Origin of the sequence: Bradyrhizobium sp. NBAIM08 (genome assembly GCF_020193935.1) — a bacterium.
GTDB lineage: Bacteria > Pseudomonadota > Alphaproteobacteria > Rhizobiales > Xanthobacteraceae > Bradyrhizobium > Bradyrhizobium yuanmingense.
The window spans coordinates 169,554-226,488 of the sequence record NZ_JADYVR010000005.1 but is presented as its reverse complement, the minus strand read 5'-3'; the positions used below and the strand labels follow the sequence as shown (position 1 = coordinate 226,488).

General features: G+C 63.6%; 54 protein-coding genes and 1 tRNA gene (2 of these 55 only partly in view). 12 read left to right on the top strand and 43 right to left on the bottom strand.

What is annotated here, in order from left to right; all coding sequences use genetic code 11:
- The 11 genes from I6F37_RS19030 to I6F37_RS18980 all read right to left on the bottom strand — a co-directional run.
- On the bottom strand, positions 1-932 hold the 5' portion of the coding sequence (locus I6F37_RS19030) for a pilus assembly protein TadG-related protein (RefSeq protein WP_225114732.1). Its footprint begins 442 nt before the window's first position; 932 of the gene's 1,374 nt are visible here — the first part of the coding sequence; its start codon is at positions 930-932; its stop codon lies beyond the left edge, outside the window.
- Between the two features lie 8 nt (positions 933-940).
- On the bottom strand, positions 941-1,435 hold the full coding sequence (locus I6F37_RS19025) for a hypothetical protein (protein ID WP_225114733.1): 495 nt from the start codon (positions 1,433-1,435) through the stop codon (positions 941-943).
- A 30-nt stretch (positions 1,436-1,465) separates the two neighbouring features.
- Complete coding sequence (locus I6F37_RS19020; protein WP_225143698.1) at positions 1,466-2,068, bottom strand: isoprenylcysteine carboxylmethyltransferase family protein; 603 nt, start codon at positions 2,066-2,068, stop codon at positions 1,466-1,468.
- 47 nt (positions 2,069-2,115) lie between these two features.
- Positions 2,116-3,024 (bottom strand): type II secretion system F family protein, encoded by a 909-nt coding sequence (locus tag I6F37_RS19015; protein WP_036008129.1) that lies wholly within the window; start codon positions 3,022-3,024, stop codon positions 2,116-2,118.
- Positions 3,021-3,953: a type II secretion system F family protein gene (locus I6F37_RS19010; RefSeq protein ID WP_192893117.1), complete on the bottom strand. Its 933-nt coding sequence runs from the start codon at positions 3,951-3,953 to the stop codon at positions 3,021-3,023. The genes I6F37_RS19015 and I6F37_RS19010 overlap by 4 nt, the downstream gene beginning before the upstream one ends.
- Positions 3,950-5,332, bottom strand: a complete 1,383-nt coding sequence (locus I6F37_RS19005) for a CpaF family protein (protein WP_036008135.1) — start codon at positions 5,330-5,332, stop codon at positions 3,950-3,952. Before I6F37_RS19005 ends, I6F37_RS19010 begins: the two co-directional genes overlap by 4 nt.
- Entirely contained in the window at positions 5,329-6,531 is a 1,203-nt protein-coding gene (locus I6F37_RS19000) for an AAA family ATPase (RefSeq protein ID WP_128263234.1), read from the bottom strand. Before I6F37_RS19000 ends, I6F37_RS19005 begins: the two co-directional genes overlap by 4 nt.
- Positions 6,531-7,499 (bottom strand): Flp pilus assembly protein CpaB, encoded by a 969-nt coding sequence (gene cpaB / locus I6F37_RS18995; protein WP_225125379.1) that lies wholly within the window; start codon positions 7,497-7,499, stop codon positions 6,531-6,533. The genes I6F37_RS19000 and cpaB overlap by 1 nt, the downstream gene beginning before the upstream one ends.
- Position 7,500: 1 nt before the next feature.
- Positions 7,501-8,007, bottom strand: coding sequence for a prepilin peptidase (locus tag I6F37_RS18990; protein ID WP_225125377.1), 507 nt, complete (start codon positions 8,005-8,007; stop codon positions 7,501-7,503).
- Positions 8,008-8,111: 104 nt separating this feature from the next.
- Positions 8,112-8,321, bottom strand: a complete 210-nt coding sequence (locus tag I6F37_RS18985; RefSeq protein WP_036008144.1) for a hypothetical protein — start codon at positions 8,319-8,321, stop codon at positions 8,112-8,114.
- Positions 8,322-10,039: 1,718 nt separating this feature from the next.
- Positions 10,040-10,759, bottom strand: a complete 720-nt coding sequence (locus tag I6F37_RS18980; RefSeq protein ID WP_225152286.1) for a hypothetical protein — start codon at positions 10,757-10,759, stop codon at positions 10,040-10,042.
- 472 nt (positions 10,760-11,231) lie between these two features.
- Between I6F37_RS18980 and I6F37_RS18975 the strand changes: the two genes are divergently transcribed.
- Together I6F37_RS18975 and I6F37_RS18970 are read left to right on the top strand one after the other, a co-directional pair.
- Positions 11,232-11,573, top strand: coding sequence for an H-NS family nucleoid-associated regulatory protein (locus I6F37_RS18975; RefSeq protein WP_074448231.1), 342 nt, complete (start codon positions 11,232-11,234; stop codon positions 11,571-11,573).
- 983 nt (positions 11,574-12,556) lie between these two features.
- Positions 12,557-12,793 (top strand): hypothetical protein, encoded by a 237-nt coding sequence (locus I6F37_RS18970; protein WP_225152284.1) that lies wholly within the window; start codon positions 12,557-12,559, stop codon positions 12,791-12,793.
- A 387-nt stretch (positions 12,794-13,180) separates the two neighbouring features.
- On the opposite strand, the gene I6F37_RS18965 is transcribed toward I6F37_RS18970, so the two are convergent.
- The 5 genes from I6F37_RS18965 to I6F37_RS18945 all read right to left on the bottom strand — a co-directional run bounded on the left by I6F37_RS18965 (position 13,181) and on the right by I6F37_RS18945 (position 17,555).
- Positions 13,181-13,256, bottom strand: a tRNA-Lys gene (locus tag I6F37_RS18965).
- A 166-nt stretch (positions 13,257-13,422) separates the two neighbouring features.
- On the bottom strand, positions 13,423-14,019 hold the full coding sequence (locus tag I6F37_RS18960; RefSeq protein ID WP_225152282.1) for a Spy/CpxP family protein refolding chaperone: 597 nt from the start codon (positions 14,017-14,019) through the stop codon (positions 13,423-13,425).
- A 198-nt stretch (positions 14,020-14,217) separates the two neighbouring features.
- The gene (locus I6F37_RS18955; RefSeq protein ID WP_225152280.1) at positions 14,218-15,222 is read right to left on the bottom strand and encodes a TRAP transporter substrate-binding protein; all 1,005 of its coding nucleotides are present in this window, start codon (positions 15,220-15,222) and stop codon (positions 14,218-14,220) included.
- Positions 15,223-15,340: 118 nt separating this feature from the next.
- Positions 15,341-16,903, bottom strand: a complete 1,563-nt coding sequence (locus I6F37_RS18950) for a 2-isopropylmalate synthase (protein ID WP_225152278.1) — start codon at positions 16,901-16,903, stop codon at positions 15,341-15,343.
- Between the two features lie 388 nt (positions 16,904-17,291).
- Positions 17,292-17,555: a hypothetical protein gene (locus I6F37_RS18945; protein WP_057026371.1), complete on the bottom strand. Its 264-nt coding sequence runs from the start codon at positions 17,553-17,555 to the stop codon at positions 17,292-17,294.
- Between the two features lie 182 nt (positions 17,556-17,737).
- Here I6F37_RS18945 and I6F37_RS18940 point away from each other — a divergent pair, with 182 nt between their 5' ends.
- Entirely contained in the window at positions 17,738-18,970 is a 1,233-nt protein-coding gene (locus I6F37_RS18940; RefSeq protein WP_225152276.1) for an SMP-30/gluconolactonase/LRE family protein, read from the top strand.
- A gap of 145 nt (positions 18,971-19,115) precedes the next feature.
- Positions 19,116-20,426, top strand: coding sequence for an ABC transporter substrate-binding protein (locus tag I6F37_RS18935; RefSeq protein WP_057026370.1), 1,311 nt, complete (start codon positions 19,116-19,118; stop codon positions 20,424-20,426).
- A 198-nt stretch (positions 20,427-20,624) separates the two neighbouring features.
- Here I6F37_RS18935 and I6F37_RS18930 read toward each other — a convergent pair whose 3' ends face one another.
- The 8 genes from I6F37_RS18930 to I6F37_RS18895 all read right to left on the bottom strand — a co-directional run bounded on the left by I6F37_RS18930 (position 20,625) and on the right by I6F37_RS18895 (position 29,180).
- Complete coding sequence (locus I6F37_RS18930) at positions 20,625-21,794, bottom strand: Gfo/Idh/MocA family protein (RefSeq protein ID WP_036006745.1); 1,170 nt, start codon at positions 21,792-21,794, stop codon at positions 20,625-20,627.
- 113 nt (positions 21,795-21,907) lie between these two features.
- A complete protein-coding gene (locus tag I6F37_RS18925; RefSeq protein ID WP_036006743.1) occupies positions 21,908-22,753 on the bottom strand; it encodes a CmcJ/NvfI family oxidoreductase in 846 nt (281 codons plus the stop codon).
- Between the two features lie 313 nt (positions 22,754-23,066).
- On the bottom strand, positions 23,067-24,005 hold the full coding sequence (locus tag I6F37_RS18920) for an ABC transporter substrate-binding protein (protein ID WP_036006740.1): 939 nt from the start codon (positions 24,003-24,005) through the stop codon (positions 23,067-23,069).
- Positions 24,002-25,102: an LLM class flavin-dependent oxidoreductase gene (locus I6F37_RS18915; RefSeq protein ID WP_036006737.1), complete on the bottom strand. Its 1,101-nt coding sequence runs from the start codon at positions 25,100-25,102 to the stop codon at positions 24,002-24,004. Before I6F37_RS18915 ends, I6F37_RS18920 begins: the two co-directional genes overlap by 4 nt.
- Before the next feature lie 20 nt (positions 25,103-25,122).
- Positions 25,123-26,295 carry an acyl-CoA dehydrogenase family protein gene (locus tag I6F37_RS18910; RefSeq protein ID WP_225152274.1) on the bottom strand — a complete coding sequence of 391 codons (1,173 nt, stop codon included), beginning with the start codon at positions 26,293-26,295 and terminating at the stop codon, positions 25,123-25,125.
- Positions 26,289-27,086, bottom strand: a complete 798-nt coding sequence (locus I6F37_RS18905; RefSeq protein ID WP_036006715.1) for an ABC transporter ATP-binding protein — start codon at positions 27,084-27,086, stop codon at positions 26,289-26,291. The genes I6F37_RS18910 and I6F37_RS18905 overlap by 7 nt, the downstream gene beginning before the upstream one ends.
- Positions 27,080-28,102, bottom strand: a complete 1,023-nt coding sequence (locus I6F37_RS18900) for an ABC transporter permease (RefSeq protein ID WP_036006713.1) — start codon at positions 28,100-28,102, stop codon at positions 27,080-27,082. Before I6F37_RS18900 ends, I6F37_RS18905 begins: the two co-directional genes overlap by 7 nt.
- Complete coding sequence (locus I6F37_RS18895; RefSeq protein WP_036006711.1) at positions 28,080-29,180, bottom strand: ABC transporter substrate-binding protein; 1,101 nt, start codon at positions 29,178-29,180, stop codon at positions 28,080-28,082. The genes I6F37_RS18900 and I6F37_RS18895 overlap by 23 nt, the downstream gene beginning before the upstream one ends.
- A 476-nt stretch (positions 29,181-29,656) precedes the next feature.
- On the opposite strand from I6F37_RS18895, the gene I6F37_RS18890 reads away from it, so the two are divergent.
- Positions 29,657-30,637 carry an ABC transporter substrate-binding protein gene (locus I6F37_RS18890; RefSeq protein ID WP_036006726.1) on the top strand — a complete coding sequence of 327 codons (981 nt, stop codon included), beginning with the start codon at positions 29,657-29,659 and terminating at the stop codon, positions 30,635-30,637.
- A 120-nt stretch (positions 30,638-30,757) separates the two neighbouring features.
- On the opposite strand, the gene I6F37_RS18885 is transcribed toward I6F37_RS18890, so the two are convergent.
- A complete protein-coding gene (locus I6F37_RS18885) occupies positions 30,758-31,216 on the bottom strand; it encodes a hypothetical protein (RefSeq protein WP_036006709.1) in 459 nt (152 codons plus the stop codon).
- Positions 31,217-31,557: 341 nt separating this feature from the next.
- Between I6F37_RS18885 and glgC the strand changes: the two genes are divergently transcribed.
- From glgC to I6F37_RS18870, 3 genes are read left to right on the top strand one after another with little or no spacing between them, the layout of a single operon-like run.
- Entirely contained in the window at positions 31,558-32,820 is a 1,263-nt protein-coding gene (gene glgC, locus I6F37_RS18880) for a glucose-1-phosphate adenylyltransferase (protein WP_036006706.1), read from the top strand.
- Positions 32,817-34,271, top strand: coding sequence for a glycogen synthase GlgA (glgA, locus tag I6F37_RS18875; protein WP_036006703.1), 1,455 nt, complete (start codon positions 32,817-32,819; stop codon positions 34,269-34,271). The genes glgC and glgA overlap by 4 nt, the downstream gene beginning before the upstream one ends.
- Before the next feature lie 31 nt (positions 34,272-34,302).
- Positions 34,303-34,563, top strand: coding sequence for a SemiSWEET transporter (locus I6F37_RS18870; protein ID WP_036006700.1), 261 nt, complete (start codon positions 34,303-34,305; stop codon positions 34,561-34,563).
- 47 nt (positions 34,564-34,610) lie between these two features.
- Here I6F37_RS18870 and I6F37_RS18865 read toward each other — a convergent pair whose 3' ends face one another.
- Positions 34,611-35,405: a class III extradiol ring-cleavage dioxygenase gene (locus tag I6F37_RS18865; protein ID WP_036006697.1), complete on the bottom strand. Its 795-nt coding sequence runs from the start codon at positions 35,403-35,405 to the stop codon at positions 34,611-34,613.
- Between the two features lie 155 nt (positions 35,406-35,560).
- On the opposite strand from I6F37_RS18865, the gene I6F37_RS18860 reads away from it, so the two are divergent.
- A complete protein-coding gene (locus tag I6F37_RS18860; RefSeq protein ID WP_036006694.1) occupies positions 35,561-35,740 on the top strand; it encodes a hypothetical protein in 180 nt (59 codons plus the stop codon).
- 7 nt (positions 35,741-35,747) lie between these two features.
- Here I6F37_RS18860 and I6F37_RS18855 read toward each other — a convergent pair whose 3' ends face one another.
- Complete coding sequence (locus tag I6F37_RS18855) at positions 35,748-37,232, bottom strand: carboxylesterase/lipase family protein (protein WP_036006691.1); 1,485 nt, start codon at positions 37,230-37,232, stop codon at positions 35,748-35,750.
- Between the two features lie 77 nt (positions 37,233-37,309).
- The gene (locus tag I6F37_RS18850; protein WP_036006688.1) at positions 37,310-37,558 is read right to left on the bottom strand and encodes a hypothetical protein; all 249 of its coding nucleotides are present in this window, start codon (positions 37,556-37,558) and stop codon (positions 37,310-37,312) included.
- A gap of 191 nt (positions 37,559-37,749) precedes the next feature.
- On the opposite strand from I6F37_RS18850, the gene I6F37_RS18845 reads away from it, so the two are divergent.
- From I6F37_RS18845 to I6F37_RS18835, 3 genes are all read left to right on the top strand, one after another.
- Positions 37,750-40,437 carry an alpha/beta hydrolase fold domain-containing protein gene (locus tag I6F37_RS18845; protein WP_036006685.1) on the top strand — a complete coding sequence of 896 codons (2,688 nt, stop codon included), beginning with the start codon at positions 37,750-37,752 and terminating at the stop codon, positions 40,435-40,437.
- 137 nt (positions 40,438-40,574) lie between these two features.
- Entirely contained in the window at positions 40,575-40,847 is a 273-nt protein-coding gene (locus I6F37_RS18840; protein WP_036006682.1) for a hypothetical protein, read from the top strand.
- A gap of 84 nt (positions 40,848-40,931) precedes the next feature.
- A complete protein-coding gene (locus I6F37_RS18835) occupies positions 40,932-41,252 on the top strand; it encodes a hypothetical protein (RefSeq protein ID WP_036006679.1) in 321 nt (106 codons plus the stop codon).
- Positions 41,253-41,571: 319 nt separating this feature from the next.
- On the opposite strand, the gene I6F37_RS18830 is transcribed toward I6F37_RS18835, so the two are convergent.
- From I6F37_RS18830 to I6F37_RS18760, 15 genes are all read right to left on the bottom strand, one after another.
- The gene (locus I6F37_RS18830; protein ID WP_167361678.1) at positions 41,572-41,727 is read right to left on the bottom strand and encodes a hypothetical protein; all 156 of its coding nucleotides are present in this window, start codon (positions 41,725-41,727) and stop codon (positions 41,572-41,574) included.
- A 103-nt stretch (positions 41,728-41,830) separates the two neighbouring features.
- Positions 41,831-42,349 (bottom strand): septal ring lytic transglycosylase RlpA family protein, encoded by a 519-nt coding sequence (locus tag I6F37_RS18825; RefSeq protein WP_036006723.1) that lies wholly within the window; start codon positions 42,347-42,349, stop codon positions 41,831-41,833.
- A gap of 199 nt (positions 42,350-42,548) precedes the next feature.
- A complete protein-coding gene (locus tag I6F37_RS18820; RefSeq protein ID WP_074448138.1) occupies positions 42,549-44,201 on the bottom strand; it encodes an NAD-dependent malic enzyme in 1,653 nt (550 codons plus the stop codon).
- 204 nt (positions 44,202-44,405) lie between these two features.
- Complete coding sequence (locus I6F37_RS18815) at positions 44,406-46,730, bottom strand: mechanosensitive ion channel domain-containing protein (RefSeq protein WP_036006674.1); 2,325 nt, start codon at positions 46,728-46,730, stop codon at positions 44,406-44,408.
- 766 nt (positions 46,731-47,496) lie between these two features.
- A complete protein-coding gene (locus I6F37_RS18810; protein WP_225127733.1) occupies positions 47,497-48,534 on the bottom strand; it encodes a patatin-like phospholipase family protein in 1,038 nt (345 codons plus the stop codon).
- Positions 48,531-49,460 (bottom strand): polyphosphate kinase 2 family protein, encoded by a 930-nt coding sequence (locus tag I6F37_RS18805; RefSeq protein ID WP_036006669.1) that lies wholly within the window; start codon positions 49,458-49,460, stop codon positions 48,531-48,533. The genes I6F37_RS18810 and I6F37_RS18805 overlap by 4 nt, the downstream gene beginning before the upstream one ends.
- Positions 49,420-50,439 carry a branched-chain amino acid ABC transporter permease gene (locus tag I6F37_RS18800; RefSeq protein ID WP_036006667.1) on the bottom strand — a complete coding sequence of 340 codons (1,020 nt, stop codon included), beginning with the start codon at positions 50,437-50,439 and terminating at the stop codon, positions 49,420-49,422. Before I6F37_RS18800 ends, I6F37_RS18805 begins: the two co-directional genes overlap by 41 nt.
- Positions 50,436-51,317, bottom strand: coding sequence for a branched-chain amino acid ABC transporter permease (locus tag I6F37_RS18795; protein WP_036006719.1), 882 nt, complete (start codon positions 51,315-51,317; stop codon positions 50,436-50,438). The genes I6F37_RS18800 and I6F37_RS18795 overlap by 4 nt, the downstream gene beginning before the upstream one ends.
- A gap of 5 nt (positions 51,318-51,322) precedes the next feature.
- Entirely contained in the window at positions 51,323-52,027 is a 705-nt protein-coding gene (locus I6F37_RS18790; RefSeq protein WP_036006664.1) for an ABC transporter ATP-binding protein, read from the bottom strand.
- A gap of 3 nt (positions 52,028-52,030) precedes the next feature.
- The gene (locus tag I6F37_RS18785) at positions 52,031-52,798 is read right to left on the bottom strand and encodes an ABC transporter ATP-binding protein (protein ID WP_036037489.1); all 768 of its coding nucleotides are present in this window, start codon (positions 52,796-52,798) and stop codon (positions 52,031-52,033) included.
- A 12-nt stretch (positions 52,799-52,810) separates the two neighbouring features.
- Positions 52,811-54,133 (bottom strand): ABC transporter substrate-binding protein, encoded by a 1,323-nt coding sequence (locus I6F37_RS18780; RefSeq protein WP_036006653.1) that lies wholly within the window; start codon positions 54,131-54,133, stop codon positions 52,811-52,813.
- A gap of 93 nt (positions 54,134-54,226) precedes the next feature.
- Positions 54,227-54,931 carry a hypothetical protein gene (locus I6F37_RS18775; protein WP_036006647.1) on the bottom strand — a complete coding sequence of 235 codons (705 nt, stop codon included), beginning with the start codon at positions 54,929-54,931 and terminating at the stop codon, positions 54,227-54,229.
- A gap of 30 nt (positions 54,932-54,961) precedes the next feature.
- A complete protein-coding gene (locus I6F37_RS18770; protein ID WP_036006644.1) occupies positions 54,962-55,987 on the bottom strand; it encodes an ABC transporter substrate-binding protein in 1,026 nt (341 codons plus the stop codon).
- 152 nt (positions 55,988-56,139) lie between these two features.
- Positions 56,140-56,928 carry an ABC transporter permease gene (locus tag I6F37_RS18765; protein ID WP_036006641.1) on the bottom strand — a complete coding sequence of 263 codons (789 nt, stop codon included), beginning with the start codon at positions 56,926-56,928 and terminating at the stop codon, positions 56,140-56,142.
- On the bottom strand, positions 56,928-56,935 hold the 3' end of the coding sequence (locus I6F37_RS18760) for an ABC transporter ATP-binding protein (RefSeq protein ID WP_036006639.1). 811 nt of this gene lie beyond the right edge of the window; only the last 8 of its 819 coding nucleotides appear in the window; its start codon lies off the right edge, out of view; its stop codon occupies positions 56,928-56,930. The genes I6F37_RS18765 and I6F37_RS18760 overlap by 1 nt, the downstream gene beginning before the upstream one ends.

Below are 56,935 nucleotides of genomic sequence, written 5' to 3'. Positions count from 1 at the left end.
TAGAAAAAGTACGTGCCCGGACTAAAATCTACCGCGTTCCCGGTCGTGCACGTTAGGTTGCGGTACAGGTTAGTGCTGCTCGGCGGGGTATTAGGCGTCAACGTACCACTGCATGCCAAATCGTTTGGCTTCCCGCTCGAGGTCAAGCTATTGAACGATTGGCTGTCCAATTTGCTAAGTGGATTGTTGGCATACGGCATGAAATAGTTGTACGTGACGCCGGGATTGGCGCAGGTGCTGGCTGGACTACAGCCGGTTACACCCAAGACGGCCCATCCCGAACCGGTGAAAGAGGCAGTGCTGGCAAACTGAACACTGGCATCCGACATTATCGGGCAACCCGTGCCGTTGTTGCTGACGTTACCGGCAATCTTAAGCGCCCCTCCGCCGCCGTTCGGATCAGGTCCGAGCGCCAAGGCGCACACCTTGCTCGGCAGTTCGACCAGAGCGATGGCTTGAGCGGGGATGTTGACGGTCGTCAGACCCAGCACTGCCGACAAGTAGGCCGGCTGCTGCTGGCTGACCATGGCGCGAACGGCGTTACCGCCGCCTCCTGCGGGCGGCGTTGTGAACGCACCCGCACTGTAGCTGCCGATATCGATCTGCACGGCCCGCGAGATTCCTGCTGGAAGGCTTGTCGCACAGTTGGTGCCCGGATAGGCCGTGTCACCGGAGTTGCAGAACCCGTTCTGCGCCGCGAATTCCTTTGCTTGATAATCCACTGATGTATCGCAGAGCACACCAGCATTGTCGCATGCAAGTCGCAGGGCGCCCGAGTAGGCCGCTGCATCGGCGGCATTCTGCGCGTGCTGCCTGGTGACGTACCACGATCCCGCCTCGGCCCCGAGTGCGACCACGCCGATGAGCGGAATCAGCACGATGACTGTTGCGAATGCGGCCGAGCCTCGTCTGGAACGGAGCAGACTGCGCATGAGAACACCTACTGGAAACGTTCGGAGTAAGGCAGCGTGTACGTGCAACTGCTGGGGCACAGCACCGACGTCAACACAATCGGGGCCAAAGTGACGGTCGTCGAAAATGTAAAGTACTTGGGAGTCAAACCAAGGTTGCCGGAGTTGCAGGCTGTGCTTCCGCACATGACCTGGATGTTGCCGATGGTATGCCCGGCGACCGTTGTCTGGAGCGTCGACACCCAGGTCCCCGGGTTCGCCGGGTCGGGCGGACTCTTGTATTGAATGTATTGTCCGAATGAGCGCAAGGCCGACCACGCAGAGATAAACCGGAAGCCCGCGGCAGCGACGTCGGCAAGCGGCATCAGCAGGAACGACACCATGAAAATGTAAACGATGACTGTCTCAAACGCGACGGCGCCGCGCTGATCGGCGACGAAGGACCCTTTACGATACGCGCGCCTGCCTCCACGGGGACTTGCCACGTGCGATCGCGTCACCCGAGCCGCAGCGATCTGAACCATGTCCACCACAATCCGGCCACGCATAGCCGCTCACCAAACGTAAGGAATCACTCGCCAACGTGATGCTTCGTAACTCGAATACTCGGGGCAATTGCGCCGAAGCAGGTCTTCTTCGTAAAGGATTCGGCAGACCTGAATGCCGATATGCAGGACCAGTACCATCACCGTGACCGGTGTCAGGTATTGCAGCACGACGCCCAGCACCACGATTTCTTCGGCGACATAGAGCGGGTGCTTGATCCATCGATAGGGTCCGGTCTGGACCACCGAGCGCGCCTGCGGCACCAGGCTGAACGACCGCCCCAGATGTCGGATCGTGACGAGCATCATGATCGTGCCGACCAGCACGCAAGCCGTCGATGCCAGGTTGGGCAGCGTGTCGTCGGTTTTGCCGAGGAAGCTGATCGACCACGGCAGATAGCTGCCGACGAAGGCAGCTATTCTTGGAAGCAGGCCGTCGGCATGCGCCTTTGCCGGTGAGCGCGTCATGATCAACAGTGCCAGGAGCATGTAGAAGATGCCGAGGCAAAAGCTCGACAAGAGCGAGGGCCACGGATCGTGCAGCGACGCCCCAATCCTGACGGCGACGCAAAGAGCCAGCAACAAGAACCACAAGCTGCCAAGCAGCCGCATGATCCGGTCGTAAGATCCGCTCTTGGAGAGGGCAATTGTGCTCATGGCTACTTTCCGAAGCTGGCGAACGAACGCACGAGGTGAAGAACGGGACTTCCCCCCATGATGACGAACATGGCTGGGAGCAGGAACAGCACCATCGGAATGGTCAGCTTGGCGCCCAACTTGTGCGCCCTTTCTTCCAGCTTGGTGATGCGTTCCCGCCGCAGGTCGAGCGCGATACTGCGCAGCGCCTGGCCCAACGGCGTTCCGTACTGCAAGCTCTGGCTGATCATCGTGCCGAACCGGCGAAGACCATCCGAAGTGACCGCCAAATTCTCGAATGCTTCGACGCGGCTTGGCAGTATCCGGAGATCATCAAGGAGTCGGTGCAGCACCCAGGCCATGGCAGGATTGGTCGACTTCATTTCTTCGGCGACACGCCCCAGCCCGCTTTCCAGGCCCATTCCCGCCTCGCTGCACACGATCAGCAAATCGATCATATCCGGCGTGCCCAGCCGAATGGCAGCATCAAAGCGCCGCTTCATCACCGACAGAGCCAATCGCGGACCCAAGATTCCGATCACCACACCCATCAGCGTGAAGACCAGCACGTCGGCAGGTCTCCTTCCCGAAAGTTGCGCCAGAAGCAGCGCAATGACCGGCAGCGCGAACATGCTGACGATCTTGATGCCGATCCAGATCGGCAAGGTTCTATGATGATTGAATCCAGATGAGTGGAGGACCGTTCGTAGCTCCTCCAGATTCTCCTCGGCGTAGAAGCGCCGATAGCGCATGCCAAGCCACGAGAACCAACCGGTCAGGTCTTTGAAGGGGGCTGAACGGTAAGGGATACCCATCACGGCGTTTGAGACCCGCGTGTCCAATGCACGGACGTGTAGTTCGCGGATGATCAACATGAAGGCCGCCGTTCCAGCTACGACTGCGAGGGCCGCCAGCCCGAGACCAAAAGTCATAGTTCTGTTTCCCGCCTGACCATCCAACTTATCACCAGATGCCCGATGAGCACCGAGACTACCGCGTAAGCCAGAAGCTTGTTTCCGGTCGGGTCAGTGAACAGCAGATCGACGTTCTGCGGATTGGCCGCGTATAGCAATGCTCCGGCAATCAGGGGCGAGATCGTGAGTGCTCGCGAGGAAAAGATCACTTCTCCCGCCAGCGCCTTGGCGCGAGCAGCGAGCGCAACACGCTGACTCACCGTGTCGCCCAGCGTCTGCAAGGTCTCGGCCAAGCTGCCGCCGGACTTCAATTGAACCGCAAGTGTCACCGCAAACATCGCATACTCTGCCACTTGCGTTCGCCGATAGACGCCTTCGACGGCTTCCTCCGGAGGTCTTCCCAGATTCATTTCGCTGCATACGATTGCAAATTGTCCAGACGTCGGTTGCGGCATTTCGCGCGCGATGGTGCGAAATGCTTCGTGCACAGGCAGACCCGATCGAACCGTACTCGTCACCAGCTGAATGGCGTCAGGCAGCTGCCGGAAAAGTTGACTGGCGAACCGACGTTGCTGCCAGCCAAACAGACCTCGCACGACTACCACGGCGGCAACCGCAGCCGCGACAGACACGTAGAAAACGGAAAATCCCAGCAGGCGATTAGCGTAGAAGATCGCTGCTACGGCGATAGCGGCAGCAAGCAGCACATACGCCGGATGCCAGGCGTGAACCATCTCGGGCCTGTAATTGGCCAAACGGTGGAGAAGCAGATATCGGGAGCCGGTCTCCGCCCGGCGTATGGATGGCAGGCTGGCCGGATGGGAGGCCGGTAGAGCGACCGCCAGCCGGCGGTCCATGCGTCGCTCCCGGCCGTCGAGCCATAACGAGCCGACGGCTGCGCACATCGCGAGCACCAGAACAGCGACGATCACGGCCTCAGGTATCATATCTGCCTCACTGCCTCGGCCCAGGCGCGATCGAGCCCGAAATAGACGAGACGGCTCTTGAATTTCGGGACTGCAAGGGTGGCCCGGTAAGTGCCCGAGATCCGCCCATTGTCGTCCTCCTCCTGGTATTCGAATGTTGCGATGTCATTGGTGGTGATCACATCCGATTCCAGCCCCATCACCTCGCTGATCTGGATAATGCGACGTTGCCCATCGCGCATGCGTTCGACTTGCACGATAAGATCCAGTGCAGCGACGATCTGAGTTCGAATGGCTCGCGACGGCAGATTCACCTGCCCCATCTGCACCATGTTCTCGATGCGGGTCAGGGCGTCGCGAGCACTATTGGCATGGACCGTGGAGATCGAACCATCATGGCCGGTGTTCATCGCCTGCAGCATGTCAAACGCTTCGGCGCCGCGCACCTCGCCCACGACGATCCGGTCAGGACGCATGCGCAGCGCATTCCACAACAGATCGCGCTGTGTCACCTGCCCCGTGCCTTCAAGGCTGGGAGGCCGGGTCTCCAGGCTGATCACGTGCGGCTGCTGGAGCTGCAACTCCGCCGCATCCTCGATGGTGACGACGCGTTCGCTGTGATCGATGAACTGGCTCATGGCGTTGAGCAGCGTCGTCTTGCCGGACCCGGTGCCGCCGGAGACCAGGACATTGAGCCGACACCGGGCGGCAATCTCCAGCAATTGTCCGACGGCTGCGGTCATCGAGCCGTTTTCGATCAGTGCGGCGATATCCAGGCGGCGGCTCGGAAACTTTCTAATCGAGATGCAGGGGCTGTGGATCGCCAGCGGCGGGAAGATGATGTTGACGCGGCTGCCGTCGGACAAGCGGCAATCCACCATCGGACTGGATTCGTCGATGCGCCGTCCAACTTGCGCGGCAATTTTCTGGGCCACCGATGCGATGTGATCATTGTCGCGGAAGCGCACCGCGATCCGCTCCAGCTTGCCGGCTCGTTCGACATAAACGTTGCTCGGCCCGTTGATCATGATGTCGTTGATCGATTGATCGAGCAGAAGCGGACGCAGCGGCCCATAGCCGGTCATGTCGTCGGCAATCTCGTCCGCCAGTTGAAGCTGCTCGCGACCCGACAGTTCGAGCCGTTCCTCATTGGCGATGCCGTGGATGATTTCCTCGATCTGGCGCCGAAGGACGTCACGCGAAACAGTTGCGGCCACCGATGGCTCAATCTGCTCGATGACGCGTTCGCGCAGTGAAGCTGGCATCACCGGCCGGTCAATCGAAGCCTCGTCGCGCCTTGAGGTTGATGCAGGCACGCTTGGCGTCGTTGCAGCCAAGCTCGGCGTCGATGCAGGCAAGCGAACCGGCGTTTCCTCGTCGCGCCTACCAAACTTTCTCATAGCCCCAGCAGCCTCCGCAACCGTCCCTTCTGCTCGGCGCCGAGCCCCGTGATCTCCCGTACGATCGGCGCGAGATGGCGTCGCAGTGCAGATACGTGCTTCAGCGCGGGAATTCCGAGATTGACCGCCTGGGTCATGCCCTTCCCGAGATCGGGTACGACCATGTCAGGCTCTGTCCCCAACGCCTTGACCACCGCGGCCCTGGGAAGGCCGCCCGGGCGATTGGCACGGTTCAGCAAGGTGAAGACCCGATCCCTGCCGGCAATGTTGGTGACGGCGGTCCGCAGTGCGTGGGCATTGCGAAGTCCGGTCACCTCCGCCTCCAGCAGCACCAGCACGTGCCGGGAAAGAGAGATCACCGGATGGATGGATGACGGAAACGGGACCGGGACATCGACAACGATGTAGTTGAATCGTTGGCGGAGCAGGCCAAGGACGTGCCTCACGCCCGCTTCGGTGATGTCGAGCTGAGCGTCCAGCTCCTCATCGGCGGAAATCAGGCTAACCCGCTCGTTGACTGCAATTGCGGCGCGCTCGAGGAACAACGTGTCCGCCCGCATCGGGTTCTCCAGGGCGATGCGCAGGCCTGGTCCGGGCTGAACACCCAGCATCACGGCTGTTTCGCCGCCTTGAAGATGAAGATCGAGCAGCGCGACCTTGGCCTTGGTGGTCTCCGCCAGTTGCAGCGCGAGATTGATGGCGATGCTCGTTGCGCCGGCACCGCCCTGCGCGCCGCAGATCGAGATCACATGCCCGCCTCGGTCGGTTGCCGCCGGCGCACGATCGCCCAGCAGCTTTGGGCGCAGCTGGTCCAGCACCATGTCCCGCGTGATCGGTCTCGGCAGGTACTCGGTCAAGCCGAGCTCCATAAGCGCGCGATAGAAGGTGATCTCCCTGCTTTCACCGATCAGAGCCACCCGGACATCGGGCGGACAGACGCCGGCCAGCCGCTCCAGTTCGGCAAATGGATCATCGATACCACTGATGTCCGTCACCAGGGCGAATAGTTCGGTGTCCGTTTCGAGCATCCGTATGGCATTGCGGATCGTGCCCCGCTTGATCGAAATATTGCTGCCTTCAAGGCCCTTGCGCAGAGCCGCGGCACTCAATTCGTCATTGACGAAGCAGACGATTCGATTGCGGGCGACAACAGACGTCGCTTCTTCAGGAGTGCTGAGGGCCGCTATGTTAACGCTCATCAACGTTTCTCCAGCAACTTGCCTGCCTGAACCACCATCGTCGCTCCGCGGCGGGACACTTCCGACCCGTCGCAGTTGATCGGAACGTCGCCGTCGGCAGATTCCTGTTTCCTGACGGAGTATTGTTTTATCTGACCACCGGAATGAACAACGACCGCTGCTGTCCGGCCGGCAATCGCATTTTGGCGGGCGATTTCCGGCGACACATCGCAGCTGGACATGGCGCCAGTGTCCGCCGTATCCCACTGCTCGACTGCGGCCCGCACCGCCAGGGAAAGCGTTCCGAGCTGCCTTGCGACCGTGATCTTCTTGACCTGGTCCGGGGCAAGCTCCAACGATACAGTCTGCGCTTGCTTGCCGGCCACCGAGCCGGCTACCGAGCTTACGGTTCGGCCACCCTGCATGATTTCCTGGTCAATCGCGATGACTCGAACGTTTCCTAGAACGGTCTCGCTCAGGGCCCGGCGCGCGGGATCTGCCTTCTCGAACACCTGGGTCAACAAGACATCAACATGATCACCCGGCCTGATCAGCCCCGACACGCCAGACTCCTCGTCCACCTTGATGCTGATCGCACGGCTATCCGGTGCCAGGACGCTGGCCAGGAAGCCACGATCCCGAGGTCGCAATACGTCCTGCAAGGTGATGGGACTGCCAGCGTCGACGAACTTGCGGACCAGAGAGCCGGGAAGTCCGGCCTTCGAGTCCGGTGTTTCCAGGATCGCCCCTGCGGGAAGGCGTTCAGGCGACACCGAGCGCACGGCGAAATCTTCTTCGCGGGCCAATGTACCTTTCGACAGCGGACGTGCCGCGACAAAATACCCGATAGTCGAAGGAGGCGCCGGCCCTTGCGCCGTAACCGTTACCGGAACCTGTTTCGGCAGGTTCATGTTGTAGGCGATCAGCCCGAATGCGGTGGTTGCGAGCAAGAGCACCAGGATGATCGAGAGGCGCAACGTGGATGACATGTCAAAATCCTCTGCTCGAGATGGTCCAGATGCCACCGCACGCTATGGCCACCCCGTAAGGCAGGGGCGCGTGTCGCACGTGGCGCCAGCGCTCGATCGCGTAGACGCGCCGTGCGAGCGACGAACCGACCGGCGCCAATTTCGGATATGGCAGGACGCGCATCACCAGATGCACCAGGGCAAGAATGCCCCCGGCCAGCGCGGTTACCGCCAGCAACTCAATCAAGCCTGTCGGCGGCAGGCCAATGGCCAAAGCTACCAGTAACTTGACGTCGCCTCCGCCAATCCCGCCACGCTGGTAGAGCGCGAGCAGCAGCAGGAACAGGAGCGTCGCGGCGATGAGGGATTCGGCAAATTGCATTGGGCTGGCAAGCTGACGGGCGATCCCGAGCAGCGCCAGCAAGAGACAGACGTCATTTCGGATCGTGCGGGTCGCGACGTCGAGCGTTGCGACATACAGCAACAACGAGATTTCCAGTATCGAGACGATGGAAGAAACCCAGCTCATGCATGCCTCAGGGTGGTGGGAAGGCACAGCAACAATAAGAATGGAGAGAAATAACATTCGGAGGGGGACACATTCCGATGCCCCCCTCTGGCCGGACGGCCGTATCAGACTGCCGCAGTAAAAGCGGTGGTGATCGCGGTGATCCCGCCTGTCAGCGCGGTTCCGATCGCACCGCCGGCCCCAACGCCGAACACAGCTGACACTGCGCCGATGATGCAAACCGCGACGATGATGTACTCGAATGACACCACGCCGTCCTGGTCCGTCCGCAGACGCTTCAACGCTTCCTTGGTCTCGATGAAATGATGCAACATAGAGGAATCCCTTCTTTCAAGATGGATTTTTCAGACACCTTGGCAACTTCAGCGGCTGCGGATTTATCTCCGGCCCCGCCAGCGACAAACTATTCATTAAATACCTATTAGCGTCAACATTTAATATATAATTCCGATTTTAAATCGACGCACTGCGAAGCGAGCCGTCACAACAATCTCAGAATCGACAAAAGCGCCGTAAATCAAATACGATAGCCGAACCAACAATCGGATCCTGGGCAGAGCGCTGGCTGGAGTCGGTAAGCAATCACCGGATTATTACGGATGAGCAGCGCTATAATAAGATTAATAGGTAATCATGTGAGGGCGACATAATCGACCGGATGCTGCGCCCCTGGCCCGCGCACATGGAGCAAATTCGCGACGTGCGAAGGCGCGACGCAGCACATCTGTCACGACGGGTGAGGTGATCCGTTCGGAAGATTCCGATCGCACTGATCGCTGCCTTGCAGCCGCATGATTCCCGTCAGTTGCACCGGTGTGCCGCAATCATAGAGGCTCCTGGACCCCACCTTGCGAGGCGGACCATCGCGGGATGGTGGTACGCTCTAGAGCGTAGCGCGCAGCCAGGACCCGTCATCATTGTTACGGGCTCGGTAGCCGGCGCATCTGCCCTGGGTGCGGAGAAAAGCAAAACAACCGATTATTTTATTAGTGTATATAATCATGATGACTCCATCACAAAATTAAAAAATATGTTGGGGAAAAGAAAACATGGGAGGTTGGAATGGAAGCTGCCCGCCGCTTTCGCGCAATGGCCTTGCTTTGCCGTCAGACTGCTGTACTCCAACCTGCGCGAAGCTGGAAATTGCTTGCAGAGGCAGAGTACTGGGAGCATCTGGCCGCCGCGGCCTTAGCTCATTGAGCTTCAGTCGGGCGTTCTTTGTCTTCCGTTTTCGTCGACTTCCTAGTTAAGTCCTTTTCTGAAGCATGTGATGAGTATGCGTCAAATTTCTTCTAGTGCTGTTCTGAGCGAACGGCACCAGGCGCTTCTGGAGGAGCTCAGAGAGGTGGAGAACCTTCGATGTAAGCTCCGACATCTAGAAACAAAACCAATCGGCAGAAGGCGGCGCACCAAAGCGAGCGGCAGAGCTAGAGCCGTTTAGAGACCCGCCGGATCCGAAGGATGACCCGGCTCACTCGCGCGGTCGATGCACGGATTGCCCGCGTTCCTCGCGTCCACCTCTACCTTGAAAGAGGACTGGGCGGCTTCATCTGCGCCTAGCGAGCCTCGGCGATGACGTCGCTACGACGCGTCGCCAACCAGCCAGGCCGGGATGCCTCATAACACTTGAACGAACTCGGCGGCGAGACCGGCCGCCCATTCAGGGTCGGGCGTTAGCTCCGACTTTCATTCGACGTTGCACTTCGGAACACCGCAACGAGCCGATCGCCTTCCCAAAGCTCAACGTCGTGCCCGTCATGCATTTGCTCGGCTCGGCGTCTCGCCGCCTGCTCGTCAATACAGTCGAGCTTTGCAGTGCAGATCACTTGCCGGCTGCCGTCCACCACGAAAACCTTATACCGCATGATGCCGTCCGATCCAAAAAGGTGACGATCATCGTACCCGAATGTCCGGTTAAGGCAGCGCCAAACTAAGTGCGATGCAACGGAACCATTGTACGTGTGGCAGTTCGGCGATACCTGCTCGTTCAATCCGTCGGTCGCGCGGCGGCAGTACCTCGTATGTCGCCACCTCAGTGGCGTAGTCTCACTGCGTGCCGAAGCGTGTGGCTCGAGCTTAAGAGCGAGAGGCCACCAAGCGTCATCAGCAGCCCACCGAGCCAGCCCGTCCAGCTGCGCGCTTCGTCGTGCCCCTCTGCAGTGCGCGGGCCCAGCGGCATATCTTGAGGTGGGTCGGCAGGCGCGGCGGCGAGAAACTGCCCAACGTTGACTTGATCCGGCACGGAGTGTTCGCGCTTGAGCTGGTTGCGGGGAATATCTCCGACGGGAGCCGCCGACATCAGGGTAGCACCCGTGCCGAGATCGGAAGTGGCATCTGCTACCTGCATTTCCGTTACAGGCGTCTGGGATTGCTCGGGCGGTGCAGAGCGCAGCAACTCCGCGCGCGCATCAACGATCACGCTCCGCGTGGTCTGCGTGGTTCGGTTCTCGTCGAAACTGGCGCTACGGTCTTTGGCCGCGGGAGCCCGAATGGGCTTCTTCACCGTCGCGATGCCCTCGGCCAGGAACCAGCATCTGCGACGACCGTCCGTTCGGTAGACCCAATGCTGTCCGCCACTGGTCGAGGTACCGGGACGCGGCGCGCATTCGGCTTGCGGCGGAGGGGTGGTTACCGTGGGTTGGGACGTAGCAGTATTGAAGAAGTCGGTTAGAGGATTGGAAGACGCAGGCGTCGCCGAGAAACCTCCGACAAGGAGCAAACTGGCGAAGTACAATCGCAAATGTCCGGACATCGGAAACTCCCGGGTGCGCCCCGCTTGAGCCTTAGCGGCGACAACGGCCCCCATGCGGCTTAAATCGGGCAACGCGATGAATTAATGGTATTCTTGGCCACCTAATTTATATGCCGGTCCAGCACTCCAGGGATGCCTGCAACAAGGATAGGCCGATGGATTCATCGGTCATCTGAGTTGCGCCGGGCCTCGATCCGCGGCGTAGCCGCCCGGTCGATTGCGATAGTTGCGCCCGTTCCCGAACACCAAAGCAAAACTTGCCGAGGGATGAGTTCGTGGATGTCGCGATACGTGGACACCCCCGCTACGAATTAAATACTCCATCGCGATATTGCCATCGTCGCGCCTTTCTCCCTGCCACCTAGCGGATTTAAATGTGGATTGTGCGATCAATATTTAACTGGCGGCTTGCCTGCTCCCTGATTCCCGACTTGTGTGCCCGGGCCTTCTGCCCAAGATTCGGATTGGAGCCATGAACACCGCGCATTTTAATTCGCTCTCCGTTGACGAGCTCTGGACCCTTCACCAAGAGGTCGCCGCCAAACTCACTCAGAAAATGTTGGTGCAAAAAGCACGTTTGGAGGAAAGGCTGCGCAGCATTAGACTGGCCAGCGAGGTCACACGGCTCAATTACAAGCGCCGTCGTCCATATCCGCCCGTCCGTCCCAAATATCGCAATCCGAAGAACCCAGCGGAGACATGGTCGGGTCGTGGCAGGCAGCCGCGATGGCTGCGGCCGCAGCTTCGAAGCGGCCGAGACTTGGACGATTTCCTGATCGATCAGGCTTCAGCTCAAAAGCGGCAGACAAATTGAGCGCCGATTGCGGCATTTTGGGTTGGGAATGCTGGCGCCGGCTGTTTCCCGATCTGAGATTTTCACATTATCGTTTTAACGCGGGTCATGACTATGGTTGGAGCCATTGGCCGTAGCGACCGCACTTGCGATCCGGCTGACGGTCTCGCTGAATCGCTCGGGGGGCCCGCGGCGCAGTGAAGACATCGACGAGAACTCAAGCGCACGATGGCCCGACTCTAGTCGTGATGCTCTCTGAAGTGCCGCCTAACCGCATTCCACGCTCGAAGGGCTGGAAGGAGGAGGACGACGAAAAGAACTCTGATTGCAACTGGAGTCATCCCGCGCTGCAGGAGTGGTGGTTCGCGACCATCCGAGCGACCGGCCGTCGTGTTGATCGTCGCCGGAGATGGAATTGCTGCGTGCCGAGTAGGTGCCGGTCTGCGCGAGGGCAGGACAGCTACAACGAACAGAACGTTCACCAGCAGCCATATTCCCACTATGAGAAGGACACTACGCACGAGAACGACCATCGTTGATCTAATCTGCCGAGCTTATTCCTGCCTCATGCCTGGCACGCAGCCGGCAACACTGCGTTCGCGGACGGAACCGCCTCGCTGCAGCCGGCACATTCGGCATCCGCCGATGCCATCGGGCCCTGAGCGCTTCGCGAACGCCCAGGATCGCTCGCAGCCTAGTCGGGGCCAACACTCGCGTCTGTGCGCTTTCGAACATTCATGCCCCTTCAGGTATGCCCGTTCTGTGCATCATCGGGCGAGAGCCGGACAGAGATAGCTCATCAGCCAGGACGGCCGACCTCAGCCCGCAGTCCCTGAACAGGGGCCGGGTCATGGAGCATGGCCAAATATCGCAGCACGATGAGCGACGAATTTGGCGGTCCGCATCGAACCAGTATCGAGTTTCGGCAGTTGACTCCCGGTGAATCCGAACAAGCAAACTGATTGTTCGGGCCGAGGATAATATTAAAAGCTACGCCGGCACACATGAAGGACCTCCGACGACGTTTGGAAAAGGTCCGCGCTGACGCCAGAGAATTTACGCTGATGAGTCAGCGGGCGACGGACATAGAGAAGCGCGAGCTGTTCAAGCGCTTGGCGGATGACCTCGCCTTCGAGGCTCTCGAGCTCGAGCTGATCGTGAAGAAAAATCAGCCACCTGATCCGTGCGACAAGCACGAGGTCGTGGAATTTACGTTACCCTCTCAGCGAAAGCGCGGCTGACGCGAAAGAGGTTAAGCCGGCTAGTTCGTGCGTGCATAACGGATCTTTGCGCATGACTCCGCCAGCGATCGCTGCGCCGCATCGAACTGCGCATTGCGCTTCGGGGGCCCAGATCCGGAACCTTCTGCTTCTGGTTCTGCAGCAAGCGGTATCTTGCTGCGACGGACAGAACACACCGTCCGTTCTGCCCGCTCCAATTTCCTAATCTACGACAAGCACGTGACCGACTTGTCCCATCGGATCTGCGCGCTGTATCGAATGGGTGAAGATATAGAAACTAGGGAAACACCGAATAGCAAACCGGCCGTGTCCACTCCAACAAAAACGTCGCACCAGACGCGCTTTGCTCTATCGAAGAATTTAAAAAAGCCCCTGCGGGCTTAAAGGTGGTGGGCGCACCAGGGCTCGAACCTGGGACCCGCTGATTAAGAGTCAGCTGCTCTACCAACTGAGCTATGCGCCCGAAAGGCGGTCAAGGCCTTGCGAGGCCGGTCGTTTAGCAAAGCGTTCCGGGTCTGGCAAGCGATCGGACGCAAGTTTTCCAAGGTCTCGTCCGCAGCCCCGGAAATGCGAAAAGCCGCTGGATTCCAGCGGCTTCGCCAGGGCTCACGGCGCCAGAACCGGTCCTTTCAGAGCCGGCCCTCCCGGTCCCGGTCGGGACCCCGGTCACGGTCGAAGCGGTCGTGGTGGAAGTGGTCCATGCCCCGTTCCATCATGCGGTCCATGCGCTCCATGAAGTGGTGGTGGCGCGGGCCGTCCCCGCCGCCGCCGAACGGGCCGCGGTGCCGGGTCAGCACGGCGAGACGCCGTTTCTGGCCCTCGTCGAGGGTCTTGTAGAGCGGATCGGCGGCATCGGCGATCTTCTTCAGGGCGGCGGAGCTGGCGCCCATGTCCTCGGCGCGCTGGCGCAGGCGGGCGATCGGATCCTCGGCCCTGTCGGCATCGCCCGGCCCGGCATTCATCCGCGCATTGGCGCGGTCGATGCGCAGCTTGGCGAACTCCCGCACCGCCGCCTCGACCGGCGGCCACAGCTTCTCCTGGTCTGCGTTCAGCTTCAGCCCGGCATGGACGGCGGCGATCCGCGCATCGACGAAGGCGGCGCGGTCCTCGGGGCTCATGCGCATGTGGCGGACGTGCTCCATCCACGGGCGATGATATTGGGCATAGACCGCGCCCGAGCCGGCGATGCTCAGCACGGCAATGGCGGCGATGGTGAATTTCTTCATCCTGACCTCCTCTGGAAGGATACCCGTGAGGATGAGCGCGAGGGGGCTGACGCGCAACTTACAACTTGGACAGGAAGCGCGCTCTTACAGAGATGTAATCGCCGTGAATGTCCGTTCAGATGCGAACAAAAATAATTCGCAACAAAAAGGGCTTCCGTGCGCTGCGCGGAAGCCCTTCGTTGGGGTCGCCCGTCGAGGTCAGTTCGTCGGGCTCTTGGCTTCCTTCAGGAACTCGTCGATCAGCCCCTGGCCGATGCGGCCCGCGGCCTCCTTGTAGACCGGCTCCATCGCCTTGCGCATCGCCTCGTCCTGATCGGCCGTCAGCTTGATGATCTCGCTCTTGCCGCTCTTCTTGATCTCGGCCAGCGCGTCATCGTTCTCCTTCTGCGACTGCGCGTTGCTGAACTCGGTCGCCTCTTTCATCGCCTTTGACAATGGGTCACGGATGTCGGCCGGCAGATCGTCCCAGAATTTCTTGTTCACGATCACCACGTAGCCGATGTAGCCGTGATTGGTTTCAGTGATGTACTTCTGAACCTCGTGCATCTTCTGGGTGTAGATGTTCGACCAGGTGTTCTCCTGGCCGTCGACCACGCCGGTCTGGAGTGCCTGGTAGACTTCCGAGAACGCCATCACCTGCGGCAGCGAGCCGAGCGACTTGAACTGGGCCTGGATCACGCGCGAGGATTGGATGCGGAATTTCACGCCCTGATAGTCGGCCGGCGTGATCAGCTTCTTATTCGCGCTCATCTGCTTGAAGCCGTTGTCCCAATAGGCAAGACCGGTGATGCCCTTGGCATCCAGCAGCTTCAGCAGTTTGGTGCCGAGCGGCCCTTCCGTCACCTTCCGCAGCGTCTTGATGTCGGGCAGGATGTAAGGCAGGTCGAACACCTCGAACTCGCGGATGCCGAGCGGGCCGAACTTGGAATTGGACGGCGCCAGCATCTGCACGCTGCCGAGCTGGAGCGCCTCGAGCTCTTCCTTGTCCTTGTAGAGCGTCGAGTTCGGATAGACTTCGACCTTGACTTTGCCGCCGGTGTACTTCTCGGCGAGCTCCTTGAACTTCTCCGCGCCCTTGCCTTTCGGCGTGTCGGTGGCGACAACGTGGCTGAATTTGATGATGATCGGTGATTGAGCCAGTGCCGGCCCGGTCAAACCAAGTGCCAGAGCCGCGATGGACGCGGCGATCGCCAAGGTGCGCATAGTCTCTCCCTATCGTTTGTTTGAGCCACCCGGCGGCGCCGGGTGGCCAGTCTTATGCCGGCTGCATCAATAGCGGCTCGCTTACACAGCCGCTATTGTCCCTTAGCAGGGCAGCCATTCAGCTCGCCGCCGCCGTCGTCACATTGTCGCGCTGGCGCTTCATGACGATCTTGTTGAGCGCACCGAGATAGGCCTTGGCCGAAGCCACCAGGGTATCCGGGTCCGCCGCACGTGCGGTCATCGAGCGGCCGTCCTGCGCCAGCCGCACCGACACTTCCGCCTGCGCGTCGGTGCCCTCGGTGACTGCGTGCACCTGGTACAGCTCGAGCTTGGCCTCGTGCGGCACCAGGCGCTTGATGCAGTTGAAGACGGCGTCGACCGGGCCATTGCCCTCGGCTTCCTCGATCTTGATCTGACCGTCGACGTCGAGCTTCATGGTCGCGCGCTGCGGACCGTGGGTGCCGGCGATCACCGTCAGCGAGGTCAGCTTGATGCGGTCGTGCGAGGCCGCCATCCCCTCGTCGACCAGCGCCTCGATGTCCTCGTCGTAGATGTCCTTCTTGCGGTCGGCCAGCGCCTTCATCCGCGTGAACGCATCTTCCAGCTGGTTCGGACCGAGCTTGTAGCCCATCTCCTCCAGCTTGTGCACGAAGGCGTGGCGGCCGGAATGCTTGCCCAGCACCAGCGAGGACTGCTTCAGGCCGACCATCTCGGGGCGCATGATCTCGTAGGTCGAAGCGTCCTTCAGCACGCCGTCCTGGTGAATGCCGCTCTCATGGGCGAAGGCATTCCGGCCGACGATCGCCTTGTTGTATTGCACCGGGAACGAGGTCGCCGCCGAGACCAGCTTCGAGGCGCGGGTCAGCTGCGTCGTGTCGATCTTGTTCCAGTAGGGGAATTTGTCGTTGCGCACGTTGATCGCCATCACGATCTCTTCGAGAGCGGCGTTGCCGGCGCGCTCGCCGATGCCGTTGATGGTGCACTCGACCTGGCGCGCGCCGCCCGTGATGCCGGCCAGCGAGTTGGCGACCGCCATGCCGAGATCGTTATGGCAGTGCACGGAGAACACCGCCTTGTCCGAGTTCGGCACGCGCTCGATCAGCGTCCTCATGAAGTGGGTATATTCCTCCGGCACCGTATAACCGACGGTGTCGGGGATGTTCACCGTGGTGGCGCCGGCCTTGATCACGGCCTCGACGATGCGGCACAAAAAGTCCATCTCGCTGCGGGTGCCGTCCTCGGCCGACCATTCGACGTCGTCGATCTGGTTGCGGGCGCGCGCGACCATCGCGACCGAGGTCTCGATCACCTGCTCCGGGGTCTTGTTCAGCTTCACCCGCATGTGCAGCGGCGAGGTCGCGATCACGGTGTGGACGCGGCCGCGCTTGGCGAACTTCACGGCTTCGGCACAGCGGTCGATGTCGGCGGGATGGGCGCGCGACAGGCCGGCGATGACGGCGTTCTTGGAGCGGCGGGCGATCTCGCTGACCGCCTGGAAGTCGCCTTCGGAGGTGATCGGAAAGCCGGCCTCGATGACGTCGACGCCCATATCATCCAGCAGTTCGGCGACCTCGAGCTTCTCCTCGAAGGTCATGGTGGCGCCGGGGCACTGCTCGCCGTCGCGCAGCGTGGTGTCGAAAATGATGACGCGGTCCTTCTCGGACTTGTTCACGGTGGCCATTCCTAGATTTCCTTTTGAGCGTTTGCGCCGTTCAGAGCCGTTTCAGTCCCTTGGCGCTTGAGGTGTCCGTTGATCTCGACCAACCCCTGAGCGCCCAGGCGCATGGCGCCCAGCCGGCCCTCAGGGGCAAGTAAGAACAAGGCCGCCAATAAGGAGGGTGGGCAGCAGCGCAGCCGGGATCGCGGCGGCGGCCAGAGCCACCTCCCCCGAAATCCCCTCGATTTGGCCGCGAATCAGCATTGCCAGACCCTGTAGAGCCTCAAATCCTCGGTCAAAACCGTTGACGGTTGGTTTCGGGAGAGGCCCGATGTGGCCGTTTCTAGACGAGAAATGGCCGCAACTGCAACGCCAAAAAGAGGGTCAACATAGATGACCTAAAAGGGTAGGCCTAGGCCGTGCCGGTGCGGCGGGCGCGCGCCCTGTTCTCCCAACGGTTCAGCATTTGGCCGAGCTCGCCGGTGGGCGCAGCGGTGCCGGTCTTCGCGATCTCGTTGGTGTTGGCCGGCGCATTGGCTGAGAGCCAGTCCGGCTCAGCGTACTCGCGCCAGCGGCGTGCCTCCGCGCGCCTTTTTCGGGAGACGTAATCCCGCGTGAAATAGCCGGCCGCAAACGCGAGTGAGAGAAGGATGACCAGGATGACGACTTGCACAATGAGCTCCGGCTTTATCCCCCGCTAGCGCCCTGCAATCCAAACGCACTCGAAGGTGACGAAATTGCGACCTGCGATCACGCCGCGGTTTCAAGTCTGCCTCTCGCAACCGGACGCGGACCGGACTAACCTTCGCCGCGCTTGGCCGGATCAACCGGCCGGCCGAACGTAACCGGGAGGATACGATGACACGCCAGGAGGCTCCTGAGCGGGAGCAGCGTGCGCACGATGCTGCGCTTTCACGACGAACGCTGGTCGGGGGGCTGGCGCTCGGCGCCGCGGCCACGTTGGCGGGCCCCGCGCTGGCCCAGACCGGGCCCGCCGCACCGCCGACGACGATCACGACGCCGCCGCGCGACTTCGGCCCGGGCGGCGCGCCGACGACCTATTTCTGGGACCCCGACATCATCGCGGTCGATCCGTCCTTCAACGATCTCGCGCAGCCCAACACCGCGATCAAGCGTCTCTACACCGGGCTGCTCTGGGCGGAAGGCCCGGCGTGGAGTGCGCAGGGCCGCTATCTCTTGTGGAGCGACATTCCCAACAACCGGCAGATGCGCTGGACCGAGGACGACGGCCGCGTCAGCGTATTCCGCTCGCCCTCCAACAATTCCAACGGCAACTCGTTCGACTTCCAGGGCCGCCAGCTCTCCTGCGAACACCTGACGCGACGGGTGACGCGTTACGAGCATGACGGTACCGCCACCGTGCTCGCCGAGTCCTACCAGGGCAAGAAGCTGAACTCGCCGAACGACATCGCCGCGCATCCCGACGGCAGCTATTGGTTCACTGATCCGCCGTATGGCGGCCAGCTCTACGAAGGCGAGCCCGACGTCGCGGGCGGCCCGAGCAATGCAGGCGGCAAGCTCAATCCGCGGATCGGACAGCCGGCCGGCTTCGTGCCGGGCAAGCGCGAGCTGCCGACCAATTGCTATCGCATCGATCCCTCCGGCCGCATCGACCTCGTCGTCACCGAAGACCAGGTGCCCGACCCGAACGGGCTCTGCTTCTCGCCCGACTACAAGAAGCTCTACATCGCCTCGACCGGCAAGGGACCGGGCGACACCGGCCCCGGCGGCAAGGGCGAGATCTTCGTGTTCGACGTCGGCAGCGACAACAAGCTGTCGAACCTGAAGAAGTTCACCGATTGCGTGATCGACGGCGTGAAGTGCGGACCGGATGGCCTGCGTTGCGACGTCAACGGCAATCTCTGGGCCTCCAGCAATGCCGGACGCGCCGTCGGCTACAGCGGCGTCACGGTGTGGTCGCCGGAGGGCAAGCTGCTCGGCCGCATCCGTCTGCCGGAAGTGTGCGGCAACGTCTGCTTCGGCGGCCCCAAGCGCAACCGCCTGTTCATGGCCGCAAGCCAATCGCTCTACGCGGTGTATACGGCGACCCAAGGCGCCGGGCCGGGCTGAGCGGCGCCATCCACGAACGAACGCGCCGGCGTGAAGCGCCGGCGCCGAAGAACCTCGACTTTGGCGATATTGACTTTCCGCCGTCCAGCTCCCCATACTTTGCGAACAACAACAAGATCGAACGACGGTTTTGAGGGAGGATAGGATGCCGACTTCACGCAGGCAGCTGCTGAAGACATCGGCGGCTGCCGCCGCCGCACTCAGCCTCGATTGGACACGCGCCCAGGCACAAGCCGAGACTATACGCATCGGCCTGATCTACGACCTCACCGGCCCCTTCGCCGCCGGCGGCTCGGTCGCCTCCTCGATCGGCGCGCAGATCGCCATCGACCTCGTCAACGAGAAAGGCGGTGTCGGCGGCAAATACAAGGTTGCTCCGGTCGCCGCGGATTCGCAGAGCAAGCCGGACGTTGCGATCAACGAGGCCGAACGCCTGATCAGCCAAGAGAAGATCGACATCCTCAACGGCGTCTATGCCAGCTCGCATGCGGTGCCGCTCGCGGCCAAGGTCGAGCAGCAAAAAAAGATCCTCTGGATCACGACCGCGGTCTCGACCGCCGTGTTCAAGGACAAGAACCTGCAGCACGTATTTCGCGCGCAGATCCATTCGGATCAATACGGCCAGGCCTTTGCAAGCTTCCTCACCGAGCACGCCAAAGCCAAGCTCGGCATGGATCCGAAGGAGGTCAAGGTCGCGTTGATCCACGAGGACGGCCCTTATGGCGTCGGCGTTGCCTCCGCTGACGAAGCCTATGCGAAAGAGGCCGGCATTCCGGTGGTGCTGCGCGAAGGCTATTCGGCCTCGGCGCCCGACCTGTCGGTGCTGGTGACCAAGATCAAGCGGGCCAAGGCCGACGTGATCTCGCACGCGGGCTACAACCCTGACATCACCCTGTTCCTGCGCCAGGCCCGCGAGAGCGGCCTGCGCTTCAAGATGCTGTTCGGAGCCGGTGCCGGCTACAGCCAACTCGACAAGTTGCGCGCCACGTTCGGCGCCGACATCGACAATTTCTGCAACATCGACCCGGTGCCGGCACAGCTGCTCGATCCCGCCAAGCTCGCGCCCGGCATGGGCGATCTGATCAAGACCATGGTCAGTCGCTACCAGGCCAAGACCGGCGCCACCGATGTGCCACCGCACTGCTCGATGGGCTTCAACCAGACCTGGGTGCTGCTCAACAACGTGCTGCCTGTCGCCAAGGAGAAGTACGGCAGCTTCGAGCCCGAGGCGATCCGGAAAGCGGCGCTCGACGTCGACATCCCCGCGGGCGGCACGATCCAGGGCTATGGCGTGAAATTCTTCCCGCCGGGCACGCCGCTCTCCGGCCAGAACGAACGTTCGACGCCGGTCGTGATGCAGAACGCCGGCGCGCACATCTCCGTCGTGTGGCCGACCAACATCCGCACGCAGGACCCGGTCTTCCCGCTGCCGAAGGGCTCGACCTACGGGGCGTGAGGGGGCGGCACGGGCAGTGTACACCCTCTCCCCTTGCGGAGAGGGTGGCTCGCCGCGTTGCGGCGAGACGGGTGAGGTGTCTCCCTCCGCGTGTTCAACTCTCATTGGGATGCGCGGAAACAACCCCTCATCCGGCGCTTCGCGCCACCTTGTCCCGCAAGGGGAGAAGGCAAGCGTGCCTGCGGAGACACGTTGCTTTCACAACACCACCCGCCGCCCCTCCTCCGCCGCCCAATATCCTGCGTAGTTCACCTTGATCGTCTCATAGGCCAGCGCGAGGTCCGACAGCGGCTGGCGGCCCGTCGCGACGCATTCCATGAAGTCCTGGATCTCCTGCAAATAGCCGCGCGTCCATTCCTCCTCGAGGCAGACATATTGCCAGCCGGTTTTGCGGTCGACCTTCTCGGTGATGTAGACGGAAGCGAGCTTCTCCTCGCTGGTCTGATAGCTCATCAGATGATTGTTGGGCGTGATGTTGGCAAACAGCGAGCCGCCGCTCGTATAGGTCTCGATCAGATTGCGCACGCCGCCCATGATCATGTCGCCGGAGAACACCGTCGCCTTGGTGCCGTCCGAGAAAGTGGCGGTGAGCGTGCCCCAGTCCTCGACATCGACGGGATTGGCCTTGATGTAGCTGCGCTCCTCCGGCTTGAGCCCAGCGGTGACGTTGCCGACATCGCCGGTGACGCTGGCCACATGGATGCGCTCGCCGCGCGCCTTGGCTTCGACCTGCTTCAGATACAGCACGGCCGAGAGGGGATGGCAGCCCATGCGGATCAGCGAGCCGCCGCCGGTCATCGCCCATTGCGCGGCATGCGCGGCGTGCGAGCCGGAATGGCTCTCCTCGCCCTTCATGAACAGAATCTTGTCCTTGGTCGCCTTGATGATCTCGGCGGTCTTGGTTACGGCCGGCGCGTAGATCCAGTCCTCGGCATACATGAAGAGCTTGCCCGTGCGCTCGATCGCGGCCCGCGTCCTGTCCATCTCTTCGATCACGCGTTCATACATCAGCGCCTTCGGCACGTGCTTGCCGATCGGCTGCTGATCGCCTTCGCGGCCGAAATAGCCGGCGAACGGCTTTTCGCAGATGACGTGCTTGCCGGACTGCATGGCGGCGACGATCATCTCGGCGTGAAGATTGGGCGGGGTGCAGATGTCGACGACGTCGAGATCGCGGTCGGCGATCAGCTCGGCGAAGCTCCGGTAAACACGCGGGATATTGTGATGCCCGGCAAACGCGACAACCTTGTCGCCGCGGGCAGCAACCGCCGCGACCTCGACGTCAACGCCGTAGACGCGCCGGAACGCATACATGTGCAACTCCGACACGAAGCCGCAGCCGACGAGTCCTACCCTGATCCTTGTCATAGCGCCCCCTTTGCATTGGGCGGCACTATAGCGCGCTCGGACGCCTAATCCACCGAGACCTGAACGACGCCCGCGCCCATGATGCATGGACCCGGCAGGGCCATCACACGTTGTTACTGCCGGTGGAACACCAGCGTGCGGACTTCGATGCTCTCGCGGGGCGCAGCATCGGCCGGCGTGGTCGGATCGACGAATGCGGTATGCGGCCCGAAACGGGTCCGGCCGTCGGTTGCGGAATCGTAGCACTTCAGCAGCAGCGCCTCATCCGGCGTCATCTCCGGGAAATAGAACCAGCGGTGGTTCGGATTGTATTTCACCGAATAGGTCTCGCCGCGGCGGTTGGGATAGATCAGGTCGGAAGCGACGAGGTCTTCCGGCTTGACCGTGGTGCCGTCGGCCATGGCGAGCGGTGAATCCCGCAAGGGACCGCGGATCGGCCGCCACAGATTGATCACCTGCACGCGCCCCTTCAGCAGCTCTTCGGCTTCATCAGGCAGATGCTCGCGGACGCGGTTGGCGCCGGACGTGATGGTCTGGTCGACATGGACGCGCGTGGCCGGCTGACGCGGGCCGCCGTCGCGCATATCAGGCGCGCCCGCGACACGCTTGCGCACAGTGTGGTCGAAGATGACGACACGGTCGGCCTTCAGCGTCGCGCGCAGAAAGGCCTCCACGGCGGGATAATAGACCGCCCTCACCTCGTCCTCGTTGTAGAAATCCTTCACCTGCGTCGGGTGACGCACCAACGCAAAGCCCTCGCGATCCAGCGAGAAGTTCTGCGCGATCAGCCGCGCATCGAAGATCGGCACCTGATGCGGCTCCGGCAGCGAGGTGGTTTTCGGCTCACCCGGCGGCGGATCGAACGCGTAGGTGCGCGGCTTGCCGTCGATCGGTGCGAGATAATTGAGTTCGGCGGTGACGAAGGGAAGCGATTCGATTTTTGTTTCTTGCAGGCCCATGGCCGGTCTCCCGATGTGGTCGTCGGATTGATCTTTGCGGGAGTGCGCCGTGCCGCAAGAGCTGCGGCGCAAATAGCAATAAGGGTGTTGTCGGGCGGTGAGAATGCAGAAGGAATATTTCGAAGAAGGCGATTGCGCTGGAACGTGCTCGTCGCGCTTCACGAATGCTTGAGTGACTCGTGAGCTCTCACACCCACAGTCGTCATTCCGGGGCGCCCGAAGGGCGAGCCCGGAATCCATCGAGCCGCAATGTCTGTCGATGAATGGATTCCGGGCTCGCGACTTCGTCGCGCCCCGGAATGACGACGGAGCATTACAACCCCACCTTCGCGATCGCGTCCGTGAACGAGCGATCGACGATCTCCGCGGCATCCAGCTTCTGCTTGATCAGGCCCCAGCGGAAATAGAGGTCGATCGTCGCCTGCTCGTCTTTGACCACGCCGTCATCGATCGGCGCGATCCTGATCTTGGCGCGTGACAGCCAGTTCTGCGGCACGGCGGTGGGGATGTTCATCAACCTGCCCCAGGTCGCGGCATAGCTGTCGATATTGTTAAGCGACCAGGCCCGCGCCGCGGTGAGGCGGCGGATGAAATCGGTCAGCTCGGCGCGCTTGTCCCTGATCGCGTCGGGCCGCGCTACCTGGAAGCTCAGCCCCGGCGTCAGCCCTTCCGAGGTGATGACGCGCCGCGACTTGAACAGCACCTCCTCCTGACTCACATACGGCTCCCAGGTCGACCATGCATCGACCGAGCCTTGCGTGTAGGCGATCTTGGCGTCGGACGGCGCCAGGAACGCGATCTGGACGTCGTTCGCGCTCCAGCCGTTCTTCTCCAGCGCAGCAAGGATCAGCTGATGGCCGATCGAGCCGCGGCCGGTCGCGATCTTCTTACCCCGGAGATCGGCAAAGCTCTTGATCGGCGAATTCTCGGGCACGAGGATGGCGAGCCCCTCGCGCGTCTGCCGGATAGCAGCGATCGCCTTCACCGGCGCGCCCGACGCGGCGGCGAAGGTGAAGGGCGCATCGCCAACGAGGCCGGTCTCGATCGCGCCGGCGCTGAGCGCTTCCAGAAGCGGCGCGGCCGCCGGAAACTCCCTCCACTCGATCTTGTAGGGCACATCCTTGAGCACGCCGGCCGCTTCCATCACGGCCTGCGCATTGCCCTTCTGGTCCCCGACACGGAGCGTGGTTTGCGCAGCTGCGACTTCGAACGAAGCGAACAGCAGCGCGCCGGCCAACATGAGGCGGATCATTCTGCGGCCTCGCCGCGAACGGCCTGGCGCTTGGCGACCAGCTCGCGTGTCAGCGGGATCAGCTCCCGGCCGTATTCGATGCTATCGATCAGCGGATCGAAGCCGCGGATCAGGAAATGGCTGATGCCGAGATCGTAATAATCGCCGAAGACCTCCGCGACCTGCTCGGGCGTGCCGACAAGTGCGGTGGTGTTGCTATTGGCGCCGGTCAGCTTTGCGATCTCGGTCCAGAGCCGCTTGTCGATGCGGCTGCCCTGATCGGCGAGCGCGAGCAGGCGCCGTGCGCCGGCGGTGGCATGCCCGTCAGCGGGCTTGCGATAGCCGGTCTTGTCCTGGAGCGCGGTGGCGCGCGCGAGAATTTCCTCCGCCTTCTCCCAGGCCTGCTTCTCGGTCGGTGCAATGATCGGCCGCACCGACAGGCTGAAGCGCGGCGTCGGCCGCCCCTGCCGCACCGCGGCGTTGTGCACGCGCGAGGTGATATCGCGCACCTGCGCGTAGGATTCGCCCCACAGCGCAAAGGTGTCGGCATGCTTGCCAGCGACGTCGATCGCCGCATCCGAGGCGCCGCCGAAATAGACGCGGATGCCTTCGGGGCGATACGGCTTCACCTGCGAGAAGGCGTTCTCGACCTGGTAGTACCTGCCCTTGTAGCTGAACGGCTTGTCGCTGCTCCATTGCAGCTTGAGCACGTCGAGGAATTCAGAGGTGCGGGCATAGCGCTCGTCCTTGTCGTCGAGCGTGTTGCCGTCTTGCCGCAGTTCGGTGGCGTTGCCGCCGGTGATGACATGGAGCGCGACGCGGCCGCGGGAAAACTGGTCGAGCACGGCGAACTGCCGCGCCAGCAATGTCGGGGCAGTAAAGCCGGGCCGCTGCGCGATGAGCACGTTGAGCCTCTCGGTGTGATTGAGCACGTGCTGGGCGACCTGGAGCGCATCGGGCGAGGTCGAATGAAACGCCAGCAGCGCGCGGTCGAAGCCGGCATTCTCATGCGCCTTCGCCACCGTCTCGATATGGGTCGGATTGAGCACCGGTCCTTCCCGGACGACGGTCTCGGACGAATTGTTGTTGCTGATGAAGCCGATGAACTCGATCGACATGATCGTCTCCCTGTTGATCCCTAGAGGCCGAGTGCGAGGCGGCCGAGGCCGATGCGCGTGGAATCATCCTGCGGCGTGTGCACGCGGCCGCACAGCACGTCGCGATAATGCCGCTCCAGCGGATTGGCGCGGCTGAGCCCGTGGTTACCGGTCAACGACAGCGCGTCCTCGACGACGGCAACGGCGTTGTTGGTCACGGTCAGCTTGATGACGTTGGATTCACCGGCAGAGAGATCGACGCCATCGTCGAAGTCGCGGGCAGCCGTGTCGATCAAACGTGCGTTGACCGCAAGCCGCGCCTCGATGGCCCCGACGATCTCCTGCGCGCGGGCTAAGGTCGCCAGCGGCGCGCCGAGGCTGGCAGGCACGCGCTGCTTCAGGAAATTGATCAGCCAGTCGCGCGCGGCGCGGGCAACGCCGTCGTAGATCGCGGCGATGAAAACGGTGTGCACAGTCTGCTGCGTAACGTCGAGCGTGCGCCAGTCCGCCGGCTTGCGCAAATCGACCTCGGCGTCGAGCGGGACCACGACGTCGTCGAAGATGACGTCGTGGCTGCCGCTGGCGCGCAGGCCGTGATGGTCCCAGGTCTGGACGATGCGCGTGCCCGGCAGGCCCGCCGGCACCAGGAACTGGCCGACGCGCGGCTCCGCCTCGTCGGTGCGCGCCCAGAGCAGGTACCATTTCAGGATCGGCGATCCCGTCGAGTAGATCTTGTGGCCGGAGAGGCGCCAGCCGGTTTCGGTGCGCCGCGCGATCGTCGCCGGCAACCCTCCGCGCGCAGGCGAGCCGAGCTCCGGCTCCACGCGCAGGGCGTTGATGAGCGCGATGCCCTCAACACTTTCGCGCGCGAGCTTGCGCGACAGTCGCGCCGGCCAGTTCGGACTGCGCGCCATCACGAGATGATTGATGTAGTGCATCGACAGCACCAGCGCGGTCGACGGATCGGCCTTGCCGAGAATGCCGAGCACGCGCGCGGCATAGCGCGCGCCGGCACCGGCGCCGCCATGAACCGCCGGCACCGTCAGAGACAGCAAGCCTGCCTCCGAGAGCTCGCGAAAATTCTCGAAAGGAAAGCTGCCGAGCCGGTCGTGCTCGGCCGCGCGCGCCGCAAAGCTTGTGGCAAGCGTCGCTGCGCGGGCGATGTAGTCGGGCTCGCTGTGAGCCGTGCGGCCCTTGGCTATGGAGGTCACCATGTGGCATCTAACCCCAACAGCCCGAGGATCTGACGACGCAGGTCGGCCAGATACGGATCGCCGCGATGGCGCGGATACGGACGGTCGACGCGGATATCGGCCTTCACCCGCGCGGGACGATCGCTGAACACGATGACGCGGTTGGCGAGCACCAGCGCCTCCTCCGCATCATGCGTCACCAGCAGCGTGGTGAACCCCTTGCGCTGCCAGAGCGCGACGAGCTCGGCCTGCATGGTGATGCGGGTCAGCGAGTCCAGTTTCCCCAGGGGCTCATCCAGGATCAGGATCTTGGGATCGTTGACCAGCGCCCGCGCCAGCGCGACGCGCTGCGCCATGCCGCCGGAGAGCTGGTGCGGATAGGCGTTGCGGAACGGCGAAAGCCCGACGAGGTCAAGCGCGTCATCGACGCGCTGGCGCTGGCTCCTCAAAATGCCCTGGGCCTCAAGGCCCAGGGCGACGTTGTCCCAGACCGACCGCCAGGGAAACAGGGTCGGATCCTGGAACACGACGACGCGCGAGGGATGCGGGTTCCTGATGCGCTCCTCGTCCTCCCGCAGCCTTCCCGCCTTCGGCTTGTCGAGGCCGGCGATCAGCCGCAGCAAGGTCGACTTGCCGCAGCCGGACGGGCCGAGCAGCGCGACGAACTCGCCGGGCTCGACCGAGATGCTGACGTCGCTCAGCACCGGCAGCTCGGTCCCGTCGATGTCGAAGGCGTGGCTGACCTGCTCGATATCGAGCGCGGCGCCGGTGGCCGGATGCGTGACCGCTTCGGCGAGAGCTGTGGCTACCATTTGACGGTCCCCTTCTGCCAGACCAGGAGGCGATCGCGGATCGCAAACAGCAGCGTGATTGCGCCGGAGCAGAGCAGCGACATCACGATCAGCGCTGCATACATGTTGGCGTAGGCGGCCCAGCCCTGCGCCCATTGCAGGTACCAGCCGAGCCCGGCCTTAACGCCGATCATCTCGGCGACGACGAGCACGGCAAAGGACGAGCCGAGCCCCATGAACAGGCCGACGAAGACGTGCGGCAACGCGGCCGGGATCGCGACCTTCAGCACCAGGAACGAAGGCTTTGCCCCCAGCGTGCGCGCGACGTCGTAATAGGCGTTGCTGACGCTCGCGACGCCCGACCAGGTCAGCACGGTAACCGGGAAGCCCGTTGCCAGCGCGATCAGGAAGGTCGAGGCGCTCCAGCTCGACGGAAAGGTGAAGAAGGCGATCGGCAGCCAGGCGGTCGCCGGCAGTGGGCCGATGAAGCGCAGCACCGGATGCACCCAATAACCGACCGCGCGCGACCAGCCGATCGAGACGCCGGTTAGAAAGCCAATCGTGGCGCCGATCAGATAGCCGCCGAGCTGGAGCTTGATCGAGGCAAGGACGCTGTCGAGCAGCTTCGGCAGATCGTCGGTATAGACCTCGATGATCGCCTGCGGCGGCGGGAAGAACGGCAGCGGCAGCCAGGCGAATTTTGCCGTTGCAACCTCCCACACCGTCAGGAACACCCCGAGCGCGACCAGCCACGGCGCCCGCTTGTGCAGCGCCTGTCCCGCCGCTCCCAGATAGTCGGCACCGACAGTGCCGAACAGCGCGATCGCCGCGATGATGAAAGCCGCAATGCCAAGTGAATGCGTGCGCGACCAATCGCCGACATCCTGCCACCACAGGCAGGACAGGCCGAAGGCGATCCAGGCGATGCTGGCGAGAACGCCGGCGCCGGATTCTCGGACCCAGCTCGCCAGCAGCGGCACGCGCGAGGTGCGCGGCGCGCCCGAGGCAAGGCCGTCAGACAGCGAATACGTCGACATAGATGCGCTCCGCGAATTTGGCGGTGTCGGTGCTCTGCTTGAAGACCTGCACGCTCTTGAGGTCGTCGGCGTAGGCCTTGAGCTCGCGCTTCAAGATCTCGCCGACGGGATGATGATGGTGGGTGTGGTAGCGCACCATGCCCTCGATATCGGCGAGCGTCGCCGCCTTCGGCGCATAGGGCTGGAACGATTTCGCCGCGAGCGTCGCATTCTGCGCGGTGAACATCGCAGCATCGAGCAGCGCCTGGGTGATGGCGCGCGCGACTTGAGGCTCTTCGCGCACGAGCGAGCCGCGCAGGCCGAGGATGCAGCAGCTCTTCTCGCGGTACTCCCCATCGAGATTTGAGGCGACCTCCTTGTACTGTGTGTCCTTGAGCCAGAGATAGGCGAGCGGATCGGACGACAGGAACGCCTGCACCTCGCCCTTCTCCACGGCAACGTTGAGCAGATTGCCGGGATAGGCGCGCCAGTCGACGTCCTTCACCGGATCGATGCCGAGTTTGGCCAATTGGATCGAGAAGAAGTTCTTGTCGGGACCGGCGAGATCGCCGACCGCGACGATCTTGCCCTTGAGGTCGGTCAGCTTCGAGACGCCGGAATCGGTGCGCGACAGCACCCGCATGCAGCCGCCATGGGTGCCCGCGGCGATCTTGACGTCAAAACCCTGCTCCAGCGGCTTCAGCCAGCGCAGTGCCATGCCGAGACCGGCATCGCTTTTGCCTGTCGCGATGGCCTCGAGCAGCTGGTCGGTCGAGCCGGAATAGTTGACGAGCTCGACGTCGAGATTATGCTTCTTGAAGAAGCCGTGCTCGATCGCGACCGGCACCGGCGCGAGGCAGACGGCGCCGGCATTCCACGACAGCTTCAGCTTGCGCGGCGCGCCAGTGAGCGCGGGTGCGTCAGAGGCCGTGCGGCACAGCGGAAACTCGGGGAAGTCGACACCCGGCGCGATGGCGCGCGGTGCGAAGGCCTGCGCACCCAGCGCGCCGAGCGGCGCTGCGAAGGCCGCCGCAAGCCCTGCCTGAAGCAGGTGGCGCCGGTCGAGTTTCGACCCGCTGCGCTGGTTATCGTTGTTCATCGGCCTGGCTCCTGCGCTGGCACGGCTCCGCCGTGTACGCAACGGGTCGCGTTGCGCATGTTCCGTGCGGAGCTGCGTCTAAGAGAAAATTGTTCCGTCGGCGCTTGGCGCGCCGTGTTGATGCGATGCGCAAATCATGCGGCGCGTTCGCGGCATCGTCAATGAAATGGATTTTCGAATGTTGCGCGAAGGGAAGACATTCTCTCCATCCGCGCATGGGCAAGCGATGAAAGGATTTTCGCAGATGCATAGGCACGCAGGGTCAACCGCGACTCCATCGCCTGCTGCATCCCTGTGCAGCGTCTGCCGCGCACGCTGCGCATTCTCGAAAGCGCCGGCCCGCTGAAACGTCATTGCCTGAAGCACGCACAATACGGTTGGCCATTTCATTGACGGCGCACCGCGCGCTCATAGACTTGATCGTCTCGCTGCACCGTTCGCTCACGCATCGTGAGCAACGCAACAAGACGGATCCAATGAGCATCAACTCTCACGACCATTCCATCACACGCCGGCTCGCCACCTCGCTGCTCGCCGCCGCCATCACGCTATCGACCGCTGCCGCATCGCTCGCCGCCGACATTGTCGTGCTGCGCGTCGGCGACCAGAAGGGCGGCAATCGCTCGCTGCTCGAAATCTCCGGCTATGCGAAGGACCTGCCTTACAGAATCGAATGGTCGGAATTCCCCGCGGCCGCGCCGATCCTCGAAGCGCTCAATGCCGGCGCGCTCGACGTCGGCTACACCGGCGATCTCTCGTTCCTCTCGGTCTATGCCGCGGGCGCGCCGATCAAGGCGATCGGCGGCACGCGCTCGGATGCGAAGACGCAGGCTATCCTGGTGCGTCAGGATTCGCCGATCAAATCGGCGGCCGACCTCAAGGGCAAGCGGCTCGCCGGCACACGCGGCGGCTGGGGCCAGTTCCTGATCGATGCGACACTGGAGAATGCAGCGATCAAGCTGGAGGATGCGACCTTCGCGCCGCTCGGCCCGGTCGACGCCAAGATCGCGCTGCTCGCCGGCTCGATCGACGCCTGGGCGGTGTGGGAGCCCTACGTCTCGTTCGCGACGTTGAAGGACAAGGCTCGCGTCATCGCCAACGGCGAAGGGCTGACGCCGACCATCACCTTCATCGTCGCCTCCGACAACGCCATCGCCACCAAGCGCGCGGCGGTGCAGGATCTGGTGCAGCGCTTGAACAAGGCGCGACTGTGGTCGCTGGACCATGTCGCCGAATACGCCAAGAACACGGCCGAATTGACCAAGCTGCCCGAGGACGTGCTGCTGTCGGCCTACACCGCGCAGCGCACCGGCCCGATCGTGATCGACGAGAACGTGGTCAAGGAGGTGCAGGAAGCCTCCGACCGCGCGACGCGCTACGGCATCCTGCCGAAGAAGCTCGACGTCAGCAAAGCCGTCGAGCGCAGCTTCACGGCTGCGGCCGTGGGATCGAATTAGGCGACGGCGGGAGGCGCAGGCTTCGCCTCAGGCCAGGCCCATTGCATCTCGCCGCGAACCTGCTCATGCATGTTGCATGCATGAGCCTGATCGTGTGGCTGTCATTCTAGCCGCGCGGTCTCACCAGTAGCCGCGGTAGTAGGGACGGTAGACACCAAACGGGCGGTGATAAACCCGGTACGGCCGGTAATAGCCATAGCTGTAATACGGACGGTACGGCCGATAATATCGCGGATAGACCGGTGCGTAGCCGTAGCCGCCGTAATAGGCGGGGGCGTAACCATAGCCGTAGCCCGGATATCCATAGCCGTAGCCGCCATAATAGGGCCGGCCATAATAGCCGTAGCCGTAAGGAGACCCCGCGGCGATGGCGCCGCCGATGAGCGCGCCGGCTGCGAGACCGCCGAGGGCAAAGCCCCAGCCGCTGCCGCGCCAATGGACCGGTGTGACATTGTCACCGGCCGCAGCCTTCATCGTCGCAACGTTGGTCGGCATCGGGGCCGCCGTGGCCTGCCCGATCTGGGCCACCATGACCACCCCGGCCAATGAACAGGCAATCGCCGTCTTCCAGATCCTCATCGTCCTACTCCCTGTCTGACCTTTCGCTTGGAAAAAGGATCGCAGCGTCATGATCGGACATCCTTGCGCCAAGTCAAAGCATTGAATTTCAAAGCCTGGAGTTTGCGTGCACCGCACAAGACGCTTGCCTCCGTTCTGATCAACCGGTGCCCGGCGACGTCATCGCCTGTGACAGCCGCGCGACGGTGGCTGAGGCCCGATCACCCCGGCAAGGCATTAAGCTTCCCGTGCATTCGCAACCAACAACCACCTTCACGATTTACTATTCGTGCCATTACTATCGGTTCCAATGTGCGCGGCCGGGAGGCTTCTCGCGAGCGCCAGAGTTGTGGGAGGATCACATGAGTGCCGCGAGACCCGAGCCGCTTGCCCGTCAGGCGCTGGCGTTTGTCCTGGCCGGAGGACGCGGCAGCCGCCTGCTGGAGCTGACCGACCGCCGCGCCAAGCCGGCGGTCTATTTCGGCGGAAAGTCCCGCATCATCGATTTCGCGCTGTCGAACGCGGTGAACTCCGGCATCCGCCGTATCGCGGTGGCGACCCAATACAAGGCGCACAGCCTGATCCGGCACCTTCAGATGGGCTGGAACTTCTTCCGCCCCGAACGCAACGAGAGTTTTGACATCCTGCCCGCCAGCCAGCGCGTCTCCGAGAGCATGTGGTATGTCGGCACGGCGGACGCGGTGTACCAGAACATCGACATCATCGAATCCCACGCCTGCCGCTTCATCGTCGTGCTGGCCGGAGACCACATCTACAAAATGGACTACGAGGTGATGCTGCGCCAGCACGTCGAGAGCGGCGCCGACGTCACCGTCGGCTGCCTGGAAATGCCGCGGACCGAATCTTCCGGTTTCGGCATCATGCATATCGACGAGAACGGCTGGATCCAGGAGTTCCTGGAGAAGCCGAAGGATCCGCCGCCGATGCCGGGCAAGCCGGACGTCTCGCTCGCCAGCATGGGCATCTACGTGTTCGACGCGAAATTCCTGTTCGACCAGCTCAAGCGCGATGCCGAGGACCCGAACTCGAACCACGATTTCGGCAAGGACATCATTCCCTACCTGGTCAAGAACGGCCGCGCGATGGCGCACCAGTACTCGACCTCCTGCGTCCGCTCGGGCAGCGACACTCGCGCCTATTGGCGCGACGTCGGCACGGTCGACGCCTATTGGGCCGCCAATATCGACCTTACCGACGTGGTGCCCGAGCTCGACCTGTTCGACCGCGCCTGGCCGATCTGGTCCTATGCTGAGATCACGCCGCCGGCGAAATTCGTCCATGACGAGGAGAGCCGGCGCGGCCAGGCGGTGAGTTCGCTGGTCTCCGGCGGCTGCATCATCTCCGGCGCCTCGCTGCGCCGCTCGCTGCTGTTCACCGGCGTGCGCATCAACTCCTACGCCAATGTCGAGAATGCCGTGATCATGCCTTACGTGAGTGTCGGCCGCGGCGCCCGCTTGAGGAACGTCGTGATCGACCGCGGCGTCGAGATCCCGGAAGGGCTCGTCGTCGGCGAGGATCCCGAGTTCGACGGAAAGCGCTTCCGCACCACCGAGCAGGGCATCTCGCTGATCACCCAGCCGATGATCGACAGGCTCAATACATGACGCCTGTTCGCGTCCTCGCGGTCGCCTCTGAAGTCTATCCCCTCGTCAAGACCGGCGGCCTCGCAGATGTTGCGGGCGCGCTGCCGGTTGCGCTGAAGGCGCATGGCGTCGAGATGCGCACCTTGCTGCCGGGCTATCCCGACGTGATGCGCCTTTTGTCCGGCACAGAGGAACTGCGGCGCTGGCCCGATTATTTCGGCGGTCCCGGCCGGCTGCTGGCGGGTTCGCATGCCGGGCTCGATCTGTTCGTGCTGGACGTGCCGCATCTCTATGCGCGGCCAGGCAACCCCTATGTCACCACTGACGGCGTCGACTGGGCAGACAACGGCGTGCGCTTCGCCGCGCTGTCGCGCGTGGCGGCCGATATCGGCCACGGCCTCGTGCCGGCCTTCGTGCCCGATGTCGTGCACGCCCACGATTGGCAGGCGGGGCTCGCGCCGGCCTATCTGCACTACGACAATCGTCCACGGCCCGGCACCGTGATGACCATCCACAACATGGCCTACCAGGGCAAGTTCGCCCCTGAGCTGATCGGATCGATCGGCCTGCCCTGGCATGCCTTCAACGTCAACGAACTGGAATATTTCGGCGGCATCAGCTTCTTGAAGGCCGGCTTGAGCCTTGCCGATCGTATCACCACGGTATCGCCGACCTACGCGAAGGAAATCCAGAGCGACGAAGGCGGCATGGGCCTCGGCGGCCTGCTTCGTGAACGATCCAACGTGCTGAGCGGCATCCTCAACGGCATCGACACCGAGGTCTGGAATCCGCAAACCGATCCGCACATCGCCTACCGCTTCGGCGCGGAAGACCTGACCTTCCGGGCCGCGAACAAGGCGGTGCTGCAGCAGCAGTTCAATCTCGATTCCTCGGACGAAGCGCCACTGCTCGGCGTCATCAGCCGGCTGTCGTGGCAGAAGGGGCTCGATCTCCTGATGGAGGCCATCCCGACCATCCTGCGCGAAGGCATGCAGCTCGCGCTGCTCGGCAGCGGCGACCGCGATCTGCAGGATGGCTACCAGGCCGCGGCCCGCGCCAATCCGGGCCGGATCGGCGTCGTGATCGGCTATGACGAGATTCTCGCGCATTTGATCCAGGCCGGCTCGGACGCGCTGATTGTGCCGTCCCGCTTCGAGCCGTGCGGCCTAACCCAGCTCTGCGCGCTGCGCTATGGCGCCGTGCCGATCGTCTCGCGCGTCGGCGGCCTCGAAGACACCATCGTCGATATCGGCGAGGCCGACGCGTCCGGCCACGATGCCACCGGCTTCAAATTCGCCCCCGTGACGGCGGATGCCCTCGCCGGCACGCTGCGCAAGGCCAACACCGCCTTCCACGACAAGCTGACCTGGCGCCGCCTGCAACGCAGCGGCCTTGCGACCGACGTCTCCTGGCGCAACCGCGCCGGCGACTATGCCGCGCTGTACCGCAGCCTCATGGCGGCGCGCGCGTGAGGCAGAGCCGAATCCATGCTATAGAGCCGACATGGACCCCTTCGCGATCAAGCTGCTCGGCTTTGCCGCCGCCACCTGCACCACCGTCGCCTACGCGCCGCAGTTCATCAAGGTCTGGAAGACCCGCTCGGCGCGCGACATTTCTCTCGGCATGTTTCTGGTCATGATGCTGGGCCTCACGCTCTGGCTCATCTACGGCCTGCTTTCAGGCGATGCCCCCCTGGTCGCGGCGAACGCCGTCACCATGGTTCTCGCCGGCGGCATTCTGGTGATGAAACTGAGATATGGGTGAGGCTTTCTTCGCCTCTCCCCGCTTGCGGGACGATGGAGAAGAGATCATTACCCAAACACATACGAGGCCATCGCCACATGCGCGACCTCGTCGACGAAGACGCGCCGTCCGACGTCGCTTCCCGCAGCACCGGCCGCCACCATCAGCGGCAGCAGATGGTCCTCGCGCGGATGTGCAAGGCGTGCGCTCGGCGCATTCTCCCAATCGACCAGCATGGCATTGCGGCGCGCCGCATCGGGGTTGCTGATCGCCTCGTTCAGATAGGCCTCGAAATCATACGAGACGGGCTTGGACTCCGGACGGTTGAAGCCGCGCATGTTGTGATAGGTCAGGCCGCTGCCGACGATCAGGATGCCTTCGTCGCGCAAGGATGCGATCGCCTGCCCCACCTTGACGTGCTCGGCCGCGTCATAGCTGGACTTCAGCGACAGCAGCACGATCGGCATGTCGGCATTCGGATACATCAGCCCGAGCGGAACGAACGTGCCGTGATCGAAACCCTGGTCGGGATCTTCGCGGCAATCGAGGCCGGCATGCGTGAGCAGCGCCTTCACTTGCGCGGCAAGCTCGGGCTTGCCCGGCGCCGGATATTTGATGTGGTAGGTATGCTCGGGGAAACCGTAATAATCGTAGACCATCGGTGGATGCGGCGAGGTCGACACCGTGAAGGCGTCGGCTTCCCAATGCCCGGTGATGACCAGCACCGCCTTCGGCCTCTCGGGCAGAAGCTGCGGCAAGTTCGCGAACGCCTCGGCGGTCTTGGCATATTGCACCCGCCTGTCCTCCATGAAGGGCCAGGGGCCGCCGCCATGCGACAGGAACAGGGTCGGAAGTCGCGTCATCGGCTCGTCTCGTTGACAACAGGCGCGTGCGAGCGGTCCGCACGATCGGCGGTGAGCATAGGCAAAGCGGCATGGTTAGCAAGTCGTTAACGATTTGCCGCCCAGAATCCCCGGCGGGGCCGAAGCAGTCGGCCTGAAGACAAGTGAGACGTGCGATGAGGAAGTTTGCGCTGGGGGACGTCGTCAACAGTGATAAGGGCCGCCGCGGTGTCGTCCGCGCCGCCTTCAAGTCGCGGGATGGCCAGCAGTTCTATGCCGTCGAGAAGGACGGCGCGATGGATTATCTGGAGGAAGACCGGCTCAGCCCGGCGCCGCGCGTCGAGCTCGCGGCTTAAATCCGATTCATCTCCTGCCCTCATTTGCGAGCCGGTCGAGACGATCCGCGAACGGGTCGTCGCCGCTCGCGATGCCATCGTTCGTGATCAGCAGCAGGCGATCGCCGCTGGCTGCGTCCCAGCGTGGCAGGTCGGGACCATGTAGGTCGGGACCATTGGGATCGCCACTTCGGGCGAAGTTTATCCAATAGGCGCGCATGCGGCCTGCGACCTCGCGGTCGCGCCGCGACAGGATGCCCGCACCGGGCACGCCTTCCGTACCGAAGATGAACTGCAGCTCGCGCCCGTGGCCGACGTCGGGATTGGCGCGCCTGGCCTCCGGCACATAGGCGAAGCGGTAGCGAAAGGTCGGCGCGCCGCCTGCCGCGTGCAGACGTGCCAGCAGCCGCACCGGCTCGGAAAAGACCTTGTCGGTGTAAATTCTTGCCGCGAGATCCGAAGGACTGGCGAGATCGGGATAGAGCTTGCGCAATTCGCCGTCGCCCGCGCCCGGCGGCGCAAGCTCCTCCTTGATCGCGGTCTCGTTCTCCAGGCCGGTCTCGTCCTCGTTCGAGCCGATGATCAGGGGAATGCGGCTCTGGCGTCCGGCCGCAAAGCCCGCGGCGAGGTCCTCCGTCGCGAGACGTCCATCCATCATCGGTGCAAAGCTGTGCGGCGATGTCTCCAGCAATTGTTTCTCGGCGGCCAGCAGGCGCCGCGGCTCGACTGCGCGCAGATCCGTCTTCGGCGAAAGCGCGGCCACGAACTCCCGGCCGATGGCCTCCGCCTCTTCCGCCGAGCGCAGGCGCGCGCGGCCGGGCACCGATTGCAGAATGGCCTTGTGGAAGAGATTGCGCGCTTGCGCGGACAGCATCAGCAGTGCAATCGATGTCGCGCCTGCATCGCTGCCGAACAGCGTGACGTTATCAGGATCGCCGCCGAACGCCGCGATATTGTCGTGCACCCAGTGCAGCGCGGCGATCTGGTCCATCAGGCCGAAATTGCCGGAGCCGGCGTCCGACAGCGCGGGATGCGAGAGCCAGCCGAGCGCGCCGAGGCGATAATTCACGGTGACCACGATGAGGCCCGCCTGCGCCAGCTTGGCGCCAACGAACAGCGCATCGTTCGCGGTGCCCGTGACGAACGCGCCGCCATGGATGAACACCATCACCGGCAACGGGCCGTCGACCCCGAAAGGACGAAACACGTTCAGCGTCAGGCAATCCTCGCTCGCCGCCGGCAGCGCCGGCTGAAGGCACGGCGCGCCGTAATCGTAGGCGGTGCGCATCTCCGAGCTTTCGGTCGTCGGCTGCGGCGGTTGCCAGCGCAGCGCGCCGAGCGGCGGCGCCGCGTAAGCCAGCCCCTTGAACGAGGCCACCTCGCCTTCCACGGCGCCGAGCATCTGCCCTTCACGCGTCAGCGCGAATGGAAACTGCCCGACCGGCTGGGCGACGGCCGAGCCGGCGCCACACAAGACTGCAATAGCCGCAACGAATGCAAGCAGGGCCCGCATCTTCGCAACGATCTCGATGAAGGGTTTCGGCAGGTTATGTCCAGAGCCGTCGGCAAGGCAAGCCTCGCGCCTTGAGCCTAACCGCCTTTGCCAATCAGCTCCGCGAGCGCGTGGCGCGCGACGATGCCGAGCTCGCCGAGCGTGGAGTGTCCCGCCCGCGCCGCCTCGATCAGGCGCTCGGCGATGAACCTGCGGCTGTCGTGATCGCCGCCATGCGGCAGTTGCCGGCACGTCTGCTCGAGGACGACGTCCATGTTCGCTTTGGTGCGTTCACTCAACTCTGTCATGACGCCCGGGCGGTACGCGTGGCTTGTAAGCGCAAGCATACACAGAAGGACGATGGCTGATTACCCCGGGCGATCACGGCCATTGTGCATCGCGGTGCGTGTGGTGCCGCAAGATTCGCGCGGTCACGAAGCCGCCGCAAACGACCACCCTAAGATTGCACTTGCTCTAATGACAAGCTGAGCCTGCGGCGATAGCCTGCCGCCAAAACAAGACATCCGGGAGGAATACCATGCCTGACGCAATGGTTGCCACACGTGCCTCCGATGGGCGCGGAACCGCTCAGCAGGTCGATGTTGCCGTGGTCGGCGCCGGATTTGCCGGCCTCTACCTTCTCCATCGCCTGCGCAAGACGGGGTTCTCGGCAGTCGGGCTCGACGAGGCCGGCGATGTCGGCGGCACCTGGTATTGGAACCGCTATCCTGGCGCGCGCTGCGACATCCAGACCATCGACTACAGCTACACGTTCGATCCGGAGCTCGAGACCGCCTGGACCTGGTCGGAGAAATACGCGACCCAGCCCGAGATCCTGCGTTACCTCGGCTTCGTCGCCGATCGCTACGATCTGCGCCGCGATATCCGTTTCAAGACCAAGGTCACCGAGGCCAGATGGGACGAAGCGTCCGGGCGCTGGCTCATCACCACGGACAATGGGCCACCCGTCTCCTGCCGCCATTACATCATGGCGACCGGTTGCCTCTCCGCGCCAAAGCCGCCGGAGATCGACGGCGTCAACGACTTCAAGGGCGAGGTCTATTTCACCGGGCGCTGGCCGCATGACGGCGTCGATCTCACCGGAAAACGCGTCGCCGTGATCGGCACGGGCTCCTCGGCGATCCAGTCGATCCCTGTGATCGCCGAGCAGGCTGCGCATCTGACGGTGTTCCAGCGCACACCGAATTTCGCGTTGCCGGCGCACAACGGCCCTGCGCCCGCGGACCGCATGAGCCTGTTGCAGAGCGACCGCGCGGCCTATCGCGAGCAGGCGCGGCAGTCGATGGCCGGCGTGCCCTATCCGCAGCAGACGGTCGTGAGCTGGCAGCTCAGCGATGCCGAGCGCCGCGAGCGGTTCGAGCGCGCCTGGGCCGCCGGCGACCTCGTCCACATCCTGACGCAGCTCTGGGCCGACCAGGCCGTAGACGTCGACGGCAACAAGATCGTCCAGGACCTGATCCGCGAGAAGATCCGCGTCGCCGTCAAGGATCCCGAGACCGCCGCGGCGCTGATGCCGGACGACCATCCGTTCGGCGCAAAGCGCCCCTGCCTCGAGACCAATTATTACGCAACCTACAACCGGCCGAACGTCACGCTGGTCAATCTGCGCAAGGAGCCGATCAAGGCGATCACCGCGAGCGGCATTTCCACGAACGGCCGCAGCTTCGACGTCGACGTCATCGTCTTCGCAACCGGCTTCGACGCCATGACCGGCGCGATCCGTGCCGTGCATCCGATCACCGGGCGCGGTGGCAAGTCGCTGTCCGATGTCTGGGCGCAGGGACCGCAGACCTATCTCGGCCTCACGGTCGAGGGCTTCCCGAACTTCTTCATGATCACCGGACCCGGAAGCCCGTCGGTGCTGTCGAACATGGCGGTGTCGATCGAGCAGCATGTCGACTGGGTGGTCGATCGCCTTGCGTCGCTGCGCGATGCCGGCTTCACCACGATCGAGCCGACCGAGACGGCGCAGGCCGGCTGGAACAGGCACATGGCCGACTGCTCGATGCTGACGCTGCACCGGCTCGCCAACACCTGGTACACCGGCGCCAACGTGCCCGGCAAGGTGCAGGGCCTGATGCCCTATACCGGCGGCGTCGGCCCTTATCGCAGCATCTGCGACGAGGTGGTCAGCCGCGGCATGCTCGGCTTCAAGCTCACTGGCCCCGATGGCGCCGTCCAATGCAATGACGGCGAGGTGGTGCGCCTGCAGCCGGACGTGCGGCTGGTGCTGAACCTGCTCGCCTCGCTCAACCTGCCGCCGATCGAGTCGATGGGCGCGCTCGGCGCCCGCGCCTTCGTCAACGAGTTCAACAAGGGCCGGCCTGCGGGGCGGCCGATCGGCGAGATCGTCGACGGCACCCTGCCCGTCGCCGACGGTGCGTTGCCCTACCGCGTCTACAAGCCGGCAACGCCGGGACCGCATCCGGTCGTGGTCTATTTCCACGGCGGCGGCTGGGTGCTCGGCGACGAGCAATCGGACGAGCCGTTCTGCCGCGACATGGTGCGGCGGACCGGCATGATGTTCGTCAGCGTCGGCTATCGCCACGCACCGGAGCATCGCTTCCCGACCGCGGCCGAGGACGGCTATGCGGCCACGCGCTGGATCGCCGAGCACGCCGCCGAGCTCGGCGGCAGGCCGGGCCCGGTGCTGGTCGCCGGCTGGAGCGCCGGCGGCAACATTGCGGCCGTCACCTGCCAGCTCGCGCGCGACCGCGGCGGGCCCTCGATCGCCGGCCAGCTTCTGGTCTGCCCAGTCACCGACTGCAGCTTCGATCGGCCCTCCTACAACGAAAACGGGACCGCCTACTTCCTGACGCGCTCTCTGATGTACTGGTTCTGGGACCTCTATTGCTCGCCGGCGGACCGCACCGACCCGCGGGTCGCCCCGCTGCGCGGCAAGGTTGCCGGCCTGCCGCCGGCCCTCGTGGTCACCTGCGAGTTCGATCCGCTGCGCGACGAGGGCATCGCCTATGCCGAGGCAATGGCCGCAGCGGGCGTGCCGGTCGAGCAATTGAAGGCGCGCGGCCACTTCCACTCGTCCTTTGCGATGGTGGACGTGGTGATCACAGGCGTGTCGGGACGGGTGCAGATGGCGGAAGCCTTGCGGCGCTTCGCCGGACTGCCGCCCAAGATCAGCGGCAGTGACGGTCACGGAGATGGTCACGCCAGCCCGCGGCACGAGATCGCGGCCGCCGCGAGCTGACGCAGCCACGAGGCGGCCGGGAACCTTTTCCCGGCTGCCGCGTTGGCTGACCTGTGGCATTGAGATGCAGCGACAGATGTATGGGCCCCGGCACGCGAGCACGTGTGCTGGGGTCGTGTTTTGCGTGAGGCAGGGCGATGGGGGACGTGGTCGGGGATTCAAAGGTCAATTTCGGCGCGCTTGCGGTGCTGCATAAATGGCCATCACTTGCCAATCAGCGCCAGCCTGACCGGGAGCCCTACCAGCTCATCGAAGGCACGCTCGACGATTGCATCTCGGCTTTCATGCAGAAACCGGCGACGACCCGGCACCTCTACGAGATCCGCACCGTTGCGCAGCCGCCGCTCGTCACCGAGATCCTCTCCCCCGAACACGTCCTCGAGCTGTCGCGCTTGAGAGAATTTCTCTGACGCCCTTCACAAGCGTGCGAGCAGGAACCTTCTTCCGGTTCTTCCCGTTGTCAGGGATCAAAGCAATGACGTGAGCGCCTCGAGATGTTTGACGCCGGCGTATCATCACCGATCGTGCCTTACGGAGCGGACCAGACCCTGTTCGTGGTGGTTGATCGCCGTGACGAGGCGACCGAAATCCGCATCGAGCGCAGCGATCTCGACACCACGATCGGCGAGCTCGTCGCCGGCTGCTTCAATGACCCGATCAAGGTGATCTCGTTCAACACGCTCGAGCACTGGATGAAGGATATCTCGTGCGACGTCGCCGGCGAGATCCGCGCACGCTGCGACATCTATGGAATAGAGCTCCCCGATTATCTCAGCGACTTCATCGAAAGCCATTCCCAAAGCGCGATGAAATGAAGCTCACTTGCCGAAAAGGACGGAGGTGCGCTCCCTCCCTGCTTGCGGGAATGACTATCGCATTTGGGAGTTTTTCTCTGCGGCCATCCTTCGAGACGCCCGCTTTGGGCGGGCTCCTCAGGATGAGGGCGGAGTGCGCGGCAGCAGTTTCAACGAGCACTGATGCTGATTAGCCTCATCCTGAGGAGGCGCGTCAGCGCCGTCTCGAAGGACGAGGCGTGCGCGCAGGCCGCCGCCACAAGTCATATCCGATAGCCCTGCGCTTGCGGGAGAGGGAGTGCACCTCCCTTGTAGCAATCAAACCTGATCGCATCGCGCATTAGTTGCGGCGGCGTTTGCCGGCGATGACCTCGATCTCGCGGCGGCGTTCGCCCGCGAAGGTCAGCAGCTTTTCGATCGTCAGCGTATCCGTGATCCGTTTGGCGAGCCGCTCGGCGCGCGCAGCCTGATCTTCGAGATGCTGGATCGTGTTCAAGCGTCGCCTCCCCCAAAGCCCCGAATTGTGCGGACAGCTATGGTGCTTGAGAAGCCGCTAACAGCCGGTTAAGCGCGCCCGCACGGTCGCGACGCGTGGCGCCCTATTGCACGACTTCGAGCCTGACATTGGTAATGCCCTTGTCGACCATGCCGAGCGCCTCGGCGGCCGACGGCGAGATGTCGACCACGCGTCCGCGCACGAAGGGCCCGCGATCGTTGACCCTGACCGTAACGAAACGGCCGGAGGAGGTCTCGGTAACGCGCAGCTTGGTGCCGAACGGCAGGGTGGGATGCGCCGCGGTCAATTCGTTCCTGTCGAACTTCTCGCCACTCGCGGTCTGCGTATCCGAATAGAAGCTGGCGATGCCGTGCGAAGCGGTTTGCTTTGCGTCACGGTCGGGGACGCGTGCCCGGCTGATGGGGCGTGGATGCAGCGCCGCCACCCTGTGCGGGCGCTCGACCGCGGCTTGCCGGGTTGTTCCGGCGAGATCGGCTTTCTGACGGCCGACCGGCGATTGCGAGCAGGCAGCGAGCGATGCGGCACCCAGGACCGCGAGCAATAACCGGCTCGAGCTCGCCAGCGACATCCGGGCAGTTTCGGCACTTGCAATGCGAGACATGATGCGCCCTCCGAACAACCCCAAGTTTCGGTGGGCAATGAGGGCAGAACCTTGTCGGAACAAAAGCGGCTCTGGGGCCGCCTTCGTTTCGCGCCAGCTGTGGCGATTCCACCACAGTGACCTGTTCAGAATCGGGACAGATCAGCGAAGGATCAGCCCGATACGCCCCGCGAGCCGCGTTTTCGGCGCGGCCCGATTTCTAGTACTTCGGCTCGTACATCTGCGACTGGACCAGAGCCTTCACGTCGTTGGGCGCGGGTCCGTCGGCGAGCGCGCGTTGATAGGCCACATCCGCAACCGCCGCCGCGATGCGCACGGAGACCTCGCGGATGCGCGGCAGTGCCGGATAGAGGCTGCCCTGAGCGAGGTCCTCCTTGCCGACGCAATCGGCGAGCGCGTGGGCCGCCGCCATGAACATCTCGTCGGTCACGAGGCGCGAGCGGCTGGCGATGACGCCGAGGCCGACGCCCGGGAAGATGTAGGAATTGTTGCCCTGGCGCGGCACGAAGCTGCGGCCGTTGAGCTTGACGGGATCATACGGACTGCCGCAGGCGAACAGCGCGCGTCCCTCCGTGTAGCGATAGGCATCCTCCGCCGAGCACTCGGCTTTCGAGGTCGGGTTGGAGAGCGCGAACACGATCGGCTGCTCGTTGAGCTCGGCCATCGCCTTGAGCACGTCGGGCGTGAAGGCGCCGCCGACCGCGGCGACGCCGATGATCGCCGTCGGCTTCAGCGTCTTGATGGCGGTGAGGAAGTCGGCGATCGGCGCCTGACCGGCATGGGCATAGCGGAGCTTATGGCCAGAAAGGCCTTCACGGCCGCTGACGACGAGACCGCGGGAATCCACCAGCCAGTTGCGGCGAAGCGCGTCCGCCTCGGACGCGCCTTCCGCCATCATGGCGGAGACCACGAGGTCGGCGATGCCGGTCGCCGCCTCGCCCGCGCCGAGGAACAGGATCTTCTGATCCTTCAGCTTGCCGCCGGAGATGCGCAGAGCCGAGAACAGGCCGGCGAGCGCCACCGCCGCGGTGCCCTGGATGTCGTCGTTGAAGACGCAGGCCTCGTCGCGATATTTGTGCAGCAGCTTGAACGCCGAATGATTGGCGAAGTCCTCGAACTGGATCAGCACGCCCGGGAACGTCTTGCGCGCGGCTTGCATGAACTCGTCGACGAAGCTGTCATAGGCCTCGCCCGTCAGCCGCCGCTCGCGCAGGCCGAGATAATAGGGATCGTTCAACAGCTCTTCGTTGTTGGTGCCGACATCGAGCACGATCGGCAGGCACGCTTCCGGATGCACGCCGGCGCAGGCCGAATAGAGCGATAGCTTGCCGACCGGGATGCCCATTCCGTTGGCACCGAGATCGCCAAGTCCCAAAATGCGCTCGCCGTCGGTGACGACGATCAGCCTGGCCTGGTAGGGCCAGTTCTTCAGGATCTCCGCGATCTGGCCGCGGTCGCGCGAGGAGATGAACATGCCACGCGGCCGCTGGAAGATCAGGCCGTATTTCTGGCAGGCAAGCCCGACCGTCGGGGTGTAGATGATCGGCTGGATCTCGTCGATATTGTCGACGACGACGCGGAAGAACAGCGCCTCGTTGCGGTCATGCAGCGCGTTCAGGGCAACGTATTTTTCCAGGTCCGTCGGCAGCGTGCGCAGATTGGTGAGCACGCGCTGAGCCTGGGTCTCCATCGTCAGCACGCAGGGCGGCAACAGGCCGCGCAAGCCGAGTGCGGCGCGCTCTGCTTCCGTGAAGGCCGTGCCCTTGTTGAGCAGGGGGTCGCGCAGCAGCGTCATGCCGTGCGCGGTGTCGGATGATGTCGAATGGGCGCTGACCCGAGCAGGTCTATTCACGATTCCCCCAAGGAGTTTCTTATTGAACCACGACCATTGTCGGCCAGCGTTCAATCGAGATCAAGGAGACTCCCGCCGCGATCGTGATCTCGCACCGCAGCAGATTTTGCAAACGCCTGGCACTTGCGCGCGAAAAGGTTTAACGCGCCAACCGGGGCGCGCGTTGGCGGACCCAAATAAAGGCAGGCCGGAATTTGGGACTGCTTATCCCGCCGCCCGCCGGGGCGTCAGATTGGCAGCGCTGTCCGCCGGCGGCGCGATGTGCATCAGGATGGTCTGCACCGGCGATGCGACCTCGATCCCGTTCTGCTGGAAGCGCAGCTTCATGCGGCGGTTGAATTCGCGCTGGACCGGCCAGCGGCCGGCCTCGGTGCAGCGGATCTGCCCGACGATCGACACCATCGCGCCATCGACTTTGTCGACGCCCCACAGCTCGAGGTCGCCGCGGATGAGCGCGCGGAAGTCCGCTTCACGGCGCATCTCATCGACGATGTCCTTGAGGATCTGGCCGGCGCGGTCGGTGTCTTCCTTGTAGGCGACGTTGACGCTGACCGAAGCGTTGCCGGCGCCGCGGCTGGCATTGGTGATGGTCGTGACTGCGCTGAACGGCACGATGTGCACGGCGCCGTCGCCCGCGCGCAGACGGATGGTGCGGATCGAGACGTTCTCGACGACGCCCGACAACCCCGACACGCTGACGCTGTCGCCGACCTGCACCGTATTCTCCAGCAGCAGGAACAGGCCGGTGATGAGATCCTGCACCAGCTTCTGCGAGCCGAAGCCGATCGCAATGCCGACGATGCCGGCGCCCGCCAGCAGCGGCGCGACGTTGACGCCGATCTCGCTGAGCGCGGTGAGGCCGACGATTGTCGCGATCAGGCAGAGCAGCGCTGTGCGCAGCATCGGCTGGAAGGTGCGCAACCGCGCGGCGCGGGCATAGTGCCCGTCCCGCGACAGCGTATTGATCTGGCGGTCTAGGAGCGCATTGCTGGCTTCCCAGATCGCCGCGGCGATGAGCACGGCAAGGCCAATGGTCACCACGGCCGAGATCAGCCGGCTGCCGATCTGGCCGCCATAGAACCAGACGATCGCGTCCACGCCCCAGACCTCGAGCACCGCCACGAAACCGATGAAGGCGATCACGCCGGATACGATCCTGCGGAGCAGCGGCAGATAGCGGTTGGCACGGATCTCGAGGCCGGGAAAGCGCTGGAGGATCTCCGGCTTGATGCGGAAACCGCGATCGATCAGGCTCAGCGTCAGCATGATGACGACACGTGCGACCAGCGCCACTGCGATGGTGCCGACGAAATATTGCAGCAGCAGCGAATAGCCGTTGCGGATGTTGAGCGCCCACACCGCCCAGAGCGCGAGGTCGAGCGCGATGGCAAGATAGTGCCACCCGCCGGCGACGCGGTTGCGCAAACGAGCCGCGATCCCCTGCCGCTCGGCCGGGGCGCGGATGGCATCGGCGACCTGGCGGCGGCATTGCAGGACGATGACGGCGATGAAGAGGTGCACGACCAGCATCACCATGCGCAGCAGCGCGGCGTAGCCGGCGCGGTGCAGGCCGAGCAGCAGCGCCACATTGGCAAAGGCGATGCCGGAGACGCCGACGCCGACGATGCGGCGTGCCCAGATCTCGACATAGGCGGCGGTCTCCGCGCGCACCGGAAACAAGCCGAACGGCCCCGCCAGCGCCCGGACCAGGCAGATGAGCCCGCGCGAGAACGCATAGGCGTTGACGACGGCGAGGATCACGAGGCGGACGGTTGTCGGTTCTCCAATCTCCGTCCCGAGCAGCGCGGTGGCGACGCCGACGAAGACGAGCACGGGAAGCAGCTCGAGCACGAAACGCCCGAGCACGAAGGGCAGGCGCAGCATGATCTGCCAGACCCGCGCAAGGCTGTGGCGTCGCTCCTGCATTTCAGGTGCAGGCGTAACGTCGGCGACTGACGATGGCGGATCGGCAAGCGGCAACGCGGGTGCCGGCAGGCGCGCGGTTTGCGGCACGCGTCCCTCCAGGAACGCGACCGGCCGGCGGATCAGGCGGAAGATCACCCATTCGGCCAAGAGGGCGCAGCCGAGCACCAGCGCAAGCTTCCAGGCGATCTCGATCAGAAGATTGTAAGCCGCGGGATCGTTCGCGGTGCGCACGATCCAGTAGTAGAACGCCGGAAAATGCGTGAGCGTCCGCGCGATGCCGGCGATCTCACGCGAGATTTCGCCGATCTCCTCCGAGACCGTCAGCATGAGCTGCGCACCGAGGCCGTCGGCCGAAAGCGGGATCGGCGAATTCGGCTGCGGCGCGGCCTGTTGCGGACCAGACGCGTTGGCGATTGCACGGAGCGTATCGATCATCTGCGCGCGCTTCTTGTCGTCCTGAAGCGTGTCCAACGCACGCTTCGCCTCGTCAGGCGATAGCGCCGCGGCACCGTTCGCGGCCGGCGCATCGGCGCGGGCGCAGGAGAGAGAAGAGATCGCAAGGAAAAGAGCGGCGAGAAGCGCCGGGACAAGCTTTTGCGACACGCAGATTCCCTGGAAAAGTGAATGTGCTCGCAGGTAGCGTGGCCGCCACCGCCGAAGCACATCCGTCATGTCGGATCGGCGCTATTCGCCCCCCGCCTGTGTCGGAAGTTGGCCTTTGGGACGACATTCTCTTGGCATTTGCCGCAGCGCAGGATCGGGAGCTGACGTCCCGTCAGCGCGCGCAAAGATCGTTTGCGGATCAACCAGCAGGATTGAGACGAGCGGGGTGTCAAAAAAAATTGGTGCGGCGGCCTTCACGGCCATCCGACACGATCAAAATACAGCGCCGGGAAGGTAGGGGCTTTGCCTCACTGATGCAGCCCGCTAAACCTTGTCCCGGCGTGCCGTTCGCGGTTTCCGCCGCTATGCGATAGTCCGAACGAGCTCCATCGCAATTAACGCGGCTGGATTTGCGGAGGTGGTGTCATAGACCTCCCCTTGCTCATGAGGTGGACGTTGCGCGTCGCTTGTTTGCGACCGCTATGATGCTCCTCCTGCGTCGCAAAACTGTCAAGCGGGATCAATGATCTGACGATCACATTTGACGATCCGAGTTCCGCCGTGCAAATCGCTTCCGGGCGAAGTGAGGGATTTCCGAAGGCAGCCGGCATGGTGACATCATGCCCCTGTTTTGCCCGACGATGCAAACGAATTTCGTGAAATCCGCATCGCGGATGATGGGAGTCGATAAGCCATTGATTCCGCTATGCCCGGCTACTGTGCATGGGGTTGTTTTCACACTTTTGCTCGATGGCCACCCGGCCATTTAGAGAAACATCTCCGCGAGGTCGACCGTCGAGGCCTTTCCGATCTGGTCGAAGTTTCGCGCCAGCCAGTTGCGCGCCGCCGCGCGGCCCTCATCGCGCAGGCGGCACAACAGGCTCCATTCGGGGTGGAACTGCGTGGCCGTGCCGAGCTGCGACATCAGCGCGTCGTTGCCGATCCAATGCATGTACATCCGGCTGTGCTTGTTGCTGTCGAGCTCGCCGTCGTCGATCAGCCGGGTGGCGAAGGCGATCGCGCGCATCTCGCGCATCAAGGACGAATTGAAGCTGATCTCGTTGATGCGGTGGAGGACATCGGCGGCACTGGCCGGCAGCTCGTCGCGCCGGATCGCCGTCACCTGCACGATGACGACGTCGTGGCTGCCCTTGCGGTAGATCAACGGATAGATCGCGGGATTGCCGAGATAGCCGCCGTCCCAGTAGTGCTCGCCGTCGATCTCGACAGCCTGGAAATAGGGCGGCAGGCAGGCCGACGCGAGCACGGTGTCCGCCGTGAGCAGCGGGCTCTGAAACACCTTGATCTTGCCGGTGCGGACGTTGGTGGCGTTCAGAAACAGCTGCGGCGCCTCGGGCGACGAATTAAGCCGGTCGAAATCGATCACGCGCTGCAGCAGCGCGCGGAGCGGATTGAACTGAAAGGGATTGAGCAGGTTCGGCGGCAGCGTGTGCGTCAGCGTGTGGATGAAGGCGTGGACCGGATGATATTCCGGCGGCAGCTTCAGGGCCTGGATCCACTGGTTCAGCGGCGACATCAGATCGTACGCCATGTCCATGCGCGACACTTCGTACCAGAACGCGTGCAGGCTCTCCCGCGCGGCCTCCGCGCCTCCATGCGCCATGCCGGAGGCCATCGCCACCGCATTCATCGCGCCGGCACTGGTCGCGCTGATCGCCTCGATCGCGAGCCTGCCGTCCTCGAGCACCTGGTCGAGCACGCCCCACACGAAGGCGCCGTGCGCACCGCCGCCCTGGAGCGCGAAGTTGACGTTCTTGCAGTTCGTGGTCCCGCCGGCTGTCACTTTGCTTGCCTCTTGCCTCCCGTGCCTTCTTTCTCCAGCGCCTTGCGCACCTGCTTGAACTCCTCCAGCGAGGCCTTGTCGGCACGGGGGAAGCGCAGGTCGAGCTTTTCCAGCTCGGCATTGATCACCGAGCCGATCACGACGCGGGCGAACCATTTGTGGTCGGCGGGCACGACATACCAGGGCGCATGGGACGTCGCCGTGTGCCGGACGATGTCCTGGTAGACCGCCTGGTAGCGCGGCCACAGCGCGCGCTCCCTGATGTCGTCCATGGAGAACTTCCACTGCTTGGCCGGATCGTCCAACCGCGCGAGGAAACGCTCGCGCTGCTCTTCCTTGGACAGGTTGAGAAAGAACTTCAGCACCACGGTGCCGTTGCGGCAGAGATAGCGCTCGAAGGCGGAGATGTCCTCGAACCGCTCCTTCCAGATGTTCTTGGTGACGAGCCTTGGCGGCAGCTTCTGCTTGGCGAGAATCTCCGGGTGTACGCGCGTCACCAGGCATTCCTCGTAATGCGAGCGGTTGAAGATGCCGATATGGCCGCGCTCGGGCAGCGCGACCGCATGACGCCAGAGGAAGTCGTGGTCGAGCTCCTTGCTGCTCGGCGCCTTGAAGGCCGTGACCTCGCAGCCCTGCGGATTGATGCCCTCGAAGATCGCCTTGATCGCAGAATCCTTGCCGCCGGCGTCCATCGCCTGGAATACGATCAGGAGCGACCAGCGGTCCTGCGCGTAGAGCTTCTCCTGAAACGCGATCAGCCGCTTCTTGTTGGCATCGAGGATCGCCTGCGCCTTCTCCTTGTCGAGATCGCCCTTCTCGTCGGTCTTGTGGTCCTTGAGGTGAAACTTGCCCGAGCCATCGTAGCGAAACGGCGTGATGTAGCGGTCAAGCTCCTGGGCGAGCGACTGGGACGGCTTTTTGCTCATGAGCGCGGGGCACCTTGCGTTGCAACTTCAATCGATCGAGCAAGCTACCAAGGATGCCCTTGGGAAGGAATATGATGAAAAGCACGAGCAGCACGCCGTAGACGAGATTGTCCCAGCCGACCGCCTTGGTGCCGAAACCGATGCGCAGCGTTTCCGCCAGCAGGATGGTGATGATGGCGCCGACGGTCGGACCGAGCGAGACGAACAGCCCGCCGACGATCGCGGCGAACACCATCTGCAGCGAGACCGCGATGCCGCTGACCGTGTCGGGCGTGATGAACATCTGGTACTGGCAGTAGATCGCGCCCGCCAGAGCCGTCATCAACGCGCTGAGCAGCGTGATCTTCAGCTTCTCGGCGGTGACGTCGACACCGGCCGCGGCGGCGGCGTCCTCGTCCTCGGAGATCGCCTCCAGCGCATAACGCGCCATGCTGCGGTCGACCCAGTGCCAGACCACGATGCCGAACAGCCAGACCGCAAGCGCGATCAAGTACCAGGTGGTCTTGTCGTCGAATTGCAGCGCCAGCAGCCTGTTGCCGGACGCGCGGTTCGGGGTGTAGCCGAGCGAGCCGCCGGTATAGTCGCGCGTCGCGGTGATGACCTGGAGCACGATGCCTGACAGCGCCAGCGTCACCAGCACGAAATAATGCCCGGTGATACGAAAGCGAAAGCAGGGATAGCCGACGATCATCGCCAGCGCGCCGGCCGCCGCCATGCTGATGGGAATGCCGATCCAGGGTGACAATCCTGCGTGATTCCACAACAGCGCCGTAACGTAAGCGCCGATCCCCATGAAGCCGCCATGGCCGAGCGAGACGAGGCCGAACCTCCCCATCATCGACCAGGACGTATAGGCGAACGACCAGATCAGGATCAGCACCAGGATGTGCAGATGATAGGGATCGCGATAGACGAAGGGCAGCGCGACCAGCGCCGCCAGCCCCACGCCCCATGCAGCAAGCCGCCCCTGCCCCATCATCGGCGCCTCGCAAGCAGGCCCGCGGGCCGGATGAACATCATGACGATGAAGAACGCGAAGGCGAGCACATAGCCCCATTCGAGGTCGGAGAACAGGCCCCCGAGCGAGATGATCTCGGCGAACACGAAGGCGGCGATGAACCCGCCGATGAAATTGCCGAGGCCGCCGAGCACGCAGATCAGGAAGGTGATCGGCCCGAAGGACAGACCGACGAAGGGATGCACGTCGTATTGCAGCACCAGGAGGCAGGCGGCGAGGCCGGCGAGCGCGCCGCCGAGCGCCGACGTGATCAAGTAGATCCGCTTGGTGTCGACGCCCATCAGCGCCATGATCTGTCGGTCCTGCGAGATGGCGCGGATCGCGGTGCCGGTGAAGGTGCGGGTCATGAACAGATAGACCGCAACCATGCCGACCAGCGCGGCGACGAACGAGAGCAGCCGTGCGTAGCTGAAATTCATGTCGCCGAAGGCGAGCACCGGCAAGCGGATGCCGAGATTGCGGAAGTCGATGCCGAAAGCCACGGTGGCAAAGCTCTGCAGCACGAACAGCACCCCGCCGGTCGCGAGCAGCTGGTTGATCGGAGGCGCCGTCAGCAGCGGCGCGATGACCAAGTAGTGCAGCGCCGCGCCAAGCACGGCGACCAGCAGGATGGTGAGCGGGGCAGCGACGAAATAGCTGACGCCGTAATACTGCACCATGAAATACATGCCGTACATGCCGATCATGACGAGCTCGGCGTAGCAGATCCAGGTCACGTCGATGACGCCGAAGATCAGGTTGAGCCCCAGCGCAAGCAGCGCCAGCACGCCGCCGAGCAGGATGCCGTTGATGACGGCCTCCAGCAGGTAGATGTCGAATACGTCCAGGAACGCCTGCATGCCCATCACACCCCGAGATAAGCTTCCTTGACCGTGTCGCTCGCCAGCATCTCGGCCGAGGTGCCGGAGGCGCGGATCGTGCCCGCCTCGATCAGATAGGCGCGGTCGACCACCTTCAGCACCTGCTGCACGTTCTGCTCGACGATCAGCACCGTCAGCCCGCTGGCACGGATCCGCTTCACCAACTCGAACACCTGCTGCACCACCACCGGCGCGAGCCCCGCCGAGGGTTCGTCGAGCAGCAACAGTTTCGGATTGGACATCATCGCGCGGCCGATGGCGCACATCTGCTGCTCGCCGCCGGACATGGTTCCGGCCATCTGGTGACGGCGTTCCTTCAGGCGCGGAAACAGCTCGAACACGACTTCGAGGCGCTCGGCGTAGTGGTCCCGCGCCTCCTTCATGAAGGCGCCCATCTTGAGATTGTCGTCGACCGTGAGCTGCGGAAACAGCCGCCGGTTCTCCGGCACATGCGCAATGCCGAGGCTGACGATCTTGTGCGATGGTGTCGCGACGAGGTCGACGCCCTCCATCTTGATTGATCCGCGCGAGGGGCGGATCAGGCCGGAGATGACGCGCATCAGGGTGGTCTTGCCGGCGCCGTTGGGGCCGATGACGCCGACGGCTTCGCCGGCCTTCACGTCGAGGTTGACGTCGAACAGCGCCTGGAAGGTGCCATAGCCGGCATTGAGGCCGCGAAGCTCCAGCATCACCTAGCCTCCCGCGCGGCGGCGCGCTTCGGCGGCCGCGGCCTGCGTGGTCTCGGCGTCGGTGCCGAGATAGACCTCGATGACGCGCGGATCGCCCGCGACCGCGCTCGGCAGGCCTTCCGAGATCTTCTCGCCGTGATCGAGCACCATGACGCGGTCGACCACGCGCATCAGGACGCCCATGATGTGCTCGACCCAGATGATGGTGATGCCGAGCTCGTCGCGGATGTTGCGCAGCATGTCCGCAGCCTGGTCCATCTCGGCCTCGTCGAGACCGCCGAGGCTCTCGTCGGCGAGCAATAGCTTTGGCGCGGTGGCGAGCGCCTTCGCCAGCTCCAGCTTCTTCAGCCCCGCTGCGCCAAGCCCATCGACACTAGCATGGCGATCGGTCGGCAGGCCGACCATCGCCAGCGACCGCTCGGCCGCCTCCTCCGCCTTGGCGCGGCTGTGGCGGCCCTGGCCGTAGAAGCCGGCAAGCGCGACGTTCTCGAAAATGCTGAGGCGGCGGAACGGCCGCGGGATCTGGAAGGTCCGCCCGATGCCGCTGTTGATGATCCGGTGCGGCGCAAGGCCCGCAATCTCGTGCCCGGCGAACAGGATCGATCCGGAGGTCGGCGCCAGCGTGCCGGAGAGCATGTTAAAGATCGTGCTCTTGCCCGAGCCGTTGGGGCCGATCAGGCCGAGGATCTCGCCCTGGTCGACCCGAAACGAGACGTTGTTCACGGCGGTGAAGCCGCCAAACCGCTTCACCAATCCGCTGACTTCCAACACCGCAGAACCCCGCTATTGGTTGCTATAGGTGGTGCCCTTGGGCAGCGGCAGCACGGCCTCGCGCTGCGCTTGGCTCTTGGGCCACACCACATAGGACTTGTCGTCGACGTATTGGATCACGACCGGGAACGAGCGCTCGTTCTGGCCGGCCATTGGCGAACCCTCGCCGTGGAATTTGACGCCGAAGCCGAGCATGGTGCCGCCTTCGGGTATGTCGGTGTCCAGTGCTGCCTTGCGCAGGGAGTCGGGATCTACGCCGCCATACTTCTTGATCGCTCGCGGCAGCACGTCGTTCAGGAACAAATAGGTGTTGGACGCAGCCATGCCGACATGGGCCGAACGGATGGCGACACCCGGCTTGCGCTTGTCGAACTCCTCGCCGACCGCCTTGATGATCGGCGGCAGCTTCGGATCCATGCTCTTCTGGTTGGCGAGCCAGATCGAGATCGGATCGGTGTTGAAGACATAGTTTACGTCGGCGCCCAGGCCTTCCTTCAGCTTCTCATAGACCCCGTAGCCGGCGCCATGTCCTACCAGTGCGCCGAACTTCAGCCCTTGTTCGCGGGCTTGCCGGAGCAACAGGGTGATGTCGGGATTATAGCCGGTATGGAACACCACATCCGGCTTGGCCCGCTTCAGCTTGGTGACCAACGCAGACAGATCCGGGGCCGTCGCCGAATAGCCCTCTCTGAGCACGATGTTGAAGCCGGCCTTCTTGGCACCGGCCTCGTTGCCTTTGGCAACGTCGACGCCGTAGGCGCCGTCCTCGTGGATGATGGCGACCCGCAGGTCCTTCGGGTCCTTGCCCAGCTTTTCCTTCGCGTTCTGCGCGATGAAGTCCATCGTCATCATGCCGAACTGGTCGCCGGAGGCCTGCGGTCGAAACACGTATTTGTAGTTCTTGTTCTCCAGCACTGCCGACGAAATGCAGGTGGTGATCCACATGAACTTCTTCAGCTGCTCGACCCGCGCTGCCACCGGCACGCATTGCGCCGAGGAGAAGAAGCCGAGCAGCATGTCGACCTTTTCCTGCTCGATCAAACGGATCGCTTCATTGATGGCGATATCCGGCTTGCTCTGAGCATCGGCATAGATCGCCTCGATCTTGTAGCCTTCGACGTCTTTCGCGCTGTACTGATCCAGCATGATCCTTGCGCCGGTATATTGCAGCTCCGAACCGCCGCCGGCGAGCGGGCCGGTCAGATCGTAGATGACGCCGATCTTGAGCTTTTTCTCTTGAGCCTTGTCTTGAGCCGCGGCAGACACCGCCAAGCCCGTCGCTGATATCGCGACCAACAGCCCACGTACCAAGCGGGCAGCCATGCGCAGGCGCATCAAAACCTCCCTGGACGATTTGTGCATTGCATTCTTGGTGCAATTCTTCGGCCCATCACATGGGCTGCGCGCGGCGATGTCAAGCCTCGCGCATCAGCGCGCTGCGAACTGCTGCTCGACGAAGGCCGTGACAAATCGCGGCATGGACGGCCTGAGATCGCTGGTCCCGCGCACGAGATGAATGGCGGACAGCTCCGGCTCGATCTCGCGCGCAAGGTTGGCTTCGATCCTGGCGCGGGCCGCATCGCCCGGCATGTCCAGGTTGATGACCTGCAACATTGCGATCGTGGGGCCGGTAACCACGCAATGCCAGCCGGGCTGGATCCGATAATCGGCCGCGGTCAGGCCGGTCTCCTCGCCGAGCTCGCGGACGACGCTGCCGGGGATGTCGAGCGCGCCGTCCCTGACGTCGTCGAGATCAGGCGTTCCCGAGGGGAAATAGATGCGGCCCGCATTGGCGGTGTGGGGCGCCATCTCGCCCATGATGAAGGTGCCGTCGGAGGCGCGCAACGCGCCCATGCCAAAGCCGTTGAACACGGCCTTGTCGGGAAAGCCCCAGTCGCGCCAGGCGAGAAAGCTTGCGAAATCGGTCTCGAAATAGGTCGCCCTCAGGTAACCGTCGCTGAACACAGCGTCGCGCCCGAGCAGGATGCGGCCGTTCCAGATCTTCGGCCGCTCGCGCTGCTTCTCGGCGAAATGCGCCGCGATCTCGGCGCGGCGCTCCTCGGCGAACGGCCAGACGATCGGCCGCACGGCAAGATCGAGCGTCGCGACGCGATGAATGACCGGAGACTTCATGACGGGTCGGTTACCACGCCTTCGCGTCGGCTATTTGACGCTCCCGGTGGTCTTCTTGGCCTGCTCGACGAATTTGTTGGTGAAGGTCTTGCTGACGTCGATCTTGGCGTTCGCCACCTCGGGCGAGCCGACGCTGAACACTGCAAGCACGGCGTCGGCACCCTTCGGGTCCATCTTGCCGGTCTCGGAATACATCGGGATCGTATTCTTCAGTGCGGCAAGATAGAGATCCTTGTTCTTGCCGACGGTCTGCTCGGGCATCTTCGCCATGATCTCCTCCGGCGTATGCGAATGGATCCAGGCGAGCGTGGCGAGGATCGCATTGGTGAGCGCCTGCGCCTCCTTCTCATGGCCGTTGATCCAGGCCACGGTCGAATACAGCGCGCCGCCCGGATATTCGCCGCCGAACGTCTCCAGCGTATCCTTCTGGGTACGGGTGTCCGAGAGGATACGCAGATCCTTGTGGCTGCCCTGCAGCACGGTCACGGACGGATCGAGCATCACTGCCGCGTCGATCTGGCCCTGCTCCATTGCGGCCACCGCAGTGGCGCCGAGGCCCACCCCGATCACGGCGACGCTGGTGGGATCGAGCCCGTTCTTCTTGAGCATGTATTTCAGGAAGAAGTCGGTGGAGGAGCCGGGCGCACTGACGCCGACCTTCTTGCCGGCGAGATCCTTGACCGACTTGATGTCGTTGGTGCGCGAGGGCGCGACCACCAGGACGAGGCCGGGATAGCGGTCATAGACCACGAAGGATTGCAGCTCCTGCTTCTTGGCGGCGAGATTGACGCAATGGTCGAAATAGCCGGAGACCACGTCGGCGCTGCCGCCGAGCACGGCTTTGAGCGCATCCGAGCCGCCCTTGAGGTCGACGAGCTCGACACTGACGCCGGCCTTCTCGTATTCGCCGAGCTGCTTGGCCAATACCGTCGGCAGATAGCACAGGCAGGAGCCGCCGCCGACCGCGATGGTGACCTTGCTTTGCGCCGCGGCAAGCGAGGTGGTGAGCGTCAGCGCGAGCAGTGCGCCGGCGAGCCTGGCAATCGTGTTCTTCATTGGTTTCCTCCGTTCGGCCGCCGGCACCATAGAGCAGCGGGCCTGGCTTGAGAAGCTCCGCCTGAGCGGGCTGGCCATCAGCCCCTCGGCGCAATAGCGGTGCCCAACACACGTCCGCGATCGCATCGACGCGATCAAAATAGACCTGCTTCCTACCCCCGCCCGTCCGACGCGGCCGGCCGCCACACCAGGAGGCGCCGCTCCACCAAGGTGACGCCGAAGTCGATCAGGATGACGAAGGCCGACAGCACGAACATGCCGGCGAACACGCCGGCGACATCGAAGATGCCCTCGGCCTGCTGGATCAGATAGCCGAGCCCGGCCGCCGATCCCAGATATTCGCCGACCACCGCGCCGACCACGGCGAAGCCGACGGAGGTATGAAGCGACGAGAACATCCACGACAGCGCCGACGGCCAATAGACATGCTGCATCAGCTGCCGCTCGCTCATGCCGAGCATGCGGCCGTTGTCGAGCACGGTCCGGCTGACCTCCTTGACGCCCTGATAGACGTTGAAGAAGACAATGAAGAACACCAGGGTGACGCCGAGCGCGACCTTGGACCAGATGCCGAGCCCGAGCCACAGCGCGAAGATCGGCGCCAGCACGACACGCGGCAGGGCGTTGACCATCTTCACATAGGGGTCGAACACCGCGGCGACCAGCGGCTGGCGCGCGAACCAGAAGCCGACCAGGACGCCGCCAAGCGATCCGATCACGAAGGCGAGGATCGATTCCGCGAGCGTGATGCCGAGGTGCTTCCAGATCACGCCGGAGGCGAACCATTTCACGATCTGGCTGAACACGTCCAACGGGTTGGAAAAGAAGAACGGCGGCAGCAGGATCTTGCCGAACACGGGAACGGTCGACAGCACCTGCCACAGCACCAGGCCGACGACAGCGACCAGGATCTGCAGCGCAAACAGCGTCGTGCGCGACATCAGACCA

Bases quoted from the DNA above. Each gene is read 5' to 3' on its own strand.
- I6F37_RS19000 (WP_128263234.1), bottom strand. From the start codon at position 6,531: ATGAGCGTTAACATAGCGGCCCTCAGCACTCCTGAAGAAGCGACGTCT.
- I6F37_RS18850 (WP_036006688.1), bottom strand. From the start codon at position 37,558: ATGCTTGCGCTTACAAGCCACGCGTACCGCCCGGGCGTCATGACAGAG.
- I6F37_RS18890 (WP_036006726.1), top strand. From the start codon at position 29,657: ATGAGCATCAACTCTCACGACCATTCCATCACACGCCGGCTCGCCACC.
- I6F37_RS18825 (WP_036006723.1), bottom strand. From the start codon at position 42,349: ATGTCTCGCATTGCAAGTGCCGAAACTGCCCGGATGTCGCTGGCGAGC.
- I6F37_RS18895 (WP_036006711.1), bottom strand. From the start codon at position 29,180: ATGAACAACGATAACCAGCGCAGCGGGTCGAAACTCGACCGGCGCCAC.
- I6F37_RS18930 (WP_036006745.1), bottom strand. From the start codon at position 21,794: ATGACAAGGATCAGGGTAGGACTCGTCGGCTGCGGCTTCGTGTCGGAG.
- I6F37_RS18960 (WP_225152282.1), bottom strand. From the start codon at position 14,019: ATGAAGAAATTCACCATCGCCGCCATTGCCGTGCTGAGCATCGCCGGC.
- I6F37_RS18840 (WP_036006682.1), top strand. From the start codon at position 40,575: ATGGGGGACGTGGTCGGGGATTCAAAGGTCAATTTCGGCGCGCTTGCG.
- glgA (WP_036006703.1), top strand. From the start codon at position 32,817: ATGACGCCTGTTCGCGTCCTCGCGGTCGCCTCTGAAGTCTATCCCCTC.
- I6F37_RS18805 (WP_036006669.1), bottom strand. From the start codon at position 49,460: ATGAGCAAAAAGCCGTCCCAGTCGCTCGCCCAGGAGCTTGACCGCTAC.
- I6F37_RS18910 (WP_225152274.1), bottom strand. From the start codon at position 26,295: ATGGTGACCTCCATAGCCAAGGGCCGCACGGCTCACAGCGAGCCCGAC.
- I6F37_RS18870 (WP_036006700.1), top strand. From the start codon at position 34,303: ATGGACCCCTTCGCGATCAAGCTGCTCGGCTTTGCCGCCGCCACCTGC.
- I6F37_RS18765 (WP_036006641.1), bottom strand. From the start codon at position 56,928: ATGTCGCGCACGACGCTGTTTGCGCTGCAGATCCTGGTCGCTGTCGTC.
- I6F37_RS18780 (WP_036006653.1), bottom strand. From the start codon at position 54,133: ATGCGCCTGCGCATGGCTGCCCGCTTGGTACGTGGGCTGTTGGTCGCG.
- I6F37_RS18920 (WP_036006740.1), bottom strand. From the start codon at position 24,005: ATGATCCGCCTCATGTTGGCCGGCGCGCTGCTGTTCGCTTCGTTCGAA.
- I6F37_RS18955 (WP_225152280.1), bottom strand. From the start codon at position 15,222: ATGCGCACCTTGGCGATCGCCGCGTCCATCGCGGCTCTGGCACTTGGT.
- I6F37_RS18940 (WP_225152276.1), top strand. From the start codon at position 17,738: ATGACACGCCAGGAGGCTCCTGAGCGGGAGCAGCGTGCGCACGATGCT.
- I6F37_RS18985 (WP_036008144.1), bottom strand. From the start codon at position 8,321: ATGTTGCATCATTTCATCGAGACCAAGGAAGCGTTGAAGCGTCTGCGG.
- I6F37_RS18855 (WP_036006691.1), bottom strand. From the start codon at position 37,232: ATGCGGGCCCTGCTTGCATTCGTTGCGGCTATTGCAGTCTTGTGTGGC.
- I6F37_RS18925 (WP_036006743.1), bottom strand. From the start codon at position 22,753: ATGGGCCTGCAAGAAACAAAAATCGAATCGCTTCCCTTCGTCACCGCC.
- I6F37_RS18950 (WP_225152278.1), bottom strand. From the start codon at position 16,903: ATGGCCACCGTGAACAAGTCCGAGAAGGACCGCGTCATCATTTTCGAC.
- I6F37_RS18915 (WP_036006737.1), bottom strand. From the start codon at position 25,102: ATGTCGATCGAGTTCATCGGCTTCATCAGCAACAACAATTCGTCCGAG.
- glgC (WP_036006706.1), top strand. From the start codon at position 31,558: ATGAGTGCCGCGAGACCCGAGCCGCTTGCCCGTCAGGCGCTGGCGTTT.
- I6F37_RS18935 (WP_057026370.1), top strand. From the start codon at position 19,116: ATGCCGACTTCACGCAGGCAGCTGCTGAAGACATCGGCGGCTGCCGCC.
- I6F37_RS18905 (WP_036006715.1), bottom strand. From the start codon at position 27,086: ATGGTAGCCACAGCTCTCGCCGAAGCGGTCACGCATCCGGCCACCGGC.
- I6F37_RS18835 (WP_036006679.1), top strand. From the start codon at position 40,932: ATGTTTGACGCCGGCGTATCATCACCGATCGTGCCTTACGGAGCGGAC.
- I6F37_RS18980 (WP_225152286.1), bottom strand. From the start codon at position 10,759: ATGTCCGGACATTTGCGATTGTACTTCGCCAGTTTGCTCCTTGTCGGA.
- I6F37_RS18860 (WP_036006694.1), top strand. From the start codon at position 35,561: ATGAGGAAGTTTGCGCTGGGGGACGTCGTCAACAGTGATAAGGGCCGC.
- I6F37_RS19010 (WP_192893117.1), bottom strand. From the start codon at position 3,953: ATGATACCTGAGGCCGTGATCGTCGCTGTTCTGGTGCTCGCGATGTGC.
- I6F37_RS18790 (WP_036006664.1), bottom strand. From the start codon at position 52,027: ATGCTGGAGCTTCGCGGCCTCAATGCCGGCTATGGCACCTTCCAGGCG.
- I6F37_RS18795 (WP_036006719.1), bottom strand. From the start codon at position 51,317: ATGCAGGCGTTCCTGGACGTATTCGACATCTACCTGCTGGAGGCCGTC.
- I6F37_RS18845 (WP_036006685.1), top strand. From the start codon at position 37,750: ATGCCTGACGCAATGGTTGCCACACGTGCCTCCGATGGGCGCGGAACC.
- I6F37_RS18800 (WP_036006667.1), bottom strand. From the start codon at position 50,439: ATGATGGGGCAGGGGCGGCTTGCTGCATGGGGCGTGGGGCTGGCGGCG.
- I6F37_RS19005 (WP_036008135.1), bottom strand. From the start codon at position 5,332: ATGAGAAAGTTTGGTAGGCGCGACGAGGAAACGCCGGTTCGCTTGCCT.
- cpaB (WP_225125379.1), bottom strand. From the start codon at position 7,499: ATGTCATCCACGTTGCGCCTCTCGATCATCCTGGTGCTCTTGCTCGCA.
- I6F37_RS18775 (WP_036006647.1), bottom strand. From the start codon at position 54,931: ATGAAGTCTCCGGTCATTCATCGCGTCGCGACGCTCGATCTTGCCGTG.
- I6F37_RS18885 (WP_036006709.1), bottom strand. From the start codon at position 31,216: ATGAGGATCTGGAAGACGGCGATTGCCTGTTCATTGGCCGGGGTGGTC.
- I6F37_RS18900 (WP_036006713.1), bottom strand. From the start codon at position 28,102: ATGTCGACGTATTCGCTGTCTGACGGCCTTGCCTCGGGCGCGCCGCGC.
- I6F37_RS18990 (WP_225125377.1), bottom strand. From the start codon at position 8,007: ATGAGCTGGGTTTCTTCCATCGTCTCGATACTGGAAATCTCGTTGTTG.
- I6F37_RS19020 (WP_225143698.1), bottom strand. From the start codon at position 2,068: ATGCGGCTGCTTGGCAGCTTGTGGTTCTTGTTGCTGGCTCTTTGCGTC.
- I6F37_RS19025 (WP_225114733.1), bottom strand. From the start codon at position 1,435: ATGGTTCAGATCGCTGCGGCTCGGGTGACGCGATCGCACGTGGCAAGT.
- I6F37_RS18975 (WP_074448231.1), top strand. From the start codon at position 11,232: ATGAACACCGCGCATTTTAATTCGCTCTCCGTTGACGAGCTCTGGACC.
- I6F37_RS18970 (WP_225152284.1), top strand. From the start codon at position 12,557: ATGAAGGACCTCCGACGACGTTTGGAAAAGGTCCGCGCTGACGCCAGA.
- I6F37_RS18770 (WP_036006644.1), bottom strand. From the start codon at position 55,987: ATGAAGAACACGATTGCCAGGCTCGCCGGCGCACTGCTCGCGCTGACG.
- I6F37_RS19015 (WP_036008129.1), bottom strand. From the start codon at position 3,024: ATGACTTTTGGTCTCGGGCTGGCGGCCCTCGCAGTCGTAGCTGGAACG.
- I6F37_RS18865 (WP_036006697.1), bottom strand. From the start codon at position 35,405: ATGACGCGACTTCCGACCCTGTTCCTGTCGCATGGCGGCGGCCCCTGG.